At 52.2% G+C, this 57671-nt stretch carries 56 protein-coding genes and 1 pseudogene (1 of these 57 running past the window's edge); 34 read left to right on the forward strand and 23 right to left on the reverse strand.

The annotated features are described in order from the left end of the window. From EHN07_RS20545 to mdtD, 3 genes are all read left to right on the forward strand, one after another. On the forward strand, positions 1-195 hold a 195-nt coding region (locus tag EHN07_RS20545), incomplete at its 5' end, for a hypothetical protein (protein WP_208647003.1). An 87-nt stretch (positions 196-282) separates the two neighbouring features. Further along, positions 283-981, forward strand: a complete 699-nt coding sequence (locus tag EHN07_RS15910; protein ID WP_124025035.1) for a FadR/GntR family transcriptional regulator — start codon at positions 283-285, stop codon at positions 979-981. Between the two features lie 39 nt (positions 982-1020). Then, positions 1021-2403: a multidrug transporter subunit MdtD gene (gene mdtD / locus EHN07_RS15915; RefSeq protein WP_124025036.1), complete on the forward strand. Its 1383-nt coding sequence runs from the start codon at positions 1021-1023 to the stop codon at positions 2401-2403. Here the strand turns inward: mdtD and rbsR are convergent. The 7 genes from rbsR to kup form a co-directional block, all read right to left on the reverse strand. Then, positions 2400-3392: a ribose operon transcriptional repressor RbsR gene (gene rbsR, locus EHN07_RS15920; RefSeq protein WP_124025037.1), complete on the reverse strand. Its 993-nt coding sequence runs from the start codon at positions 3390-3392 to the stop codon at positions 2400-2402. The two genes, mdtD and rbsR, sit on opposite strands and share 4 nt — an antisense overlap. A gap of 2 nt (positions 3393-3394) precedes the next feature. Beyond that, positions 3395-4324, reverse strand: coding sequence for a ribokinase (rbsK, locus tag EHN07_RS15925; protein WP_124025087.1), 930 nt, complete (start codon positions 4322-4324; stop codon positions 3395-3397). Positions 4325-4393: 69 nt separating this feature from the next. Next, positions 4394-5281 (reverse strand): ribose ABC transporter substrate-binding protein RbsB, encoded by an 888-nt coding sequence (gene rbsB / locus EHN07_RS15930; protein ID WP_124025038.1) that lies wholly within the window; start codon positions 5279-5281, stop codon positions 4394-4396. Between the two features lie 28 nt (positions 5282-5309). Further along, a complete protein-coding gene (gene rbsC, locus EHN07_RS15935; RefSeq protein ID WP_124025039.1) occupies positions 5310-6275 on the reverse strand; it encodes a ribose ABC transporter permease in 966 nt (321 codons plus the stop codon). Then, positions 6272-7786 (reverse strand): ribose ABC transporter ATP-binding protein RbsA, encoded by a 1515-nt coding sequence (rbsA, locus tag EHN07_RS15940; protein WP_124025040.1) that lies wholly within the window; start codon positions 7784-7786, stop codon positions 6272-6274. Before rbsA ends, rbsC begins: the two co-directional genes overlap by 4 nt. 8 nt (positions 7787-7794) lie before the next feature. Further along, on the reverse strand, positions 7795-8214 hold the full coding sequence (gene rbsD, locus EHN07_RS15945; RefSeq protein WP_124025041.1) for a D-ribose pyranase: 420 nt from the start codon (positions 8212-8214) through the stop codon (positions 7795-7797). 224 nt (positions 8215-8438) lie between these two features. Next, positions 8439-10307 carry a low affinity potassium transporter Kup gene (gene kup, locus EHN07_RS15950; RefSeq protein ID WP_124025042.1) on the reverse strand — a complete coding sequence of 623 codons (1869 nt, stop codon included), beginning with the start codon at positions 10305-10307 and terminating at the stop codon, positions 8439-8441. 226 nt (positions 10308-10533) lie between these two features. On the opposite strand from kup, the gene ravA reads away from it, so the two are divergent. Both ravA and viaA read left to right on the forward strand, forming a co-directional pair. Further along, positions 10534-12027: an ATPase RavA gene (gene ravA, locus EHN07_RS15955; protein WP_124025043.1), complete on the forward strand. Its 1494-nt coding sequence runs from the start codon at positions 10534-10536 to the stop codon at positions 12025-12027. Then, positions 12027-13478, forward strand: a complete 1452-nt coding sequence (gene viaA, locus EHN07_RS15960) for an ATPase RavA stimulator ViaA (protein WP_124025044.1) — start codon at positions 12027-12029, stop codon at positions 13476-13478. Before ravA ends, viaA begins: the two co-directional genes overlap by 1 nt. Positions 13479-13484: 6 nt before the next feature. Here the strand turns inward: viaA and asnA are convergent, their stop codons facing one another. After that, entirely contained in the window at positions 13485-14477 is a 993-nt protein-coding gene (gene asnA, locus EHN07_RS15965; protein ID WP_124025045.1) for an aspartate--ammonia ligase, read from the reverse strand. A 156-nt stretch (positions 14478-14633) separates the two neighbouring features. Here asnA and asnC point away from each other — a divergent pair, with 156 nt between their 5' ends. From asnC to EHN07_RS16030, 13 genes are all read left to right on the forward strand, one after another. Next, a complete protein-coding gene (gene asnC, locus EHN07_RS15970; RefSeq protein WP_124025046.1) occupies positions 14634-15092 on the forward strand; it encodes a transcriptional regulator AsnC in 459 nt (152 codons plus the stop codon). 89 nt (positions 15093-15181) lie between these two features. After that, entirely contained in the window at positions 15182-15631 is a 450-nt protein-coding gene (gene mioC, locus EHN07_RS15975) for an FMN-binding protein MioC (protein WP_124025047.1), read from the forward strand. Positions 15632-16003: 372 nt separating this feature from the next. Continuing rightward, entirely contained in the window at positions 16004-17893 is a 1890-nt protein-coding gene (mnmG, locus tag EHN07_RS15980) for a tRNA uridine-5-carboxymethylaminomethyl(34) synthesis enzyme MnmG (protein ID WP_124025048.1), read from the forward strand. Positions 17894-17952: 59 nt separating this feature from the next. Then, entirely contained in the window at positions 17953-18576 is a 624-nt protein-coding gene (gene rsmG / locus EHN07_RS15985; RefSeq protein ID WP_124025049.1) for a 16S rRNA (guanine(527)-N(7))-methyltransferase RsmG, read from the forward strand. Positions 18577-19194: 618 nt separating this feature from the next. Beyond that, entirely contained in the window at positions 19195-19575 is a 381-nt protein-coding gene (gene atpI, locus EHN07_RS15990) for a F0F1 ATP synthase subunit I (RefSeq protein WP_124025050.1), read from the forward strand. 8 nt (positions 19576-19583) lie between these two features. Beyond that, the gene (atpB, locus tag EHN07_RS15995; protein WP_124025051.1) at positions 19584-20402 is read left to right on the forward strand and encodes a F0F1 ATP synthase subunit A; all 819 of its coding nucleotides are present in this window, start codon (positions 19584-19586) and stop codon (positions 20400-20402) included. 48 nt (positions 20403-20450) lie between these two features. Continuing rightward, entirely contained in the window at positions 20451-20690 is a 240-nt protein-coding gene (gene atpE / locus EHN07_RS16000; protein WP_000429386.1) for a F0F1 ATP synthase subunit C, read from the forward strand. 61 nt (positions 20691-20751) lie between these two features. Continuing rightward, positions 20752-21222: a F0F1 ATP synthase subunit B gene (gene atpF, locus EHN07_RS16005; RefSeq protein WP_034460698.1), complete on the forward strand. Its 471-nt coding sequence runs from the start codon at positions 20752-20754 to the stop codon at positions 21220-21222. 14 nt (positions 21223-21236) lie between these two features. After that, complete coding sequence (gene atpH / locus EHN07_RS16010) at positions 21237-21770, forward strand: F0F1 ATP synthase subunit delta (RefSeq protein WP_124025052.1); 534 nt, start codon at positions 21237-21239, stop codon at positions 21768-21770. Between the two features lie 12 nt (positions 21771-21782). After that, positions 21783-23324, forward strand: coding sequence for a F0F1 ATP synthase subunit alpha (gene atpA, locus EHN07_RS16015; RefSeq protein WP_124025053.1), 1542 nt, complete (start codon positions 21783-21785; stop codon positions 23322-23324). A gap of 50 nt (positions 23325-23374) precedes the next feature. Beyond that, positions 23375-24238, forward strand: coding sequence for a F0F1 ATP synthase subunit gamma (gene atpG / locus EHN07_RS16020; protein ID WP_124025054.1), 864 nt, complete (start codon positions 23375-23377; stop codon positions 24236-24238). Between the two features lie 28 nt (positions 24239-24266). Further along, on the forward strand, positions 24267-25649 hold the full coding sequence (gene atpD / locus EHN07_RS16025) for a F0F1 ATP synthase subunit beta (protein ID WP_064514874.1): 1383 nt from the start codon (positions 24267-24269) through the stop codon (positions 25647-25649). Positions 25650-25669: 20 nt separating this feature from the next. After that, the gene (locus EHN07_RS16030; protein WP_124025055.1) at positions 25670-26089 is read left to right on the forward strand and encodes a F0F1 ATP synthase subunit epsilon; all 420 of its coding nucleotides are present in this window, start codon (positions 25670-25672) and stop codon (positions 26087-26089) included. A gap of 70 nt (positions 26090-26159) precedes the next feature. On the opposite strand, the gene EHN07_RS16035 is transcribed toward EHN07_RS16030, so the two are convergent. Further along, positions 26160-28337, reverse strand: coding sequence for a right-handed parallel beta-helix repeat-containing protein (locus EHN07_RS16035; protein WP_124025056.1), 2178 nt, complete (start codon positions 28335-28337; stop codon positions 26160-26162). A 337-nt stretch (positions 28338-28674) separates the two neighbouring features. Here EHN07_RS16035 and glmU point away from each other — a divergent pair, with 337 nt between their 5' ends. Together glmU and glmS are read left to right on the forward strand one after the other, a co-directional pair. Beyond that, positions 28675-30045 carry a bifunctional UDP-N-acetylglucosamine diphosphorylase/glucosamine-1-phosphate N-acetyltransferase GlmU gene (gene glmU, locus EHN07_RS16040; RefSeq protein WP_124025057.1) on the forward strand — a complete coding sequence of 457 codons (1371 nt, stop codon included), beginning with the start codon at positions 28675-28677 and terminating at the stop codon, positions 30043-30045. Between the two features lie 180 nt (positions 30046-30225). Then, positions 30226-32055, forward strand: coding sequence for a glutamine--fructose-6-phosphate transaminase (isomerizing) (gene glmS, locus EHN07_RS16045; RefSeq protein WP_124025058.1), 1830 nt, complete (start codon positions 30226-30228; stop codon positions 32053-32055). A gap of 75 nt (positions 32056-32130) precedes the next feature. On the opposite strand, the gene EHN07_RS16050 is transcribed toward glmS, so the two are convergent. Further along, a complete protein-coding gene (locus EHN07_RS16050; RefSeq protein WP_124025059.1) occupies positions 32131-33402 on the reverse strand; it encodes an MFS transporter in 1272 nt (423 codons plus the stop codon). 319 nt (positions 33403-33721) lie between these two features. Here EHN07_RS16050 and rluF point away from each other — a divergent pair. From rluF to phoU, 6 genes and pseudogenes are all read left to right on the forward strand, one after another. Further along, positions 33722-34441 (forward strand): annotated as a pseudogene (rluF, locus tag EHN07_RS16055) (23S rRNA pseudouridine(2604) synthase RluF); the annotation flags it as partial. A gap of 146 nt (positions 34442-34587) precedes the next feature. Continuing rightward, positions 34588-35628: a phosphate ABC transporter substrate-binding protein PstS gene (gene pstS / locus EHN07_RS16060; protein WP_124025060.1), complete on the forward strand. Its 1041-nt coding sequence runs from the start codon at positions 34588-34590 to the stop codon at positions 35626-35628. Between the two features lie 67 nt (positions 35629-35695). Further along, a complete protein-coding gene (gene pstC / locus EHN07_RS16065) occupies positions 35696-36658 on the forward strand; it encodes a phosphate ABC transporter permease PstC (RefSeq protein WP_124025061.1) in 963 nt (320 codons plus the stop codon). Continuing rightward, positions 36655-37545 (forward strand): phosphate ABC transporter permease PstA, encoded by an 891-nt coding sequence (gene pstA / locus EHN07_RS16070; protein ID WP_124025062.1) that lies wholly within the window; start codon positions 36655-36657, stop codon positions 37543-37545. The genes pstC and pstA overlap by 4 nt, the downstream gene beginning before the upstream one ends. Positions 37546-37592: 47 nt before the next feature. After that, a complete protein-coding gene (pstB, locus tag EHN07_RS16075; protein WP_034460764.1) occupies positions 37593-38366 on the forward strand; it encodes a phosphate ABC transporter ATP-binding protein PstB in 774 nt (257 codons plus the stop codon). Between the two features lie 14 nt (positions 38367-38380). Then, positions 38381-39106 carry a phosphate signaling complex protein PhoU gene (gene phoU, locus EHN07_RS16080; RefSeq protein WP_124025063.1) on the forward strand — a complete coding sequence of 242 codons (726 nt, stop codon included), beginning with the start codon at positions 38381-38383 and terminating at the stop codon, positions 39104-39106. 1 nt (position 39107) lies between these two features. Here phoU and EHN07_RS16085 read toward each other — a convergent pair whose 3' ends face one another. From EHN07_RS16085 to yieH, 4 genes are all read right to left on the reverse strand, one after another. Then, entirely contained in the window at positions 39108-40112 is a 1005-nt protein-coding gene (locus tag EHN07_RS16085; RefSeq protein WP_124025064.1) for a FecCD family ABC transporter permease, read from the reverse strand. After that, positions 40109-41068 (reverse strand): ABC transporter substrate-binding protein, encoded by a 960-nt coding sequence (locus EHN07_RS16090; RefSeq protein WP_244202421.1) that lies wholly within the window; start codon positions 41066-41068, stop codon positions 40109-40111. Before EHN07_RS16090 ends, EHN07_RS16085 begins: the two co-directional genes overlap by 4 nt. A 20-nt stretch (positions 41069-41088) precedes the next feature. Then, positions 41089-41877 carry an ABC transporter ATP-binding protein gene (locus tag EHN07_RS16095; protein ID WP_244202422.1) on the reverse strand — a complete coding sequence of 263 codons (789 nt, stop codon included), beginning with the start codon at positions 41875-41877 and terminating at the stop codon, positions 41089-41091. 93 nt (positions 41878-41970) lie between these two features. Beyond that, positions 41971-42636: a 6-phosphogluconate phosphatase gene (gene yieH, locus EHN07_RS16100; protein ID WP_124025066.1), complete on the reverse strand. Its 666-nt coding sequence runs from the start codon at positions 42634-42636 to the stop codon at positions 41971-41973. Between the two features lie 179 nt (positions 42637-42815). On the opposite strand from yieH, the gene EHN07_RS16105 reads away from it, so the two are divergent. After that, entirely contained in the window at positions 42816-44153 is a 1338-nt protein-coding gene (locus EHN07_RS16105; protein WP_124025067.1) for an NCS2 family permease, read from the forward strand. A gap of 53 nt (positions 44154-44206) precedes the next feature. On the opposite strand, the gene EHN07_RS16110 is transcribed toward EHN07_RS16105, so the two are convergent. Beyond that, positions 44207-44548, reverse strand: coding sequence for a RamA family antibiotic efflux transcriptional regulator (locus EHN07_RS16110; RefSeq protein WP_124025068.1), 342 nt, complete (start codon positions 44546-44548; stop codon positions 44207-44209). Between the two features lie 20 nt (positions 44549-44568). Continuing rightward, on the reverse strand, positions 44569-45684 hold the full coding sequence (locus EHN07_RS16115; protein ID WP_124025069.1) for an MBL fold metallo-hydrolase: 1116 nt from the start codon (positions 45682-45684) through the stop codon (positions 44569-44571). A gap of 188 nt (positions 45685-45872) precedes the next feature. On the opposite strand from EHN07_RS16115, the gene EHN07_RS16120 reads away from it, so the two are divergent. Beyond that, positions 45873-46445 (forward strand): TetR/AcrR family transcriptional regulator, encoded by a 573-nt coding sequence (locus EHN07_RS16120; RefSeq protein WP_124025070.1) that lies wholly within the window; start codon positions 45873-45875, stop codon positions 46443-46445. Here EHN07_RS16120 and EHN07_RS16125 read toward each other — a convergent pair. After that, positions 46442-47008 carry an NADPH-dependent FMN reductase gene (locus tag EHN07_RS16125; protein ID WP_124025071.1) on the reverse strand — a complete coding sequence of 189 codons (567 nt, stop codon included), beginning with the start codon at positions 47006-47008 and terminating at the stop codon, positions 46442-46444. The two genes, EHN07_RS16120 and EHN07_RS16125, sit on opposite strands and share 4 nt — an antisense overlap. A 24-nt stretch (positions 47009-47032) precedes the next feature. After that, on the reverse strand, positions 47033-47770 hold the full coding sequence (locus EHN07_RS16130) for a 4'-phosphopantetheinyl transferase family protein (protein WP_124025072.1): 738 nt from the start codon (positions 47768-47770) through the stop codon (positions 47033-47035). 523 nt (positions 47771-48293) lie between these two features. Here EHN07_RS16130 and EHN07_RS16135 point away from each other — a divergent pair. Further along, positions 48294-48611 (forward strand): TRL-like family protein, encoded by a 318-nt coding sequence (locus tag EHN07_RS16135; protein ID WP_124025073.1) that lies wholly within the window; start codon positions 48294-48296, stop codon positions 48609-48611. 106 nt (positions 48612-48717) lie between these two features. Next, entirely contained in the window at positions 48718-49110 is a 393-nt protein-coding gene (locus EHN07_RS16140; RefSeq protein ID WP_124025074.1) for a hypothetical protein, read from the forward strand. A 468-nt stretch (positions 49111-49578) separates the two neighbouring features. Here EHN07_RS16140 and mnmE read toward each other — a convergent pair whose 3' ends face one another. The 5 genes from mnmE to rpmH form a co-directional block, all read right to left on the reverse strand. Further along, entirely contained in the window at positions 49579-50943 is a 1365-nt protein-coding gene (gene mnmE, locus EHN07_RS16145; protein WP_124025075.1) for a tRNA uridine-5-carboxymethylaminomethyl(34) synthesis GTPase MnmE, read from the reverse strand. 78 nt (positions 50944-51021) lie between these two features. Next, on the reverse strand, positions 51022-52668 hold the full coding sequence (gene yidC / locus EHN07_RS16150) for a membrane protein insertase YidC (RefSeq protein WP_124025076.1): 1647 nt from the start codon (positions 52666-52668) through the stop codon (positions 51022-51024). 2 nt (positions 52669-52670) lie between these two features. Continuing rightward, on the reverse strand, positions 52671-52928 hold the full coding sequence (gene yidD / locus EHN07_RS16155) for a membrane protein insertion efficiency factor YidD (RefSeq protein ID WP_074388504.1): 258 nt from the start codon (positions 52926-52928) through the stop codon (positions 52671-52673). After that, the gene (gene rnpA, locus EHN07_RS16160; protein WP_034499799.1) at positions 52892-53251 is read right to left on the reverse strand and encodes a ribonuclease P protein component; all 360 of its coding nucleotides are present in this window, start codon (positions 53249-53251) and stop codon (positions 52892-52894) included. Before rnpA ends, yidD begins: the two co-directional genes overlap by 37 nt. Before the next feature lie 17 nt (positions 53252-53268). Further along, positions 53269-53409: a 50S ribosomal protein L34 gene (gene rpmH / locus EHN07_RS16165; RefSeq protein ID WP_003849659.1), complete on the reverse strand. Its 141-nt coding sequence runs from the start codon at positions 53407-53409 to the stop codon at positions 53269-53271. Positions 53410-54036: 627 nt separating this feature from the next. Between rpmH and dnaA the strand changes: the two genes are divergently transcribed. The 4 genes in view from dnaA to gyrB are tightly spaced (at most 28 nt apart) and all read left to right on the forward strand, a layout consistent with a single transcriptional unit that may run on beyond the window. Next, the gene (gene dnaA, locus EHN07_RS16170; RefSeq protein ID WP_124025077.1) at positions 54037-55425 is read left to right on the forward strand and encodes a chromosomal replication initiator protein DnaA; all 1389 of its coding nucleotides are present in this window, start codon (positions 54037-54039) and stop codon (positions 55423-55425) included. A 4-nt stretch (positions 55426-55429) separates the two neighbouring features. Then, on the forward strand, positions 55430-56530 hold the full coding sequence (dnaN, locus tag EHN07_RS16175; protein WP_124025078.1) for a DNA polymerase III subunit beta: 1101 nt from the start codon (positions 55430-55432) through the stop codon (positions 56528-56530). Next, positions 56531-57604: a DNA replication/repair protein RecF gene (recF, locus tag EHN07_RS16180; RefSeq protein ID WP_124025079.1), complete on the forward strand. Its 1074-nt coding sequence runs from the start codon at positions 56531-56533 to the stop codon at positions 57602-57604. A gap of 28 nt (positions 57605-57632) precedes the next feature. Next, positions 57633-57671, forward strand: the beginning of a protein-coding gene (gyrB, locus tag EHN07_RS16185; protein WP_124025080.1) for a DNA topoisomerase (ATP-hydrolyzing) subunit B. It continues 2376 nt past the right edge of the window; the window shows 39 of its 2415 coding nt (coding positions 1-39); it begins with the start codon at positions 57633-57635; the stop codon falls past the right edge of the window.

Genomic DNA, 57671 nt, shown 5'->3' on the forward strand with positions numbered 1-57671 from the left:
GCGTATATTACGCTTTCCTCCTGCAGAGTCAAGCGTTTATTTTCGCTTTTCGTCTGGCTGACGGGCCGGTTGGTAAGCCGTTGTGCCGTGTCAGTGGAGGCGCAGTATAGGGATTTTACGGAAGCTGACAAGCGTTTATTGCAAAAAGATTATCAACAGTCTTTTTTTTCGACAAAAACCCTGCAAAAGCCCTGAAAGACGAGATTTTTGCTGTTTTAAACATCAGAAAAGGAGGCCCGATGGCATACTACTAACAGAAACAAAGCTAAAGGAATTGCCTATATGTCTCTCTCTGCACAACAGCTCGCGGCGCAAAAGAACCTTTCCTATGTTCTTGCGGAAAAACTGGCACAACGCATTCTTCGGGGGGAGTACCAGGCGGGTAGCATTTTGCCCGGCGAAATCGAATTGGGTGAAATCTTCGGCGTTAGCCGCACCGCGGTACGAGAAGCGGTAAAGACATTGACCGCGAAAGGGATGGTTTTACCGCGCCCACGCATTGGTACCCGCGTTATGCCTCGCAGCCACTGGAACTTCCTTGATAAGGAGCTGCTCACCTGGTGGATGACCGAGGAGAACTTTACTGACGTAGTGGAGTACTTCCTCGTCATGCGCAATAGCCTCGAGCCGCAAGCCTGCGCAATGGCGGCGATTAATGGTAGCGCTGAGCAGAAAGCATTGCTTAATGAGATGATGGCAGAGATGGTAAAGCTGAAAGCGGCATTTGACCGCCAGCGCTGGATAGAGGTCGATATGGCCTACCATGAACAAATCTATGCCATGAGTGGCAACCCTTTCCTTTGTTCTTTCGCTAACTTATTCCGTTCTATTTATTACAATTACTTCACTGCAATAACCGATAACCAGGTGATTAAGCTCGATCTGCATCAGGCAATTGTTGATGCCATTACTCAGGGCGACAGCCAGGCCGCGTTACTCGCCGGCCAGACACTGTTAAAAGAACCTTTTACTCAAGGGTAAAGCCGCGCGTTTCTGGCTGCGTTAAACATCAGGATCAAAATGACCAAAACAGCTCGCAGTATGGCCGGATTACCGTGGATAGCGGCAATGGCTTTCTTTATGCAGGCGCTGGATGCCACGATTCTCAACACGGCGTTACCCGCAATCGCCCAAAGTCTGGGGCGCTCACCGCTGGCGATGCAATCCGCGATTATCAGCTACACCCTCACGGTGGCGATGTTAATCCCCGTTAGCGGCTGGCTTGCTGACCGCTTTGGCACGCGGCGTGTGTTTATGGTCGCGGTTTCCCTCTTCACTCTCGGCTCGTTTGCCTGCGCGATGTCAGGCTCGCTCGGGGAATTAGTCGCCTTTCGCGTAATACAGGGGATCGGCGGAGCGATGATGATGCCGGTCGCCCGCTTAGCATTATTACGTGCCTATCCGCGCAGCGAACTCCTGCCGGTATTAAACTTTGTCACTATGCCAGGGCTTGTCGGCCCGATCTTAGGCCCGCTGCTTGGCGGTGTATTAGTGACGTGGGCAAGCTGGCACTGGATTTTCCTCATTAATATACCTATCGGCATTCTCGGGCTGATCTACGCCCGCAAATACATGCCCAACTTTACAACGCCACGCCGCGGTTTCGATATGACCGGTTTTCTTTTGTTTGGCCTGAGCCTGGTGTGTATTTCGAGCGGGATGGAGTTATTCGGCGAACATCTTGTTGCCAGCTATATCGGTCTTTTGACCATCGTCGGAGGACTGCTTCTGTTAGCTGCATATATCTGGCATGCCCGCCGCCACCCAACGCCGCTTATCGCCCTGCCGATGTTCCGTACCAGAACCTTCTCCATTGGGATTATCGGCAATCTCGCTTCGCGTTTAGGGACGGGATGCGTTCCTTTCCTGATGCCTTTAATGCTGCAGGTCGGTTTTGGCTATTCGGCCCTGATCGCCGGCTGCATGATGGCGCCAACCGCAATCGGGTCTCTGCTGGCAAAATCTACCGTAACGCAAGTGTTGCGCCACTTGGGCTATCGGAAAACGTTAGTGGGCGTTACGCTGGTTATCGGTTTGCTGATTGGGCAGTTCTCATTGCAGACGCCAGGGGGGGAGGTGTGGCTGTTGATACTGCCGCTGTTTATTCTGGGAATGGCGATGTCCACGCAGTTCACGGCGATGAACACCATTACGCTTGCCGATCTCACCGATGAAAACGCCAGTAGCGGTAATAGCGTGCTGGCCGTCACCCAGCAGCTGGCAATCAGCCTTGGCGTAGCGGTAAGTGCGGCGGTGCTGCGTCTGTATGAAGGTATCGAAAGTATCAATACTGTCGAGCAGTTCCACTACACCTTCCTGACGATGGGGGCTGTGACGCTGGTTGCGTCGCTGGTGTTCTTGCTGTTACGCCCGAAAGACGGGCGCAACATGATTAAGCGCTAGACGGAGCCACGCTCCACCAGCTCAGGGGTGAGAAACAGGCGCTGTTGTTCCAGCGTGGGTTGCGCCATTCGATGAATTAACACATCCACGGCCAGCTCACCCAGTTCATCTTTAGGCTGGTGAATAGTGGTGAGCGGCGGCGTCATATAGCGTGCCAGCTCAATATCGTCATAGCCGACTACCGCCATATCCTGCGGCACCTTCAAACCAGCCTGATACAAGGCATGATATGCCCCGACCGCCATGGCATCGTTGCCGGTAAATACGGCATGCGGCGGTTCTTCCAGCGCCAGCAGTGAATTCATCGCAGTGAAACCGCCCTGAAACTCAAAGTCACCGATGATTTCGTAACCTTCACGAATCTCAAGTTCTGCCTGGTTCATGGCATTGCGATAACCTTCCAGCCGCAAACGCGCCGGGGTTTTATCCTGCGGGCCAGCAATACAGGCGATTCGGGTGTAGCCATTAGCGATCAGATGCTGCGTGGCCATCTCGCCACCGAGTAAAGAATTATCCTGAATAACATCGCATTCGCCATCAAAAGGCGACCAGTCCATCATCACGGTGGGAATAGCAGGATAGCGGCTTATTATGACCGGCGAAGGAAGGTGTGTTTCGGTACATAGCAGCAAAAGGCCGTCAACGCGCTTTTGCAGCAGCGTTTCCAGATTGCGGTTCATGCGCTGTTCGTCACCTTCGGTATTACACAACACCAGGCTATAACCGCGCTCAAAGCAGCTGCGTTCAACGCCGCGCACCAGTTCAGAGTAAAACGGATTACTGCTGGCGGTGATTAACATCCCTATCGTATGCGTTTGATTGAGTTTAAGACTACGCGCCAGAGCAGATGGCGCATAGTTAAGCGTGGTGATTGCCGCATCGACCTTAGCGCGAATGGCGTCACTCACGAAACGGTCATTATTAATGACGTGGGAAACGGTAGAGGTCGAAACCCCAGCCATCTTCGCGACGTCTTTCATGGTGGCCATGATTATCCTTGCTGTTGCAAAAACTCGTCGATTTCGTGACGCCACGGCACGGAAGGTTGAGCCCCCTTGCGAGTTACGGCAATCGCGGCGGCGGCATGGGCAAAACGAATCGCTTCACTCATCGGTTTTTCTTCCAGCAACGCGGTGACCAGCGCACCGTTAAAGGTGTCGCCCGCAGCGATAGTATCCACGGCTTTGACTTTAAAACCGGGAACACGCTGGCCTTTACCTTTTTCACTCAGCCAGACGCCGCGGCTACCGAGTGTGATAATCACAGTTTCAATCCCTTTGGCATGAAGTCGCTCAGAAGCCTGCGCCGCGTCATCGTCATTTTCGACCCGCACGCCGGTCAGCTTTTCCGCTTCGGTTTCATTTGGCGTAATCATATTCACCAGCCCGAGCAGCTCGTCAGAGAGTTCACAGGCAGGCGCAGGATTAAGCACGACTTTGGTCTGGTGCTGATGGGCTATTTTCGCCGCCGCCAGCACGCTTGCCAGCGGTGACTCAAGCTGCATTAAAAGTGCTGAAGCCTCTGCGATTTTCTGCTGCTGTTCGGCCACCAGCGCTGGCGTTAATGCCGCGTTCGCCCCGGCGTGAATACCTATCACATTTTCCCCGGCACCATTGACGAAAATCAGCGCAACACCTGTAGAGACACCTTTAATAGTGCTGACCGGAGAGGTATCGATTTTGTCGTTTGCCAGCTGTTTGCAAACGCGGCTTCCGGTGTCGTCTTCACCCACACAGGCAATAAAAGCAATGTCTGCGCCGCTGCGTCCGGCAGCAACGGCCTGGTTGGCCCCTTTCCCGCCAAACGCCACCTGATACTCTTGCCCGCTGACCGTTTCACCCGGCGTCGGAAAATGTTCGAGATTAAGGATATGATCGGCATTGATACTGCCAAGAACGACAAGCTTACCGTTAGTTTTCATTTTTATCAGTCCAGTTAAGTGCGCCACTCCAGCTCCCGGAGTGGCGCGGTGCCCTGCTTTGCTTTGGTCTTATTTCGTAATCAGTTTTAAATCAACCGGGATACTGGACTCAACTTTCTCACCTTTGAGAACCTTGTCAGCGGTTTCAACGCCGATAGCACCAATCTGGTCAGCCATCTGAGCCACCGTGGCCCCCAGTTTGCCGCCTTCAACAGCTTTTACTCCATCAGCCGTACCATCGAAGCCCACAACCAGCACATCAGTTTTACCGGCGGTTTGCAGCGCACGCAGTGCGCCCAGCGCCATTTCGTCATTCTGCGCAAACACCGCCTGTACGTCAGGATGCGCTGTCAGCAGGTTCTGCATTACGTTCAGGCCTTTAGTACGGTCGAAGTCAGCAGGCTGGCTCGCCAGAACGGTAAATTTGTGTGCAGCAGTCGCTTGTTTGAAGCCTTCTCCCCGTTCACGCGCGGCAGAGGCACCGGCGATACCTTGCAGTTCGATAACTTTCGCACCTTCACCCAGCTTCTTAGCAATAAAGTCGCCCGCCATTTTACCACCGGCGACGTTATCAGAAGCGATATGGCTCACCACCGTCCCCTGATTCGCCATACGGTCGAGCGTAATGACCGGGATTTTAGCCTGGTTCGCCATTTTCACCGCATTGCCGACCGCATCGGAGTCCGTTGGGTTGATAAGCATCAGCTTGGTGCCACGAACCGTCAGGTCCTGCACGTTAGCCAGCTCTTTTGCCGGGTTGTTTTGCGAATCCAGAACAATCAGGTTGTAGCCCAGCTTGTCAGCCTCTTTTTGTGCGCCGTCTTTCAGAGAAACGAAGAAGGGGTTATTGAGGGTGGAAACCACCAGCGCGATAGTGTCTTTGGCCATTGCGTTTGCGCTTACGGTGGCGCTGAGCACCACCGCGGAAACCAGAGTAGCCAGCTTTTTCATATTCATAGTCAGATGTCCTGTAGGGTTATGATTGTTACTGCTTTTTGTTGTCCACCAGCACCGCCAGTAAAATAACTACGGCTTTGACGATCATCTGGTAATAAGAAGAAACACCTAATAAATTCAGACCGTTGTTAAGGAATCCCAGGATCAGCGCACCGATCAGCGTCCCAACGATACGCCCTTTCCCACCCGCGAGGCTTGTGCCGCCAAGTACAACCGCCGCGATGGCATCCAGCTCGTAGCCTGTCCCCGCCGTCGGTTGCGCAGAAGAAAGACGCGCCACTTCGATGATCCCAGCCAAAGAGGCCAGCAAGCCGCAAAGTGAGTAAACGATAATTTTGACTTTATTGACGCTGATGCCGGACAAACGCGTTGCCGCTTCGTTACCGCCAAGCGCATAGATATAGCGGCCCAGCCGCGTGTGATGCAGCATGTACCATGCCGCCAGGAAGACAACGCCCATAATCCACACCGGCGTCGGGATCCCCAGCGGACGGCCAATACCAAACCAGCCAAACAGATCGGCGTTATCAGAAAAACCGGTGTTCACCGGACTGCCGTTGGTATACACCATGGTCACACCACGCAGCAGAAGCATCATCACCAGCGTGGCGATAAATGCCTGCACTCGCCCTTTAGCGACGATCGCCCCGGTCACGGCCCCGATCGCGGCACCCAGCGCCAGCGCTCCGGCAACGGCCAGTAGCGCATTCACTTCCAGGCCCACAATCGATGCGGCTACCGCTCCGGTGAGCGCCAGTAAAGAGCCCACGGACAGGTCAATCCCGGAAGTGAGAATAACCAGCGTCATCCCCACCGCCATAATGGCGTTCACGGAGGTTTGTTGCAGGATATTGAACAGATTATTGACGGTAAAAAAGTTCGGGCTAAGGCTCGAAACCACCGCAATCAGCACCAGCAGTGCGATCAGTGATTTTTGCTCTAACAGCCACGCTTTAGTGAACCAGCGACGGGTCGGAATAGACTGGGTACTCATTTTGCAGACTCCTGATTCACGCGATTTAGCTTACCGACGGCGGCCGCCATAAGCATTTCCTGGGTGGCCTCTTCGCGAGTAAATTCCCCGCCGGTATGCCCTTCATGCATCACCATAATTCGGTCGCTCATCCCGAGCACCTCGGGCATTTCGGACGACACCAGAATGATGCTTAACCCATCGGCTTTGAACTGATTGATTAACTGATAAATTTCTTTTTTTGCCCCCACGTCAACGCCGCGTGTCGGCTCATCAAGAATTAATACTTTCGGGCGCGTCATCAGGCCACGGGCGATCGCCACTTTTTGCTGATTGCCACCGGAAAGCAGGCCAATGGGCTGTTCCATCGACGGGGTTTTCACGTTGAACAAACGGATAAAGTCCTGTACCGCTTGCTGTTCATCTTTGTGCCGCAGGCTACCCACGTTATGGCTGAAATAGCGCAGCGCGGTCAGCGACATGTTCTCTTTTACCGACATGCCGAGCACCAGGCCGTCGCGTTTACGGTCTTCAGAGATGTAGACAATACCGTTTGCCAGGCCGTCCTGCGGCGAACGCGTCACTACTTCACGGCCATTCAGCGCCACATAACCGCCGGTACGCGGCAGTGCGCCATACAGCACTTTCATTAATTCGGTGCGACCCGCGCCCATCAAACCGGCAACGCCGAGGATCTCGCCTTTGCGCAAGTTGAAACTCACGTCATGCACGCCGGGCCCGCAGAGGTTATCAACGCGCAGGAGTATTTCACCGGGTGCTTTATCCAGATGGGGATATTGCTCTTCAAGCTTGCGCCCGACCATCATTTCGATAAGCGTATCTTCAGTGAGCGTATCCACTGCGCGTTCAGCAATAAATTGCCCATCGCGAAACACAGTTACGTCATCACAAATCTCGAAGATTTCTTTCATGCGGTGCGAGATATAAACGATGCCGCGCCCCTGAGCTTTTAGCTCGCGGATCGCGCGGAATAAAGATTCGGTTTCGGTATCCGTCAATGCGTCAGTCGGTTCGTCCATCACAATGACTTTCGACTCGAAGCTCAGCACTTTGGCGATTTCGACCATTTGCTGATCGCCAATCGACAGGTCGCCCACCAGTTTCTGGCTGTTAAAACGCAGGTTGAGTCTGGCGAGTAATTTATCCGCTTCGGCATACATCGTGTGCCAGTCGATTTTGCCAAAACGGTTGACGAATTCACGGCCAAGGAAGATGTTTTCCGCAATGCTGAGCTGCGGGATCAGGTTGAGCTCCTGGTGAATAATACCAATGCCCGCTTCCTGTGAGGCTTTCGGGCCATGAAAGGTGGTTTCTTTACCCAACCACCGCAGCGAGCCCGCATCGCGTTGATAGATGCCGGTGAGCACTTTCATCATGGTGGACTTGCCCGCGCCGTTTTCGCCCACCAGCGCCATTACGCGTCCTGGATAAACGTTCAGCGCCGCACCGGAAAGGGCTTTTACTCCCGGGAACGACTTATCGATCCCTTTTAATTGCAGTAACGGTTCCATGGCTTGCCTCAGAATGTGACGCCTGCACAGAGAATGATATTCGCATACGGGGAACACTCCCCGCTGCGAATAACCGCCCGACTCTCCGCGGTGTGCTGCTTGAACTGCTCATGACTGATGTAACGAACCGCAATGGTGTTTCCCTGGTGTTGTTGCAGCTGCCCGATGTAACTGAGCAACGTTTCGTGGAGCTGGGGATTATGCTGTTTTATTTCCGAAGCTAAGATCGCCGCTTCAACCTGCATCTCTTGTGTTACGACTTCAACGACCTGCATAAAACCTGGTACGCCGTGAGTCAGGGCCAAATCAATACGCGGTGTCGCGTGTGGAATGGGCAACCCGGCGTCAGCAACCACCAGCGTGTCGGTGTGGCCAAGACGGGAAATAACGGACGAGATATCAGCGTTGAGAACTTTGCCTTTCTTCATTTTTTTACTCCACCAGCGAAACGTTTCGCTGAGGTAAAGTGTAGGAAATGTAGTGATGGGAAAACAACCAGCGCGTGACGAAAATGTGATCGCTATCGAAACGTTTCGCCGATCTGTGGCAAAACAAAGGAGATAAACGTGCGGACATAAACAAGGAGAAAAACAGCAGGCAAAGATGACGGTTTCGATGAAAAAACGCCCCTTCGGATGAAGAGGCGCAGTGATTAGATCTCTACCTGGGTTCCTAACTCGATAACCCGGTTGGGTGGAATTTCGAACTGGTCAGGCGCGCGCAGGGCGTTGCGTTGCAGGGCCATAAACAGCTTACCGCGCAGGCGTAAATACCATGGACGTTTGCCGATAATCAGCGACTCATGCGACATAAAGAACGATGTCTCCATCATGCGGCAGCTCAGCCCTTCCAGGCCGCAGCGGTGGAACACCTCCTCCACGTTTGGCGTTTCGCGCCAGCCATAGCTTGCGACTACGCGCCAGAAGGTTGGCGAAAGCTGTTCAATAGCGACACGGCGCACGTTATGAACGTATGGCGCATCTTCGGTGCGCAGCGTCAGCAGTACCACCCGCTCATGCAGCACTTTGTTGTGCTTGAGGTTATGCAGCATCGCGAAAGGGATCACGTTCAGCGCACGGGACATATAAACCGCGGTGCCCGGCACACGTACCGGCGGCGATTTTTCCAGTGAGGCAATCATCGCTTCCAGGGAATTTCCATGCTCATGCATACGACGCAGCAGGCGGAAACGTTCGCTTTTCCAGGTCGTCATAATGATCAACATCACCAGCGCCAGGCAGAGCGGCAGCCAGCCCCCGGAGAAAATTTTCACCACGTTTGCCGAGAACAATGGAATATCGATACACAGGAATGCAAAACCCATCAGCAGCACGGCAATTCTGTTCCAGCGCCAGCTTTGGGCGGCAACCGTACAGCAAAGAATAGAGGTCAGTACCATAGTACCGGTTACCGCAATACCGTAAGCGGCCGCCAGGTTGCTGGAGTGCTCAAAACTGACAATCACGATAACCACCGAGATATAGAGCAGCCAGTTAATAGCCGGCACATAAATCTGCCCGGATTCCATTTCCGAGGTGTGGATAATGCGCATTGGCGACAGATACCCCAGACGCACGGCCTGGCGCGTCAACGAGAACACGCCGGAAATCACCGCCTGAGAGGCGATAACGGTGGCAAGCGTTGCCAGAATCATCAGCGGGATCAGCGCCCAGTCAGGCGCCAGCAAGAAGAACGGGTTCTTAATCGCTTCCGGCGTTTTAAGCAGCAGCGCGCCCTGGCCGAAATAGTTCAGCACCAGAGACGGCAGCACCACGGAAAACCAGGCAATGCGAATCGGCAATTTACCGAAGTGGCCCATATCGGCATACAGCGCCTCAACTCCCGTAATAGAAAGCACCACCGCACCGAGTGCAAAGAACGAAACGGTTTTATATTCCAGGAAGAAGTGTATCGCCCAGGCAGGGTTCAGCGCCTGAAGCACTTCCGGGTTGGCCATAATACTGCGCGCGCCTAACACCGCCAGCACCAGGAACCACAGCATCATCACCGGAGCAAACAGTTTACCCACCATACCGGTACCGTGTTTCTGAATCATAAACAGCAGCGTCAGGACCACTATCGACAGCGGCACGATGTAGGCGTCAAGCTGCGGTGCGGCTATCTCCAGCCCTTCAATGGCCGACATCACCGATATTGCCGGCGTGATGACCACCTCGCCATAGAAGAAGCTGCCGCCGATCAATCCCATGATCACCAGCACCGAGGTCATTTTTGCCGAAGTATGACGCCCAGCCAAAGACATCAGCGTCAATATACCGCCTTCACCCGCGTTATCAGCACGCATAACAAAAGTGAGATATTTCACCGAGACGACCAGGATCAGCAGCCAGAAAATCAAAGACAAAAAGCCAAATACGGCGTCGCGTTCTACGCCAAAACCAAATTGACCAGACAGACATTCCCGCAGGGTATAAAGCGGGCTGGTACCGATATCACCGTATACCACCCCAATTGCAGCCAGCGTTATCGCAGGCAATGATTGTTTATTATCAGCGCTCATAGACTAATCTTTTGTTGGAATCCTGAAAGCGTGTGCTTAGTCCCTTGGCCCACAAAAAGGCGCACAGTATGCACGATAATCAAGGAAGTCATACCTCTAAATACCACAGGCTTAACTTATGTCAGGGAAAAAATAGCCGTACATCAATCCATTAACGCTAATATAGCTGAACGATATACTCGCTAACCCACTGGGGTTTATACCGCGTAAGGATGCAATGCTAATTATGGCTCAATCACGTTTGTTGGCTGAAAGAATTTCACGGCTTAGCTCAGCGCTGGAACAAGGATTGTTTGAACGCAGCCACGCGGTGCGGCTTTGCCTGCTGGCAGCGTTGAGCGGTGAAAGTGTGTTCCTGCTTGGCCCGCCGGGTATCGCCAAAAGTTTGATTGCCCGCCGCCTGAAGTTCGCCTTTCAGCATGCACGCGCTTTTGAATACCTGATGACGCGCTTCTCCACGCCGGAAGAGGTGTTTGGCCCGTTATCCATCCAGGCTTTAAAAGATGAAGGCCGCTATGAGCGCCTGACCGCGGGCTATTTGCCGGAAGCGGAAATCGTCTTTCTTGATGAAATCTGGAAGGCCGGGCCTGCGATCCTCAATACCCTGCTGACCGCCATCAACGAACGCCGTTTTCGCAACGGGGCCAGCGAAGAGAAAATCCCGATGCGTTTGCTGGTGGCGGCATCCAACGAACTCCCCGAAGCCGACAGCAGCCTGGAAGCGTTGTATGACCGAATGCTGATTCGCCTGTGGCTCGATAAAGTGCAGGATAAAGGTAATTTCCGCTCGATGCTCGTCAGCCAGCATGATGAAAACCACAATCCGGTGCCGGAAAATCTGCAGGTTTCTGACGAGGAGTATTTCCAGTGGCAAAAAGAAATCAGCACGGTTTTGCTGCCAGATACTGTTTTTGAGCTGATTTTCACTTTGCGCCAGCAGCTAGAAAATATACCGGGCGCGCCTTATGTTTCCGACCGCCGCTGGAAGAAAGCCCTGCGCCTGCTGCAGGCCAGCGCCTTCTTTAGCGGGCGCAATGCCGTCGCCCCCATCGATTTGATCCTGCTAAAAGATTGCCTGTGGCATGACACTGCCGCGATGAATTTAATGCAACAGCAGCTGGAAGTATTGATGACCGGGCACGCCTGGCAGCAGCATGCCATGCTGAGTAAATTAGCCGCCATCGTGCAGCGCCGCATCCAGCTGCAGCAGCAACAGAGCGACCGCGAAGCGATTACCGTCACCAAACAGGGCGGAATGTTCAGCCGTCGCCCGCAGTACCAGCTGCCTGATTATCTGACGGGGGAAACGCTGACGCTGCTGCTTCAGCAGCCGTTGAAACTGCACGATATCGAGGTTATCCATATTGCTGTTTCCCGCGAAGCCTGTGCTCAGTGGTTAATAAAGGGGGGTGAGCTGCGCGGCAAACTCAACGGTATTGGTTTTGCCCAGGTCTTGAACATCGAGGTCGATAGCAGCCAGCATCTGGTTTTGCGCGATATCAGCCTGCAAAGTACACGCCTGATGATGCCCGGCAAACAGCAGCAGGGGATGCCGGAAGAGATCAAACAGCAGCTCGACTCTCTGGAAGCGCTGCTCCACCAGCAGCATGAGCGCTTTAACGACCAGCAAAAATGCCTGTTTATCCACCAGCAATGGCTCGGGAAAATTGAAGCCAGCCTGCAGGACATAGCGGAACAGATTAAACAGGCGCGCCACTGATGCTCAGCGTTGAAGCTCTTGATGCAATCCTCACCATTGGCGAGGGAGAGCTTATTGAAGGGATCATAGTCGCGTTGCTGGCCACTCCTCAGCTGGCGCTGTTTTTTGAAAAATTCCCGCGGATGAAAAACGCGGTCACCAGAGACATTCCCCGCTGGCGTGAATTACTTCAGGCGCGGCTGCATGAAACTAATGTGCCGCAAGATCTGGCACGTGAAGTTCTGTGCTATCAGCAAAGCCAGCTGCTCACCAGCAGCCAGCTCTCGGCAGCACTGCCGCAGATTTTACTGCTGCTGGAAAGCCTCGATTCACCGTTTTTTGGGCAGATGCAAAAAACGGTGGCTGAAACGCCTCATCTGACAGCCGCACAGCAAACCCTATTTTTGCAGCGCTGGCGGCTGAGCCTGGTGGTACAGACGACATCGCTTAACCAGCAATTGCTGGAAGATGAACGTGACCAGCTGCTGGCAGAAGTTGAGCAGCGCCTGGCGTTAAGCGGCCAACTTGAACCGGTTATGGTCGATAGTGATAACGCCGCCGGGCGGCTGTGGGATATGAGCGCAGGAACGCTTAAACGCGGGGATTACCAGCTTATCGTTGAGTACGGCGACTTTCTTGCCGGTCAGCCGGAATTGCTGAAGCTGGCTGAACAGCTAGGGCGTTCGAAAGAAGCCAAAGCCGTGCCAAAGCAAGATGCGCCAGCCGAAACCTGGCGCATGCTGGTACGCGAGCCAGCATGCGTACCGGAACAGGTTGATGGATTGCAGCGTAGTGATGACATCTTGCGTTTACTGCCGCCCGAACTGGCAACGCTCGGCATTAGCGAGCTGGAGTTTGAGTTCTACCGCAGGCTGGTGGAAAAGCAATTGCTGACCTACCGGTTACATGGCGATGCCTGGCGCGAGAAAGTGGTTGAACGTCCTGTCGTGCACCAGGATTTTGACCAACAGCCGCGCGGGCCGTTTATTGTTTGTGTGGATACATCCGGTTCAATGGGCGGCTTTAACGAACAGTGCGCCAAAGCTTTTTGCCTGGCACTGATGCGCGTGGCGCTGGCCGACAACCGGCGCTGCTTTATTATGCTGTTCTCCAGCGAAGTGGTGCGTTATGAAGTGTCTGGAGCTGATGGAATAGAGCAGGCGATCCGTTTTCTGAGCCAGCGCTTTCGCGGCGGTACCGATCTGGCGAGCTGTTTTCGAGCGATCGCTGAAAAAATGCAGGGCAGTGAATGGCATGACGCCGATGCAGTGGTGATTTCAGACTTTATTGCCCAGCGGCTGCCGGATGAGGTGGTGATGCAGGTTAAAGATCTCCAGCGCCGCCACCAGCATCGTTTTCATGCGGTGGCGATGTCCGCCCATGGCAAACCCGGCATCATGCGCATATTCGATCATATCTGGCGCTTTGACACCGGGATGCGTAGCCGCCTGCTGCGTCGCTGGCGGCGTTAATCATGCTTACAGCAGCGATGCGACTTTAGCGTGAACTTCTGAGGGCCACACTCCGCACTGCACCTGGCCGATGTGCGGCTGTTGCAGTAACAGCATCACCAAACGCGACTGCCCGATGCCGCCGCCAATAGTTTGCGGCATTTCACCTTTCAGCAGGGACTGGTGCCACTCAAGCTGCAGACGATCTTCATCGCCGGTGGTCGCCAGCTGACGCTGCAATGCTTGCGCATCCACGCGGATCCCCATAGAAGAAAGTTCAAACGCATCTTCCAGCACCGGGTTCCAGACCATGATGTCACCGTTCAGCCCCTTAAAATCACCCAGGCTGGCTGTAGACCAGTCATCATAATCGGGGGCGCGAACATCGTGGCGTTTGCCATCCGCCAGCTTACCGCCGATACCGATCAGGAACACCGCGCCCAGCTCTTTAGCAATCGCTCTCTCCCGCCCTTTGGCATCCAGATCGGGGAAACGGCGTTGTAATTCTTCACTATGAACAAAGTGAATTTGTTCGGGCAGGAAAGGCGTCAAACCGTACTGTTCACTCACAGCGGCTTCCGTGGCTTTCATTGCCGCCCAGATGCTTTCTACCGTTTGCTTCAGCGTACCGAGATGGCGCTCGCCTTCACCCATTACACGCTCCCAGTCCCACTGATCGACATACACAGAGTGAATTGGGGTTAAACGATCTTCATCGGGGCGCAGGGCTTTCATATGCGTGTAAAGCCCTTCGCCCGCGCTGAAGTCGTGCTGGCCGAGCGTTTTTCTTTTCCATTTAGCCAGCGAATGCACCACTTCAAACTGCGCTTCCGGCAAGGTTTTCACCTTAACCTGCACCGCTTTTTCACAACCAGACAGATTGTCCTGAGTGCCATCCCCCACGCGGCTAAGAATCGGCGCCTGGACCTCGATCAAACCAAGCTTATCTTCCAGCTGACGGGAAAAATGGGACTTAACAAAACTAATCTGACGTTGTTTAGCGATCCAGGCAGTTTTCATAGCGTTCTCTTTATTGTGTTGTTTTACTGCCGATGATTAAGCAACAAGAAGGGCATCACATTCAATAATCAACAATAAAAAAGCCTTACCTGTTTTTAATTAACTAATTTAAGGCTATAAAAGCTGAACTATCGTTATTAATCATAGGAAAAAGTGATGGATAATTATCAGATCGACAATCTCGATCGCGGCATCCTCGAAGCATTAATGGCAAATGCCCGTACCGCATACGCAGAACTGGCGAAACAATTCGGGGTTAGTCCCGGCACCATTCACGTTCGCGTAGAGAAGATGAAACAGGCAGGAATCATTACCGGTGCGCGTATCGATATCAGCCCGAAGCAGCTGGGTTATGACGTCTGCTGTTTTATCGGCATCATCTTAAAGAGTGCCAAGGACTATCCTTCTGCCTTAGCTAAACTCGAAAGCCTGGAAGAAGTGACCGAGGCGTATTACACCACCGGCCACTACAGCATCTTTATTAAGGTGATGTGTCGATCAATCGATGCGCTGCAACAGGTACTTATCAACAAGATCCAAACAATCGATGAAATTCAGTCCACTGAAACGCTGATCTCCCTCCAGAACCCGATCATGCGCACCATCAAGCCCTGAGGAATATTTTTAATACCCATATTATCCACAGGTAGTAAGCAGCCCTTACACAGCGTACAATGCCCATCGTTTCGAAAAGGTGGGCAGCAATGACAGACATTACTCTGATTAGCGGCAGTACTCTGGGCAGCGCCGAATATGTCGCTGAACATTTGGCTGAGAAGCTGAATGAAGCAGGTTTTTCTACCCGGACGCTTCATGGACCCCAGCTCGAAGATCTAAAAACCAGCGGGATCTGGCTGATTGTCTCTTCCACGCATGGCGCCGGAGATCTTCCTGACAATCTGCAACCTTTGTTCGATGCAATAGATGAAGCGCGCCCGGATCTGAGTACCCTTCATTATGGTGCAGTCGGGATCGGCAGCCGTGAATATGACACTTTTTGCGGCGCGATTGAGAAACTGGACACGCTTTTGACCGAGTGTGGCGCTAAAAGAGTGGGCACTTTACTGAAGGTGAACATCCTCGATCACGATATTCCTGAAGATCCAGCCGAGATTTGGGTCGGATCCTGGAAGAATTTACTCCAGGATTTGTAAAGATCTGACTTTTATCTGTGTATAAGTATGCTTAAAAGCTTGGGTTAAGCAGTAGTTATCCCAATAACAACTGCTGTTCACTTTTTGAGTTGTGCATAACTACTACTTTTGATCCCAGCTTATACGTTCTGGGATCACCGATCATTCACAGCTAATGATCCTTCTTAATTGGTTGATCTCTTTGCCATAAAAGCGGTTATCCACAGAACATGTCGATCCTAATAAGAGATCATAATAAAGAGATCTTTAAATAAAAAAGATCTTCTTTTAATTACCGACGATCCCGATACTTTCTCGAAAGGCTAAAGTTAAGTAGAATCGCCAACCCCGGGAATCACTCATCCCCCATTTGCAAAACCGTGAGGCAGTACCATGTTTTATCCAGATCCTTTTGACGTCATCATCATTGGCGGGGGTCATGCAGGCACCGAGGCTGCAATGGCCGCTGCACGGATGGGCCAACAAACCCTTCTTTTGACTCACAATATCGACACGCTGGGACAGATGTCCTGTAACCCGGCAATCGGCGGTATTGGCAAGGGACATCTGGTTAAAGAAGTGGATGCTTTAGGCGGTTTGATGGCCAGAGCTATCGACCATGCCGGTATCCAGTTTAGGATACTAAACGCGAGCAAAGGGCCTGCGGTAAGGGCGACGAGAGCTCAGGCTGATCGAGTGCTCTATCGCCAGGCGGTACGCACCGCGCTGGAAAACCAACCCAATCTGATGATCTTCCAGCAGGCTGTTGAAGATCTGATTGTCGAGAACGATCGCGTTGTGGGTGCTGTTACGCAAATGGGCCTGAAGTTCCGCGCAAGATCCGTGGTACTGACCGTCGGGACATTCCTGGATGGCAAAATTCATATCGGGCTGGATAACTACAGCGGTGGCCGTGCAGGCGATCCGCCGTCCATCTCCCTGTCTCGCCGTCTGCGTGAACTGCCACTGCGTGTCAGTCGTCTGAAAACCGGTACTCCACCTCGTATTGACGCTCGCACCATCGATTTCAGCGTGCTTGCCCGGCAGCATGGCGATACCCCGATGCCGGTGTTCTCGTTCATGGGAAATGTGAATCAGCATCCTGCGCAAGTACCGTGTTACATCACGCACACCAATGAAAAAACGCACGACGTTATTCGCAATAACCTCGATCGCAGCCCGATGTACGCGGGCGTTATCGAAGGGATTGGGCCACGTTACTGCCCTTCCATTGAAGACAAAGTGATGCGTTTTGCCGACCGTAACCAGCATCAAATCTTCCTTGAGCCTGAAGGCTTAACCAGCAATGAAATCTATCCAAACGGTATCTCCACCAGCCTGCCGTTTGATGTGCAGATGCAGATCGTCCGTTCGATGGAAGGGATGGAAAACGCGAAGATCGTACGTCCGGGCTACGCTATCGAGTATGACTTCTTCGATCCTCGTGACCTCAAACCAACGCTGGAAAGTAAATATATCCAGGGCCTGTTCTTTGCCGGGCAGATCAACGGCACTACCGGTTACGAAGAAGCCGCTGCGCAAGGTTTGCTGGCAGGCCTGAACGCAGCTCGTTTCTCTGCTGAGAAAGAGGGCTGGGCACCGCGTCGCGATCAGGCCTACCTTGGCGTACTGGTTGACGATCTTTGCACCCTGGGCACTAAAGAACCGTACCGCATGTTTACCTCGCGTGCGGAATATCGCCTGATGCTGCGTGAAGACAACGCCGATCTGCGTTTAACCGCGGCGGGTCGTGAAATGGGCCTGGTCGATGATGAACGCTGGGCGCGCTTTAACCAGAAGCTGGAAAGCATCGAGCTTGAGCGTCAGCGCCTGAAAGATATCTGGCTGCATCCGCACTCTGAAAGCGTGGAAGAAGTGAACGCGAAGCTAAGCGCCCCGCTGTCGCGTGAGGCCAACGGTGAAGATCTGCTGCGCCGCCCGGAAATGACCTATGCCAGCATGATGGAGCTGTCCGTGTTTGCACCGGGCCTTGCCGATCCGCAGTCTGCTGAGCAGGTTGAGATCCAGGTTAAATACGAAGGCTACATCGCTCGCCAGCAGGAAGAGATCGATAAACAGCAGCGCAACGAGAATACCGTGCTGCCAGCCACGCTGGATTACAGCCTGGTAAGCGGGCTGTCCAACGAAGTCATCGCCAAACTTAACGATCACAAACCGGTGTCGATCGGACAGGCGGCGCGCATTTCCGGGATCACCCCTGCCGCGATCTCTATTTTGCTCATCTGGCTAAAAAAACAGGGGCTACTGCGTCGCAGCGCCTGATAACATATTGATTCGGGCCAGGTTATCCTGGCCTCTTTTTTTAATGGGTACCGATAACCGTGCTTAACAAACTGAATCGCCTGCTGGATAGCGCAGGTATTACGCTGCCAGAAAACCAGAAACAACAGCTGATAGGCTATGTTGAACTGCTCCACAAGTGGAACAAAGCCTACAACCTGACCTCAGTTCGTCTTCCTGATGAAATGCTGGTGCGCCATATTCTGGACAGTATCGTTGTAGAGCCGTACTTGCAGGGCTCACGTTTTATCGATGTCGGAACTGGTCCCGGTTTACCAGGAATCCCACTGGCGATCGTGCGTCCAGACGCGCATTTTACGCTGCTGGACAGCCTCGGTAAGCGTGTACGTTTCCTGCGCCAGGTTCAGCATGAGCTTCACCTTGATAACATCACGCCAGTACAAAGCCGTGTAGAAGAGTTCCCGGCCGAGCCACCTTTTGATGGGGTTATCAGCCGTGCTTTTGCCTCAATGACTGACATGGTGAGCTGGTGTAAACATCTGCCTGCTGAGAATGGTCGCTTCTATGCGCTCAAGGGATTGCGCCCGGATGATGAAATTGCAGCCTTACCCGCAAGCTTCACGGTTGAAGAAGTTATTCGTTTACAGGTGCCAGAGCTTGATGGTGAACGCCATCTGGTGATGATTAAGGCAAACAAAAATTAATTTTTATCAAAAAAATGCAAAAAAGGATTGTTTCGTTAAGGTTAAAAATAGCGGGGAAAAGGCCTGCAACCTCTGGTTACATTTCACTTGATTGTAACTTATAGGGTTAATGTTGTTAACCTGCCGGCTTTATTAAGTGTGACAATAGTAAACATTGAAAATATAAGCTTGCTAAATATTGGTTAGCTATCCAGTGCCGATAGTTGTTAAAATTTTAATAAAAAATGTCAATGGGATGTTTTGTTAATGTTTCTGGCTATTTTAAATAGCGTAGACATTAATCAGCTTATTTATCAGTTATCTGTGTTTTGCGCTTAATTATACGGATAGATGTATCCTGGCTACGCAATGTTTGATTTGTGATCTGTTTCACGGTTTATTGCGCGATTATTTCGGTTTTTTACACTTTCAATGAAAATAGCGCCGATTCAGGAAAAGTTGAAAAATAACTGCCCAAGGAAATATTTAAACATTTGTTCACCTTTTTGCTACTTATTGTTTGAAATCACGGGGCCGCACCGTATAATTTGCTCGCTTTTTGAGACTTGACTCAAAGACGTAAAGGCAGTTTTATACCAGCGCGACATACCCCAAAGGGAGCAGGAGCCAGGATACGCTATGTCTGTGTCGCTATTGAGTAGAAACGTTGCTCGTAAGCTTCTTTTTCTTCAGCTACTGGCAGTGATAGCAATCGGATTGCTGTTTTGCCTCAAAGACCCCGCGTGGGGCGCTTCTGCTTTTGGTGGAGGCCTGGCAGCCTGGCTGCCAAATGCGGTATTTATGAATTTTGCCTGGCGTCACCAGCTGCATACACCGTCAAAAGGCCGACTGGCCTGGACTTTCGCCATTGGTGAAGTGTTAAAGGTGCTTGCGAGCTTTACCATCCTGGTGGTGGCGTTAGCTGGCTTTAAGGCGGTATTGTTGCCGCTTATTGTGACGTGGGTTTCGGTGCTGGTTGTGCAGATACTCGCACCAGCTGTAATTAACAACAAAGGGTAAGAGGCATCATGTCTGCAGGAGAAATCTCTACACCGCAGGAGTATATAGGCCACCATCTGAATAACCTTCAGCTGGACCTGCGTACTTTCTCGCTGGTGGATCCGCATAACCCCCCGGCCACCTTCTGGACGCTCAATATTGACTCCATGTTTTTCTCAGTGGTTCTGGGTCTCTTGTTCCTGGTTCTGTTCCGTAAGGTGGCGAAAAACGCTACCAGCGGCGTACCAGGGAAATTCCAGACGGCAGTTGAGCTGGTCATCGGTTTCGTAAATGGCAGCGTCAAAGACATGTACCATGGCAAAAGCAAGGTGATTGCGCCGCTGGCGCTGACCGTCTTTGTCTGGGTCTTCCTGATGAACCTGATGGACCTGCTGCCAATCGATTTCCTGCCGTTTATCGGCGAGCACATCTTTGGCCTGCCAGCCCTGCGCGTGGTGCCGTCTGCGGACGTGAATATCACCCTGTCTATGGCGCTTGGCGTGTTTATCCTGATTCTTTTCTACAGCATCAAAATGAAAGGCATTGGCGGCTTCACGAAAGAGCTGACGCTGCAGCCGTTCAATCACTGGGCATTTATACCGTTCAACTTAATCCTTGAAGGGGTAAGCCTGCTGTCCAAGCCTATTTCACTTGGTCTGCGACTGTTCGGCAACATGTATGCCGGTGAATTGATTTTCATTCTGATTGCTGGTCTGTTGCCGTGGTGGTCACAGTGGATTCTGAGTGTGCCCTGGGCCATTTTCCACATCCTGATCATTACGCTGCAAGCCTTCATTTTCATGGTTCTGACGATTGTCTATCTGTCGATGGCATCTGAAGAGCATTGATTTTACTTACCACTACTGCGTTTTAACTGAAACAAACTGGAGACTGTCATGGAAAACCTGAATATGGATCTGCTGTACATGGCTGCCGCTGTGATGATGGGTCTGGCGGCAATCGGTGCTGCGATCGGTATCGGCATCCTCGGGGGAAAATTCCTGGAAGGCGCAGCGCGTCAACCCGATCTGATTCCTTTGCTGCGTACACAGTTCTTTATCGTTATGGGTCTGGTGGATGCTATCCCGATGATCGCTGTTGGTCTGGGTCTGTACGTGATGTTCGCCGTCGCGTAGTAAGCATTGCTTAATAAACGAAGCAATATCAGAACGTTAACTAACAAAGAGGCATTGTGCTGTGAATCTTAACGCAACAATCCTCGGCCAGGCCATCGCGTTTGTCCTGTTTGTTCTGTTCTGCATGAAGTACGTATGGCCGCCAATTATGGCTGCCATCGAGAAGCGTCAACAAGAAATTGCTGATGGCCTCTCTTCTGCAGAACGTGCCAAAAAGGACCTTGACCTTGCACAGGCCAACGCGACCGACCAGCTGAAAAAAGCCAAAGGTGAAGCTCAGGTGATTATTGAGCAGGCGAACAAACGCCGCGCTCAGATCCTTGAAGAAGCGAAAACCGAGGCAGAGCAGGAACGTGACAAAATCGTTGCACAGGCTCAGGCAGAAATCGACGCAGAGCGTAAACGCGCTCGTGAAGAACTGCGTAAGCAAGTGGCTCTGCTGGCTATCGCCGGTGCCGAGAAGATCATTGAACGTTCCGTGGATGAAGCTGCTAACAGCGACATCGTTGATAAACTGGTCGCTGAACTGTAAGGAGGGAGGGGCTGATGTCTGAATTTGTAACTGTAGCTCGCCCCTACGCCAAAGCAGCTTTTGACTTTGCCGTCGAGCACCAAAGCGTTGATAACTGGCAGCATATGCTGGGTTTCGCCGCTGAGGTGTCTAAAAACGAACAAATAGCAGAGCTTCTTTCCGGCGCATTAGCTCCGGATACTCTCTCTGCGTCGTTTATCTCCATCTGTGGTGACCAGCTAGACGCCAATGGCCAGAACCTGATTAAGGTGATGGCTGAAAACGGGCGTCTGAAAGTTCTTCCTGATGTTTTTGAGCAATTCGTTCAACTGCGCGCGGCCCAGGAGGCTACGGTTGAAGTCGAAGTGACTTCCGCTAGCGCATTAAACGAAGAACAGCTTACGAAAATCAGCGCCGCGATGGAAAAACGTCTGTCACGCAAAGTTAAGCTGAATTGCAAAATTGACAAGTCTGTAATGGCGGGTGTCATCATCCGCGCAGGTGATATGGTTATTGATGGCAGCGTACGCGGCCGTCTTGATCGCCTGACAGACGTCTTGCAGTCTTAAGGGGACTGGAGCATGCAACTGAATTCCACCGAAATCAGCGAACTGATCAAGCAGCGCATTGCTCAGTTCAGTGTTGTGAGCGAGGCTCACAACGAAGGTACAATCGTTTCTGTAAGTGACGGTATCATCCGCGTACACGGCCTGGCCGATGTGATGCAGGGTGAGATGATTTCCCTGCCGGGAAACCGTTACGCCATTGCACTGAACCTCGAGCGCGACTCTGTGGGTGCAGTAGTAATGGGTCCGTACGCTGATCTTGCCGAAGGCATGAAAGTTAAGTGTACTGGCCGTATTCTTGAAGTACCGGTAGGCCGTGGCCTGCTGGGTCGTGTGGTGAACACCCTGGGTGCACCTATCGATGGTAAAGGTCCGCTTGAGCATGACGGTTTTGCTGCCGTTGAAGCGATCGCACCTGGCGTTATCGAACGTCAATCCGTAGACCAGCCTGTACAGACTGGTTATAAGTCCGTCGATGCCATGATCCCAATCGGTCGTGGTCAGCGTGAACTTATCATCGGTGACCGTCAGACAGGTAAAACTGCGCTGGCAATCGATGCCATCATCAACCAGCGTGATTCCGGCATCAAATGTATCTACGTTGCTATCGGCCAGAAAGCATCCACTATTTCTAACGTGGTGCGTAAACTGGAAGAGCACGGCGCACTGGCTAACACCATCGTTGTTGTTGCAACAGCATCTGAATCAGCTGCGCTGCAATACCTGGCTCCGTACTCCGGCTGCGCGATGGGTGAATACTTCCGTGACCGCGGTGAAGATGCGCTGATCATTTATGATGACCTGTCTAAACAGGCTGTTGCTTATCGTCAGATTTCCCTGCTGCTTCGCCGTCCACCAGGTCGTGAAGCTTACCCAGGCGACGTATTCTATCTCCACTCCCGTTTGCTGGAACGTGCTGCGCGTGTTAACGCTGAATACGTTGAAGCATTCACTAAGGGTGAAGTAACAGGCAAAACAGGTTCCCTGACTGCGCTTCCGATTATCGAAACGCAAGCGGGTGACGTTTCCGCGTTCGTTCCGACCAACGTAATTTCTATTACCGATGGTCAGATCTTCCTGGAATCAACGCTGTTTAACGCCGGTATTCGTCCTGCGGTTAACCCGGGTATCTCGGTATCCCGTGTTGGTGGTGCTGCTCAGACCAAGATCATGAAAAAACTGTCCGGTGGTATCCGTACCGCTCTGGCACAGTATCGTGAACTGGCTGCGTTCTCTCAGTTTGCATCAGACCTTGACGATGCGACCCGTAAGCAGTTGAGCCATGGTCAGAAAGTGACCGAGCTCCTGAAACAGAAACAGTATGCGCCGATGTCTGTTGCGCAGCAGTCTCTGGTTCTGTTCGCTGCTGAACGTGGTTACCTCGAAGATGTGGAACTGGCGAAAATCGGTAGCTTCGAAGCCGCTCTGCTGGCTTACGTTGACCGTGACCATGCTCCACTGATGCAAGAAATCAACCAATCTGGTGGCTATAACGACGAAATCGAAGGCAAGCTGAAAGGCATCCTCGATTCCTTCAAAGCAACTCAGTCCTGGTAAAGTCTGGCGGCTTGTCTTAGGGCAAGCCGCAAGGCATTGAGGAGAAGCTCATGGCCGGCGCAAAAGAGATACGTAGTAAGATCGCAAGCGTCCAGAACACGCAGAAGATCACCAAAGCAATGGAAATGGTCGCCGCGTCCAAAATGCGTAAAACGCAGGAACGCATGGCTGCCAGCCGTCCTTACGCAGAAACAATGCGTAAAGTGATTGGCCACCTGGCTTTGGGTAATCTTGAATACAAACACCCTTACCTGGATGAACGCGAAGTCAAACGCGTGGGCTACCTGGTGGTGTCCACTGACCGTGGTCTGTGTGGTGGCTTGAACACTAACCTGTTCAAAAAGCTGCTGGCTGACATGAAAGAGTGGTCCGATAAAGGCGTTCAAAGCGAAATCGCAATGATCGGCTCTAAAGGCGTCTCTTTCTTCAACTCTGTAGGCGGCAATATTGTTGCTCAGGTGACCGGTATGGGTGATAACCCTTCCCTGTCCGAGTTGATTGGCCCGGTGAAAGTGATGTTGCAGGCCTACGATGAAGGCCGTCTGGACAAGCTGTATGTTGTCAGCAACAAATTTATTAACACAATGTCTCAGGTTCCTGGGCTTACCCAACTGCTGCCGTTACCGCCAGCAGAAGACGGCGAGTTGAAGAAGAAATCCTGGGATTATCTGTATGAACCTGATCCAAAAGCGCTGCTGGACACCTTGCTGCGCCGTTATGTGGAATCTCAGGTTTATCAGGGCGTCGTAGAAAACCTGGCCAGCGAGCAGGCCGCACGTATGGTGGCGATGAAAGCCGCTACCGACAATGGCGGCAGCCTGATTAAAGAGCTGCAGTTGGTTTACAACAAAGCTCGTCAGGCCAGCATTACTCAGGAACTCACCGAAATCGTCGGTGGCGCTTCCGCGGTATAACCAGGTTTACGTATTTAGAGGATTCGAGATGGCTACTGGAAAGATTATCCAGGTAATCGGCGCCGTGGTGGACGTCGAGTTCCCTCAGGATGCCGTACCAAAAGTGTACGACGCTCTTGAGGTTACAAATGGTAAAGACCGTCTGGTGCTGGAAGTTCAGCAGCAGTTAGGTGGTGGCGTAGTGCGTACTATCGCCATGGGTACTTCTGATGGTTTGCGTCGTGGTCTGGAAGTTTCTAACCTCGATCACCCAATTGAAGTGCCAGTAGGTAAAGCGACTCTGGGCCGTATCATGAACGTCCTGGGCGAGCCTATCGACATGAAAGGCGATATCGGCGAAGAAGAGCGTTGGGCTATTCACCGTTCTGCTCCAAGCTACGAAGAGCTGTCCAGCTCTCAAGACCTGCTGGAAACCGGCATTAAAGTCATGGACCTGATTTGCCCGTTCGCTAAGGGCGGTAAAGTGGGTCTGTTCGGTGGTGCGGGTGTGGGTAAAACTGTAAACATGATGGAGCTGATCCGTAACATCGCGATCGAGCACTCAGGTTACTCTGTGTTTGCAGGTGTGGGTGAGCGTACTCGTGAGGGTAACGACTTCTACCACGAAATGACCGATTCCAACGTTCTGGACAAAGTATCACTGGTCTATGGCCAGATGAACGAGCCACCAGGTAACCGTCTGCGCGTTGCGTTGACCGGTCTGACCATGGCGGAGAAGTTCCGTGACGAAGGTCGTGACGTTCTGCTGTTTGTTGATAACATTTACCGTTATACCCTGGCCGGTACAGAAGTATCTGCACTGCTGGGTCGTATGCCATCTGCGGTAGGTTACCAGCCAACTCTGGCAGAAGAGATGGGTGTTTTGCAGGAGCGTATTACCTCCACCAAAACTGGCTCAATCACTTCTGTTCAAGCGGTATACGTACCAGCGGATGACTTGACTGACCCATCTCCAGCCACCACCTTTGCGCACCTGGATGCAACCGTGGTACTGAGCCGTAACATCGCGTCTCTGGGTATCTACCCTGCGGTAGATCCACTGGATTCCACCAGCCGTCAGTTAGATCCACTGGTTGTTGGACAGGAACACTACGACACCGCGCGTGGCGTGCAGTCTATTCTGCAACGTTACCAGGAACTGAAAGACATCATCGCCATTCTTGGTATGGATGAACTTTCTGAAGAAGATAAGCTGGTTGTGGCTCGTGCGCGTAAGATCCAGCGCTTCCTGTCTCAGCCATTCTTCGTAGCAGAAGTCTTTACCGGTTCTCCGGGCAAGTTCGTATCGCTGAAAGATACTATCCGTGGCTTTAAAGGCATCATGGACGGCGAATATGACCATCTGCCAGAGCAGGCGTTCTACATGGTTGGTACTATCGACGAAGCCGTTGAGAAAGCTAAAAAACTTTAACGCCTTAATCGGAGGGTGACATGGCAATGACTTATCACCTGGACGTCGTCAGCGCGGAGAGCCAAATGTTCTCCGGTCTGGTTGAGAAGATCCAGGTAACGGGTAGCGAAGGTGAGCTGGGTATTTATCCTGGCCACGCCCCGCTGCTCACCGCCATTAAGCCTGGTATGATCCGCATCGTTAAACAGCACGGGCATGAAGAGTATATCTACCTGTCTGGTGGTGTTATGGAAGTGCAGCCTGGCACGGTAACCGTGCTGGCCGATACCGCAATTCGCGGCCAGGATCTCGACGAAGCTCGGGCCCTGGAAGCGAAGCGTAAAGCGGAAGAGCGCATCCATAGCTCCCACGGTGATGTGGACTACGCTCAGGCTTCTGCTGAACTGGCTAAGGCGATCGCGAAACTTCGCGTTATCGAATTGACCAGAAAAGCGATGTAACTACCTGCTTGAAAAGATAAATGCCAGTCAGGTTTCCCTGACTGGCATTTTTTTCATCGGAACGCTGTTGTTACTGTTTGCTCAGAAACTCACCGGTCTTAAACGAACCGTCGGCATTACGTTGCAAAGGCTCCGGCAGGGTTAAAGATTGATAATCCTTAACGCTCAGCTGCTTACCTTCGCTGTTTTCAGTTTTGCCATCGCGAATGAAATAGTTACTGTTATCTACGCGCCCGGAGATTGCGTCATCGTACTTCCCAGGCTGGCTGCGCAGTGAAATGTTATCGGTGAACTTGCCCTGAGTTTCAGCACTACCATATGGGCTGGGACGGAAGATATAGTTAAAGCGTTGGTTATCGACGGATACGTTGTTTGCCACCACCAGCGCGCCCGGATTAAAGTTATCGGTAAAGCCATCAAGATGGTTACCAATCGCAATGCTGTTGTGGATTTCGTGCGCCACCGGCTGCCCTTCGCCACCCAGTTTGAAACCGTTGCTGGTGTTGTTGCGGGCAATTGAATTCTCGATCACCACAACGCCATTCGCGCCGTCTTCAATCTTGTTGAACAGGTCGTAGCCATCATCGATATTGTCGTGCGCGTAGCAACCTTCCAGACGGTTACCCTCACCAACACGCATTTTCACCGCAAAGCCGTCGGCATTAATTTTACCCGGATCTTCATTGCTGAAAGATTCTGAGTTAATTACCCGATTGTGGCTTGCCCACAGTGGACGGCCAACATCGGCAGGAGAAGAGATCTGAATACCGGTGTCGTCATTCTTGTAGGCGATAACGTTCTCAATAAGGTTATTGCTGCCCTGCACGCGCAGGCTCTTATCGGTCACTTCGATGCCTTTAATATGCCAGTAGTTACCGTCGAGATGTAAGCCACGAATCACCACTTTGCCATCTGCCTCAAGCGTTTTCAGCTTGCCTTGTAATCCGCTGTCAGCCGTGGGAATGGTGGTCAGTGGGTACTCACCGCTGCCGAGGATAATTTTGCCACCCGGGGCCACCAGAGAGACGGCGCTGGCCAAATCTAACGGTGCCTCTCTGGAGCCTTTATTGCCTGATACGCCATTTGGGGCAACATACAGCGCTGTGCCATTCACGTTTTTGACCTGCTCAACGGCGAAGTCATGGCTGACCGGCGTTTTGTCTTTCCCGCTGGTAGGAGTAAAGGTGACCGTAAAACGGGTGCGATCTTTCAGGGTGGTTGGTAAAGAGAACATTTCCCCTGCTTTCGCCACTTTTTCCTGACCAATCACCACTTCGTCCTGGCGTACCGTGAAGTTACCGTCGTAGTTGGCCCGCGCCTGAACGACATATTCGCTGGAGGCACTTTTCTGAGGAGAGGTGATTTGCATCACAACCGGCCAGGCTTTTGGAACAAAAGGCGCTGAGGCGACGGTATTTGCGGCACTGGTTTTTAACGATGCATCGCTGACGGTGATTTTGGCATTGCGTGAGGCAAAGAAGCCCACGTAATACTGCTTTTTGTCCTGAGCGGTGATGATATCGGCGCGTTTTACCTGTTCAGTAACCCAGGCGTCGCTTCCGGCTGGCGCCCACGAGGTGATAAAACCGTCATTGGTGCGTTCGAGCTTCATGCGGAAAGTCGGCATTTTGCCGAGCTCAATGGCTTCCTGATAGCTTTTGCGTGAGATAGTTGAACCGGTATTTCCCCATGGCTGGGTAATACCATCACGCGCGATAGCCTGCATTTTAACGCGTGAGGCGTCTTTTCTATCCTGCGTCATAATGGCGTTCATCACCATATTGGATGCCGCCGGGAACTCTTCGTACCCTTCTTTCAGCGGCTCCTGGCGCGGATGCCCTAACACATCCCTGACCAGTATCCCGGCACCTTCCTGAGCGGCGGGTTTGGCGCCATTTTCAGGGCCAAACTGGTCGACGGTGACCGTTGCCTGTAAGACAAAATTCTCGCTGGCGGGCAGCGCGGTATAAAAGAACGTTAACCCATCATGGGAGTTGGCAATTTTACCGCCGCGGCTCTCAATGGTGACTGGTTGGGAGAGATCGGCGGCATCAGCGGTGGTCAGCTTTTTACCAGCGATGGTTACGTTATTCACGCCGACTTTTTCAGGTAACACGTTGGATGAGAAGTTAACGTCGGTGGATTGCCCAAACGCAATCGCATGCCAGACGGGTTGCTGCTGTGCTGTCGCAGGCAATGCTAATGCTGCGCCACAAAGCGTAAGAGCCAGAGGTATTTTTGACGCCATTTTATTCTCCTTATTAATGTTGGCACCATTATCTATAAAAATGAAACATTGTTTCTTTTATGTTTGTCACAAAGGGTGATTTTTAAAACACTTACTGCTAACTATGTGAAGTAGCTTGGTTTGCTGATGAAAAGAAGTGTTAATTCCCGGAGAACTATGGCTTTTATTCTTTCACTGGTACTTTTTCCAATCTTATCCACCTACAATTGAGCGTATCGGCACCCAAAAATAACCGTCACCGCTGTTTTTTTAGGCTGCACGTTTTGGGTTGCAAAATATGTAGAATTTTCAATGCGAAATCGTTTTACTTCTCTCACCATTTACAGTCAGGACGCGTATGTCAAACAGTGCGATGAGCGTGGTTATCCTAGCCGCAGGCAAAGGCACCCGCATGTATTCCGATCTCCCTAAGGTATTACATACCCTTGCCGGGAAACCGATGGTTCAGCATGTTATTGATGCGGCAAATAAGCTAGGCGCGCAGCGTGTGCACCTGGTTTATGGTCACGGCGGTGACTTGCTCAGGAACACCCTCAGCGATGGCTCCCTTAACTGGGTGCTACAGGCTGAACAGTTGGGCACCGGGCATGCGATGCAGCAGGCGGCCCCCTTCTTTGCCGATGATGAAGACATTCTGATGCTCTACGGCGACGTGCCGCTGATTTCCGTTGAGTCTCTGCAACGCCTGCGTGATGCCAAACCGCAGGGCGGCATTGGGTTGCTGACGGTAAAACTAGACGATCCAACCGGCTATGGGCGTATTGCGCGTGAGAACGGCAACGTTGTCGGTATCGTTGAGCATAAAGACGCGACGCAAGAGCAGCGCAAGATTGATGAAATCAACACCGGTATTCTGGTGGCGAATGGCGCGGATCTGAAACGCTGGTTGGCCAAACTAGATAACAACAATGCGCAGGGTGAATTCTATATCACCGACATTATCGCGCTGGCGCACCATGAAGGCCGTGAAATCACCGCCGTTCACCCGGACCGTTTAAGCGAAGTGGAAGGCGTGAATAACCGTCTGCAACTGTCACGTCTTGAGCGCGTCTATCAAAGCGAGCAGGCTGATAAGCTGCTGCTGGCAGGGGTAATGCTGCGCGATCCGGCTCGTTTCGACCTGCGCGGTGAATTAACGCACGGGCGTGATGTAGAAATTGATACTAATGTCATTATTGAAGGTTCGGTGACCCTGGGTCATCGCGTCAAAATCGGCACTGGCTGCGTGATTAAAAATAGCGTCATTGGCGATGACTGCGAAATCAGCCCGTATACCGTGGTTGAAGATGCAACGCTTGCAGCCGCCTGCACCATTGGGCCATTTGCCCGTCTGCGCCCTGGCGCTGAACTGGCAGAAGGCGCGCACGTGGGTAACTTCGTCGAAATGAAAAAGGCCCGGCTGGGTAAAGGCTCGAAAGCCGGACACCTGAGCTACCTGGGCGATGCCGAGATTGGCGATAACGTCAATATCGGCGCCGGTACCATTACCTGCAACTATGACGGCGCAAACAAATTCAAAACTATCATCGGTGATGACGTATTTGTCGGCTCCGACAGCCAGCTGGTTGCTCCGGTTACCGTGGCGCGTGGCGCAACCATTGGTGCGGGAACAACGGTCACCCGCAATGTTGGCGAAGGCGAGCTGGTTATCGGCCGCATAAAGCAGCGGCATATTCAGGGCTGGCAGCGCCCGGTTAAGAAAAAGTAAGCATTTTTCCCCTCTCTTTTGGGAGAGGGGTTGGGGTGAAGGTTGTTCTCGAAAATGGCCCGCCCCGCGGCAGTACCAAAACTATAACCCCACTATCTACAAGGCTCGGGGCCCCGGTAAACGGGAAAATCAGGTCAGCGACAACACTGGCGTAAACGCCATTATCAGGAATTTAAATTTATGTGTGGAATTGTTGGCGCGGTCGCGCAACGTGATATCGCTGAAATCCTTCTTGAAGGATTACGTCGTCTTGAATACCGTGGCTATGACTCTGCGGGCCTGGCTGTGGTCGATGAAAAAGGCCATATGACCCGTCTGCGCCGCCTGGGCAAAGTCAATAAACTGGCCGCAGCGGCAGCTGAAACGGCGCTGCATGGCGGCACGGGCATCGCCCACACCCGCTGGGCGACTCACGGTGAACCTTCAGAAGTTAACGCTCACCCGCATGTTTCCGAACATATTGTGGTGGTTCACAACGGCATTATCGAAAACTATGAACCGCTGCGCGAAGCGTTGCAGGCGCGTGGCTACACTTTCGTTTCCCAGACCGATACCGAAGTTATTGCTCACCTGGTTCACTGGGAGCTGGAGCAGGGCGGCACGCTGCGTGAAGCGGTGCTGCGGACTATTCCTCAACTGCGTGGCGCTTACGGTACCGTTATTCTCGATACCCGTAACCCAGAGGTTCTGCTGGCCGCGCGTTCAGGCAGCCCGATGGTTATTGGCCTCGGCATGGGCGAAAACTTTATCGCCTCTGACCAGCTGGCTCTGCTGCCGGTCACCCGCCGCTTTATCTTCCTGGAAGAGGGCGATATTGCCGAGGTGACTCGTCGCTCCGTGACCGTATTTGATACCAAAGGCGAGCAGGTAAAACGCCCTGATATCGAATCAAACCTGCAATACGATGCTGGCGACAAAGGTATTTATCGCCACTACATGCAGAAAGAGATCTACGAGCAGCCGAACGCTATCAAAAACACCCTGGCCGGGCGCATCAGCCACGGCGCAATTGATCTTTCTGAGCTTGGCCCACAGGCCAACGAAATGCTGTCTCAGGTTGAGCACATTCAGATTGTGGCGTGCGGGACCTCCTACAACTCAGGGATGGTGTCGCGTTACTGGTTTGAAGCGCTGGCAGGGGTGCCTTGCGATGTCGAAATCGCTTCTGAATTCCGCTACCGCAAATCTGCGGTGCGCCGCAACAGCCTGATGATCACCCTTTCTCAATCCGGTGAAACGGCAGATACCCTGGCTGCACTGCGTTTATCTAAAAATCTGGGCTATTTAGGTTCGCTGGCGATTTGTAACGTTGCTGGCTCTTCACTGGTGCGCGAGTCTGACCTGGCGCTGATGACCAACGCGGGCACTGAAATCGGCGTGGCTTCCACCAAAGCCTTCACCACACAGCTGACCGTTCTGCTGATGCTGGTGGCGAAACTGAGCCGCCTGAAAGGTGCTGATGCGGCCATTGAACAAGATATCGTTCATGGTTTGCAGGCGCTGCCAAGCCGTATCGAGCAGATGCTTTCTCAGGATAAACGCATTGAAGCGCTTGCTGAAGATTTCTCCGACAAGCATCACGCGTTGTTCTTAGGCCGTGGCGATCAGTACCCCATCGCAATGGAAGGCGCGCTGAAGCTGAAAGAGATTTCCTATATCCACGCTGAAGCCTATGCGGCAGGTGAGCTGAAACACGGCCCGCTGGCGCTGATTGATGCGGATATGCCGGTTATCGTTGTGGCACCTAACAACGAACTGCTGGAAAAACTGAAATCGAATATCGAAGAGGTTCGCGCGCGTGGCGGCCACCTGTATGTCTTCGCTGATAAAGACGCCGGGTTTGAAAGCTGCGACAATATGCACATTATTGAGATGCCGCATGTTGAAGAAGCGATCGCTCCCATCTTCTATACCGTGCCTTTGCAGCTGCTGTCTTACCATGTCGCATTGATTAAAGGCACCGATGTTGACCAGCCGCGTAATCTGGCAAAATCAGTTACGGTTGAGTAAGTTGCTCTGATCGGGAATACAAAATAAAAAAGCCCGGTTGAGCATAGCGCAACCGGGCTTTTTATTACCGCTAAATCAATTTTCTTCCTGCGTCACCAGTTTTGGTTCTTCCGGTGATTTCAGCAACACCCACAAAACAATCGCCCCGATAACATCAAATACCGAAAGCACCGCGAAAAGCGGGCTGAAACCAACGGTGTCGGCCAGCGCACCCACAACCAGTGCAAACATGGTGCTGGCAGTCCATGCAGCCATGCCGGTAAATCCGTTAGCGGTCGCAACTTCGTTGGAGTCGAACATATCAGAAGACAGCGTAATCAACGCGCCGGACAGTGATTGGTGAGCGAAACCGCCAACGCATAACAGCGCAATCGCCACCATTGGGCTGCCGAATAAACCAACCATGCCTGGCAGGATCATCAGCGCGGCACCCAGTGTGACCACCAACTTGCGGGAAACAACAATATTCACGCCGAAAATTTTCTGGAACATCCCCGGTAGATAACCGCCAATAATGCAGCCAAAATCAGCGAACAGCATCGGTATCCAGGCAAACATGGCGATATCTTTGAGGTTAAAACCATAGGTATGCACCATAAATAGTGGGATCCACGCGTTAAACGTACCCCACGCAGGTTCCGCCAGAAAACGCGGCAGGGCGATCCCCCAAAACTTGCGTTGTTTCAGCAAGTGGCCAATGCGTACCTTTTCAACCTTCGGCTTTTCTGGCTGGCCACCGGTGATATACAGATATTCTTCTTTCGACAATGATGGGGTTTTTGACGGACGGTTATAAGTGAAATACCAGCCGGTTGCCCACAGCACGCTCATCACACCGACGAGAATAAACGCCAGTCTCCAGTTCTGAATGTAAATTGCCCATGCGACCAGAGGGGGGGCGATAACTGCACCAATTGACGAACCAACGTTGAAATAGCCCACAGCAACCGAGCGTTCGGTATCAGGGAACCATTCGGTCACAGATTTAAGACCCGCAGGAATCATCGCGCTTTCGGCGAAGCCACCAAGGCCACGGAACATTGCCAGACCTTTCCAGCCGGTCGCAAATGATGCACCAATGCAGAACACGCCCCACATCAGGCCAAAAATGGTGTAACCCACTTTTGTACCCAATGTATCAAGCAGATAGCCGGCAACTGGCTGTGCAATGGTGTAGCAGGCCGAGAATGTCGCAATAATGTAAGAATATTGCTGGGTGGTAATGTGCAAATCGTTCTGTAATGTTGGCGCTGCGGCAGAAATAGTATTGCGGGTTAAATAGCAAAGGATGGTGCCTAACGTCACCAGTGACAGCATAAACCAGCGCTTGTGGCCTGTTTTGCGCATAATGAATCCCCGTTTTTCAAGCAATAAGTGACCTGACTGCTGCAAGGCAGCAGGCAAATAAATAATTCAGAGGAGATAAAAATCAGCGGCGTTTCAGAAGACGTCGAGGATTCTGGTTTGGCCCATCCTGGACTTGTTTTTGTTATTTAGATCACACTATGTGTTGATGATGGATTGTTGTTTCACTCTTATTTGTGATTCAACTCAAATTTTATCGCGTAATCTACCTCTAAAGGATAGTTTATGTGATGCGTGTCACATTTCTTTAAGTAGTGAATGACTGGTAATTATGCAAAATAGCAATGATACGCAGCGCAAAATGGTCGCTGATTCATCGATTCGAATTAATAAATACATTAGCGATAGCGGGATTTGTTCGCGCCGCGAGGCCGATGGTTACGTTGAACAGGGGAGCGTTTTTATTAATGACAGGCAGGCCGGTTTTGGCGCTCAGGTTTTTGCCGGTGACGTGGTGAAAGTGAATGGCCAGCTTATCGAGCCGCGTGATGACAACGATCTCGTACTGATGGTTTTGAATAAGCCGGTGGGCATCACCACCACCATGCAAAAGAGTGTGCGCGATAACATCAGCTGTCTCATTCATAGCGACAAACGCGTCTCCCCAATCGGGCGCCTGGATAAAGATTCGCAGGGGCTAATTTTACTGACCAATCACGGTGATGTAGCGAATAAAATTCTGCGTGCCGGTAACCATCACGAAAAAGAGTATGTGGTCACCGTCAATCAGCCGATAACTGACGAGCTTATTGTTGGTTTGAGCTCGGGGGTGCCAATGTTAGGCACCGTCACTAAACATTGCAAAGTAATAAAAGAATCATCGCTGGTGTTTCGCATTACCCTGGTTCAGGGCTTGAACCGCCAGATCCGCCGGATGTGTAAATATTTTGGCTATGAGGTTACCCGACTTCAGCGTATCCGCATCATGAATATCCACCTGCAAGGGCTGCCGTTAGGGGAATCGCGCCATTTGAGCCGCGATGAACAGTGCGAGTTACTGAAGCGGATTGAACACTCCGCGTTCTGAGTATGACAGCGGGCAACCGGCGGTAAAATAAGCTGTCATAAAACTGTCATAATTCTTACATTTAACTGTCACCAAACTGTCCTATTTTCTATCCTGCATTCACTAAACAACGATTTACGTTCACCTCTGCAGGAGACATTATGAAAGTTATGCGTACCACTGTCGCAACTGTTGTCGCCGCGACCTTATCCCTGAGCGCTTTTGGCGTCAATGCCGCTGCAAGCCTGACCGGTGCCGGTGCAACCTTCCCTGCGCCAGTGTATGCCAAATGGGCAGATACTTATCAGAAATCAACTGGTAACAAAGTGAATTACCAGGGTATCGGCTCCTCCGGTGGCGTTAAACAAATCATTGCTAATACTGTGGATTTCGGTGCCTCTGATGCTCCGCTGTCTGATGAAAAACTGCAGCAGGAAGGCCTGTTCCAGTTCCCGACGGTCATCGGCGGTGTGGTTCTGGCGGTTAATCTGCCGGGCGTGAAATCCGGTGAGCTGGTGCTCGACGGTAAAACCCTGGGTGACATCTACCTGGGTAAAATCAAAAAATGGGATGACGAAGCTATCGCTAAACTCAACCCGGGTATGAAACTGCCGCAGCAGAACATCGCCGTGGTGCGTCGCGCTGACGGTTCCGGTACTTCTTTCGTGTTCACCAGCTACCTGGCGAAAGTTAATGAAGAGTGGAAATCTAAAATAGGTGCCGGCTCGACGGTAAACTGGCCGACGGGTCTTGGCGGCAAGGGCAATGACGGTATCGCCGCCTTCGTTCAGCGTCTGCCGGGCTCAATTGGTTATGTAGAATACGCATACGCGAAGCAAAACAGCCTCGCTTATACCAAGCTGGTATCAGCTGACGGTAAGCCGGTAAGCCCGACGGAAGAGAGCTTCAGCAACGCCGCTAAAGGCGCTGACTGGAGCAAGACCTTCGCTCAGGACCTGACTAACCAGAAAGGTGATGATGTGTGGCCAATTACCTCCACCACCTTCATCCTGGTGCATAAAGAGCAGAAGAAACCCGAGCAAGGCGCTGAAGTGCTGAAGTTCTTCGACTGGGCATATAAAGATGGCGCTAAACAGGCGAATGACCTGGATTACGCTTCCCTGCCAGATTCTGTGGTTGAGCAAATTCGCGCGGCATGGAAAACTAACGTCAAAGACAGCTCCGGTAAGGCGCTGTACTAAGTGAAAAAAACCGGCGTAGAGTGTCACTTACGCCGGGTAATCCCCCCAAAACAACAAAGAGTAAGCTATGGCAGTGAGTAAGCCGGTGTTCAAAGCCCCTGGCAAACAAGGTGATGTCATTTTCAGCGCGCTGGTCAAACTGGCTGCGTTGATTGTGCTATTTCTATTGGGCGGCATCATTATCTCCCTGGTCATCTCCTCCTGGCCAAGTATCGAGAAATTTGGATTCTCGTTCCTGTGGAATAAAGAGTGGGATGCGCCTAACGATATTTATGGTGCGCTGGTGCCGATTTACGGCACGCTGGTCACCTCGTTTATTGCGTTGCTCATCGCCGTACCGGTCAGTTTTGGTATCGCGTTGTTCCTGACGGAGCTGGCGCCAAACTGGCTGCGCCGCCCGCTGGGTATCGCCATTGAGCTACTGGCGGCTATTCCAAGTATTGTCTACGGTATGTGGGGCCTGTTTATCTTTGCTCCGCTGTTTGCGAAATATTTCCAGGAGCCGGTCGGCAACGTGCTTTCTTCGGTGCCGATTGTGGGTGAGCTGTTCTCCGGCCCGGCATTCGGTATCGGTATTCTTGCCGCAGGCGTGATCCTGGCAATCATGATCATTCCTTACATTGCGGCGGTTATGCGCGATGTATTCGAACAAACCCCAGTGATGATGAAAGAGTCGGCATACGGCATCGGTTGCACCACCTGGGAAGTTATCTGGCGCATCGTTTTACCCTTTACTAAAAACGGTGTGATTGGTGGCGTGATGTTAGGTCTGGGCCGCGCGCTGGGTGAAACCATGGCGGTGACCTTTATTATCGGCAACACCTACCAGCTCGACAGCGCCTCGCTGTATATGCCGGGGAACAGTATTACCTCTGCGCTGGCGAACGAATTTGCTGAAGCGGAATCGGGCCTGCACACCGCAGCGCTGATGGAGCTTGGCTTAATCCTGTTTGTTATCACCTTTATCGTACTGGCTATCTCTAAATTCATGGTTATGCGTCTGGCGAAGAATGAAGGAGCGCGTTCATGACGACAATGGAAATGCAAAGCCGCGCGGCGTTAGCTGAATCACGCCGCAAAATGCAGGCTCGTCGTCGGTTTAAAAACCGCATCGCTCTGACACTTTCCATGGGAACCATGGCGTTTGGCCTGTTCTGGCTGGTGTGGATCCTGTTTGCGACGATCACTCGCGGTATTGACGGTATGTCGATCGCCCTGTTTACCGAAATGACCCCGCCGCCAAATACCGCAGGCGGTGGTCTGGCAAACGCCCTTGCGGGCAGCGGCCTGTTGATCCTGTGGGCGACGGTATTCGGAACGCCGCTGGGTATCATGGCGGGTATTTACCTCGCGGAATACGGGCGCAAATCCGCCCTGGCGGAAGTGATTCGTTTTATTAACGATATCCTGCTTTCCGCCCCTTCGATTGTGGTTGGCCTGTTCGTCTACACCATTGTGGTGGCGAAGATGCAGCACTTCTCCGGCTGGGCCGGGGTGATTGCGCTGGCGCTGTTGCAGGTGCCGATTGTGATTCGTACCACTGAAAACATGTTGAAACTGGTGCCGGACAGCCTGCGCGAAGCGGCTTACGCGCTGGGCACGCCAAAGTGGAAAATGATTTCTGCGATTACGCTGAAAGCCTCCGTTTCCGGAATTATTACCGGGGTATTACTGGCGATTGCACGTATCGCGGGTGAAACGGCCCCTCTGCTGTTCACGTCGCTCTCCAACCAGTTCTGGAGCACGGACATGATGCAGCCGCTGGCTAACCTGCCGGTCACGATTTTCAAATTTGCGATGAGCCCGTTTGCCGAATGGCAACAGTTAGCCTGGGCTGGCGTTCTGATTATTACCCTTTGTGTGCTGCTGCTGAATATTCTGGCGCGCGTGGTTTTTGCAAAGAGTAAACACGGTTAAATTTTGCGGCGCGGCAGAAGCGGCGTCGGACGGAGATTAAGAAACAGATGAGTATGGTTGATACTACCCCAGACAAAATTCAGGTTCGTGATTTGAACTTCTATTACGGTAAGTTCCATGCCCTGAAAAACATCAATCTGGATATCGCAAAAAACCAGGTTACCGCGTTCATCGGTCCATCAGGCTGTGGTAAATCCACCCTGCTGCGTACATTCAACAAAATGTACTCGCTCTACCCGGAGCAGCGTGCAGAAGGGGAGATTTTGCTGGATGGGGAAAATATCCTCACTCAAAGCCAGGATATCGCCCTGCTGCGCGCCAAAGTCGGTATGGTGTTCCAGAAGCCAACGCCTTTCCCGATGTCGATTTACGACAACATCGCCTTCGGCGTGCGTCTGTTTGAAAAGCTTTCACGCAGCGACATGGACGAGCGTGTACAGTGGGCTTTGACTAAAGCCGCGCTGTGGAATGAAACCAAAGATAAATTACACCAGAGCGGCTACAGCCTTTCTGGTGGTCAGCAGCAGCGTCTGTGTATCGCTCGCGGTATTGCGATTCGCCCGGAAGTGCTGTTGCTTGATGAACCCTGTTCAGCGCTGGACCCTATCTCTACCGGTCGCATTGAAGAGCTTATCACCGAGCTGAAACAAGATTACACCGTGGTGATTGTGACCCACAACATGCAGCAGGCGGCGCGTTGTTCAGATCACACCGCGTTTATGTACCTCGGTGAGCTGATTGAATTTAGCGAAACCGACACGCTGTTTACCACACCAGCTAAAAAGCAAACCGAAGACTATATTACTGGCCGTTACGGCTGATCCGGGAGAATACAATGGATAGCCTCAATCTCAACAAACACATTTCCGGCCAGTTTAACGCCGAGCTGGAATATATCCGCACTCAGGTCATGACCATGGGTGGGCTGGTGGAGCAACAGCTTTCTGATGCGATCACCGCCATGCACAATCAGGATGGCGAGCTGGCAAAGCGCGTTATCGAAGGCGACCAGAAAGTTAATATGATGGAAGTGGCGATCGATGAAGCCTGCGTGCGCATCATCGCTAAACGCCAGCCAACCGCCAGCGACCTGCGCCTGGTGATGGCGATCATCAAAACCATTTCTGAGCTGGAACGTATTGGTGATGTGGCGGATAAAATCTGCCGCACGGCGCTGGAGAAATTTCCTCAGCAGCACCAGCCGCTGCTGGTAAGCCTCGAATCTTTAGGTCGCCACACCGTGCAGATGCTGCATGACGTGCTGGATGCGTTTGCGCGTATGGATCTCGACGAAGCGGTGCGTATCTATCGTGAAGATAAGAAAGTTGACCAGGAATACGAAGGCATCGTGCGCCAGCTGATGACTTATATGATGGAAGACTCGCGCACCATTCCAAGCGTGCTGACTGCACTGTTCTGCGCGCGTTCTATCGAACGTATCGGCGACCGTTGCCAGAACATCTGCGAGTTTATCTTCTACTTCGTGAAAGGGCAGGACTTCCGTCATGTCGGCGGCGACGAACTGGATAAACTGCTGGCGGGCAAAGATCCGAAAGAGTAATTCATTGTCTGCGGCTCTGTTTTAATACCAGCCCCAGCACGAACAATCCTCCCAGCCCGGCGGTGATAATCCCAATGGGCAATTCCTGGGGAGCGATAAGTGTCCGGCTGAGTAAATCTCCTGACGTCATCAGCACCGCGCCTGCCAGCCCGGTTAGCGGAATCACCATGCGGTGCGATGCGTTGCATAATGGCCGGACAAGATGGGGTACCATCAAGCCAACGAAGCCAATGACCCCGGTCAGCGCCACCAGCAATGAGGTGGCGAGCGCGCAGACGATAAAAATCTCCAGCCGCAGGCGAGCTACCGCAATACCCAACGAATGTGCGACCTGTTCACCCGCAAGTAGGGCATCCATATCCCGCCAGCGCCAGATTAACAACATCACCAGTAGCGCCACGGACAGTAGCGCAAAACCGATAGTCCCCCAGCGAGCCATGCCTAATCCCCCGAGCGACCAGAATAAAATTGCGTTGGCCGCGCGCTGATCGCCGGAAAAAACCATATAGTGGGTGATCGCACCAAATAAAAATGAGATGGCCAGGCCGCAAATCACCAGCCGCTCCGCACCTTTAGTTTTTTGCAGAATAAACAGCATGATGACTGAGATTGCCGAGAGAATACCGCCCATGAAAGCGGCCACGGGCAGTGACCAGTCTCCCAGCTTGTCGCCAAAGCGCGTGATAACGGTGACCGCTCCGGCCGACGCGCCGGAAGAGAGGCCAAACAGGAAAGGATCGGCCAGCTCATTGCGCGTGGCGGTTTGCAGCAGGGCGCCAACCATTGCCAGCCCGGCTCCCGTCAGGGCGGCAAGCAGGCTGCGCGGCAGGCGAAGATCCAGCACAATTCTTTGCACCATTTCGGGTACATCCGCAGGATTGCCGCTCAGAACCGCGATCGCCTGATGCAGCGGGATGTTAACCGTGCCGATTGCCACCCCCATCAGCATCAGACAGGCCAGCAATAACAGCGCAGCCAGCGCTGAAAAAATGAATCTTGATGTCATTTAAACGCGTCCGGATAAAGCGCGTACACCAACTTGTTAATGGCTTCAATATTGGCAGGTCCCGGCGTCAGCTCCTCATAGCGTAATTTGAGGTAACGCTGCTGTCGGACTGCGGGTGTGAGCTTCATCAGCGGGTGTGCTTCGAGGAACGCTTGTTTCGTGGCCGTGCTGCCGCCATTTTGATAATCCATCAAAATGATTAGATCGGGCTGGGTTGAGGCGACAGTTTCCCAGGAGGTGGTGGCCCAGCTGGTTTTCATGGTGTCCATCACGTTCTTGCCCCCGGCGGCCTCAACGATCGCGGTTGGCATCGCGTATTCGCCGCTGGTCAGCGGCTTATCTTCCCCTGAATCATATAAAAAGACTTTCTGGACCGGCTGGTTGGCGATTTTGCCGTGCAGCGCGGCGATTTTCGCCTTCCAGCGCTCGATTATTTGCTGGGCCAGTTCAGCCTTACCAAATATCTTACCCAGCGTCAGCATGTCGCTATAGAGCAGATCCATGCTGGCACGGGGGCGATTCTTGTCGACATGAATGCAACTTTCGCTCAGTTCCAGCGTTTTTACCCCGAAAGGTGCCAGCGTTTGTGGTGTGACTTCCCCTCCAGGCCGCATACCGTAATTCCAGCCGGCGAAAAAGAAGTCGGGCTTTACCGCGAGCAGCGTTTCAAGCGAGGGATATTTGGGGGCCAGCTCAGGGATATTTCCCTGCTGCTGTTTAAAGGCCGGAGTGGATTTATACCAGCCGCTAATGCCCGTCACCCCAACAATATTGGGTTGCAGATTGAGCGCAAAAGCCATTTCAGACATGTTTAAATCCTGGATTACGGCGCGTTGTGGCGGGGCATCAAATATGATGGGGTGACCACAGCTCTCAACGGTGACCGGAAATTCTGAAGCGTGAAGAGTGCCGCTAACGGCAAGGGAGAATATCCCCATGAAAAGATATTTGTTCATAGCTATCCTTGAGTGAGCAATCAGGCGCACAGCGGCGCCTCAAAAAGGCGAATGGGTAAACCCGTTTTGGGGTGATGGACGGTGAAGCTATTCATACCGAAAACCTGATGCATAATGCGTTTACTCAACGCCTTATGAGGCTTATCACAAATCACCATGGCTCCGTCCTGCATCACCATCACCCGGTTAGCAAAGGGTTCTACCAGGGGGAGATCGTGTAATACCGCAAGCGTCGCGATGCCTTTCTGGCGCACGAGGCTGAGTATTTTTGTCCGGGCAAGCGGATCGAGATGGTTGGTTGGCTCATCGAGCAACAGCAGGCTGGGGGGTTGCGCAAAGGCTCTTGCCAGCGCTGCTTTCTGGCGTTCGCCGCCGGACAGATTACCCAGGCGCTGGTTGCGCAGTGCGGCGATCCCCGTTTCATCCAGCGCTTTATGTACCAGATAAGTATTGTGGGCTGGGGTGCTGCATGCATAGTGAGGAATGCGCCCAAGAGCGACGTACTCTTCCACGCGTAGCCGCGGGTCGGGTTCGTCGTGTTGCGCCAGCAGGGCAATGTGCTTTGCCCGCTCTTTTCTGCTGTAAGAGGTTAACGGGCGGCCAGCAAGGGAGATATGCCCTCTGGCAATGGTTCCAATCAGGGCATTGATAAATGTCGACTTTCCACAGCCGTTAGGCCCGATAACGGCGATGCACTCGCCCGCCGATAAATCAAAAGAAATATTTCTGATAAGTGACGTCGTGCCGCCTGGTACAGATAAATTGCGTACGGACAGTAAGACGTTTGACCGGGTGAATTGCCGTTCCATAGGATGAGTCATAATGAGTAATTATTGTTATGTTATAACATATCAATAATTACTCATTCAGGGAAGCCTGAAACTCAAAGTAACACGGGGAAATTAGAGAGTAATATTCCAGCCGCGCGCACGCCATAGCTCCGGCAGCTGCGCTAAGTCGGTAAAGGTGGTCACTTTCGTGTGCTCAATTGGCGGGTTGTGCGGGTCGGCGCAAAAATAGAAAACTTCCATTCCTGCGGCGATCCCTGACTGCGCTCCCGCCATCGAATCATCCACCAGCACACAGTTTTTTGCCTCAACGCGCATGGCGTCGGCGGCGTGGAACATCAGCGCCGGATCGGGCTTCCACAGCTGAATATCGTAGCCGCTGAAAAGTTTGTCCTCGAAATGGTGAAGCATTCCTGTTTTGCCGAGCGAATGCTGCATTTTGCTGACCGGGCCGTTGGAAACGATACACATCGGCACGTTAACTTGCGCAATCAGCGCTGAGGCACCATCGATCTCTACCAGCTCGCTGTCGAACAGCCGTGCAACCTCTGCGCGATAAACGGGTTCCAGCCCCTCTTTTGCCAGATTCACGCCGTACCGGGCATTGATGGTATCGATGATCTCGTAGAGCTTGATGCCCTTGAAAGTCCTGAACACTTCCTCAAGCGCAAGCTCGATGCCGTATTGCGCAAACATGTGCACGTAGGCTTTGGAGCAAATAACTTCACTATCAACCAGCGTGCCATCGCAGTCGAAGAACACCGCATCTATCCGGGACATAGCGCTTCCTTATGTAAGAGTGAACGGCTACTTTACCCAATTTACAGAATTTTTGCGGCACGCAATCGTTGCCGTATAAGTAAATTCAATGAAAAAAATCCGTGTTGGTCATCATGTTTTGTCGTTTTTGGTATAGGATAGCGACGGATTTTCCCTCTCAATGTTCGGAATTAAGACTAATGAGCCAACCACAACCTACTCCGGCTGCCAATCCGGGGCTGCTCGAGCGCGTGTTTAAACTGCGCGAACATGGCACCACGGTCCGCACTGAAGCGATCGCCGGTCTTACGACCTTCCTGACGATGGTGTATATCGTTTTCGTCAACCCGCAGATCCTTGGCGCCGCAGGTATGGATACCCAGGCCGTTTTTGTCACCACCTGCTTGATTGCCGCATTGGGTAGCATCCTGATGGGTATTTTCGCCAACCTGCCGGTGGCGCTGGCTCCGGCTATGGGGCTGAACGCGTTCTTCGCCTTTGTGGTGGTTGGCGCGATGGGGATTTCCTGGCAAGTCGGGATGGGGGCGATTTTCTGGGGCGCGATGGGCCTGCTGTTACTGACCCTTTTCCGCGTGCGTTACTGGATGATTGCCAATATCCCGATGAGCCTGCGCGTGGGGATCACCAGCGGTATTGGCCTGTTTATCGGCATGATGGGGCTGAAAAATGCCGGCATTATCGTGGCGAATAAAGATACGTTAGTCACGATCGGTAACCTGACTTCCCACAGCGTTCTGCTGGGAGCGCTGGGCTTCTTTATTATCGCTATTCTTGCTTCGCGTAACATTCATGCGGCGGTGCTGGTTTCCATCGTGGTCACCACGCTGCTGGGCTGGATGATGGGCGATGTGCAATATCACGGTCTTGTTTCTGCGCCACCGAGCGTGCTGTCCGTGGTCGGCCAGGTTGATTTAGCCGGTTCGCTGAACGTGGGGCTGGCAGGCATTATCTTCTCCTTTATGCTGGTTAACCTGTTTGACTCCTCAGGCACGCTGATTGGCGTAACCGACAAAGCAGGGCTTGCCGATGAAAAAGGGAAATTCCCACGGATGAAGCAAGCGCTGTATGTGGATAGCGTTTCTTCTGTGGCTGGCGCGTTTATCGGGACGTCATCCGTCACCGCGTATATCGAAAGTTCTTCTGGCGTCTCCGTCGGCGGGCGTACCGGCCTGACGGCGGTTATCGTGGGTTTGCTGTTCCTGCTGGTTATCTTCCTGTCACCGCTGGCGGGCATGGTTCCGGCCTATGCGGCTGCGGGCGCGCTGATTTACGTTGGCGTGTTAATGACCTCCAGTTTGTCCCGCGTGAAATGGGATGACCTGACCGAAGCGGTTCCGGCATTTATTACTGCGGTGATGATGCCATTTAGCTTCTCGATTACTGAAGGCATTGCGCTGGGCTTTATCTCTTACTGCGTGATGAAACTCGGCACCGGCCGCTGGCGTGAAATCAGCCCGTGCGTGATTGTCGTGGCGCTGTTGTTCATCCTGAAGATCGTCTTTATCGACGCACATTAATATCCGCCATACTTCAGGATGCAGGCGCACAAACGCACCTGCATCCTGATTTGTTATTGCGGCTGGCTATGACTTTCTTTGCGATACCTGCCCGGCGGCTGGTTAAACGTCCGCGTAAATATGCGTGTAAACGTCTGCTGCGAATCAAACCCGTACTTCAGACTGATGTCGTAAACTTTGTTATCGGTATCGCGTAAATCCCGCGCGGCCAGTAACAGCTTGCGGTCACGAATATATTTGCCAAGACTCTCGCCTTTGTACTGCATAAACAGCCGTTGCAAGTGCCATTTCGAATAACCCGCACGATCGGCAATCTCATCAATGCGTAATGGCTGGTGCAAATTGTCGTCAATCCACTCAACTATAGTGTCGATAACCTGAGCTGAAATAGTCATTCGTCCCCCGCGCGATTCGCTTACATAGCACCGGTTGATTCCCACCAGGCGCTAAATTGTTGTGCCTCATCACTCACCCAAACAGGCTCGCCCTGCTTCGGCGTTAACAAGCGGAAATTTTTCCCGACGCTGGCCTGTGCCAGACTTTTGTATGGCGCATCCCAGGTATGTTTCGCCAGCACAAACCGGCCCGCATGGCCCGGCAACACCGCGCGCGCATTCAAATCAACGGCGGCCTGCACGGTTTCTTTTGGCATCATATGGATATTGTTCCAGTCCTCGTCGTACTGGCCGTTTTCCATAATCGCCAAATCCACAGACCCAAACTGCTCACCAATCGCTTTGAAATGCGGCCCGTAGCCGGTGTCGCCGCTGTAATAGACCTTGTGCTTATCGGTCACGAACATAAAACTTGCCCAGAGCGTCTGGTTGCTTTTCAGCGTGCGGCCAGAAAAATGGCGGGCGGGAAGAATATGGACCGTCAGCTCATGGGATATTTTTACCGTCCGATCCCAGTCTTTTTCCTCAATGATGTCGCTATTTATCCCCCAATAGCGCAGATGGGAGCCCACGCCAAGCGGGGTAACTATCTGGCGAATTTTAGGTTTCAGCGCTTTGATAGTGGCGTAATCCAGGTGATCGTAATGGTCGTGAGAAACGATCAGCAGGTCGATTTCAGGCATCGATTCGGCCGTCCACGGGTAGTCACCCGCGAAGGCTTTATTCAGGAATGAAAACGGCGCGGCATAACGGCTGAAAACCGGATCGATAAGAATGCGTTTTCCAGCCAGTTGCAGATACCACGAAGAGTGACCGAGCCAGACCAGGGTATCTTGCTCAAGCGGCAGGCTTGCCAGATCCGTTTTAATCAACGGCAGCGGTTGCTGTGGGCGGGCGTTTTCGGTGCGAGCGGTTAAAAACCCCCACCATGCCGCGAGTTTACTTTTCTGCCCGGTATACCCCTGCGTGGGTACCTGATTGCGGAATTGCCCATCAACATAATTTGCAGAGCGTTTGACTAAACTTAGACCTTCTCCCTGCGGCGCCTGACCAAACCCGGCATTCAGGACAAAAGGCAAACTGGCTGCTGTTGCAATCAACATAATCATAACCGTGTATAAGCAGAGACGTTTCATATCCTGGTCTGCATATTCGTCCCATCCACTGGCACGATGCGAAGAAACTTGATAATGAGTGAGTAGGCACTCATTATAGATGGGAAGTGACCTGCGTCAAGACGCTTTTCAAACGCTGACATTCAGCGTTGCAGTGGCGTAGCTCGCGTGATTCAATTCGGTTTGGTTAATTTAGAGGGTTAAACGCCGTGGCGCGTCCGAAGAGTGAAGATAAAAAACTAGCGTTACTGGAAGCGGCGACCAGCGCTATTGGTCTTGCGGGGATTGTCGCGTCTACCGCACAGATTGCCCGTGCCGCCGGTGTCGCTGAAGGCACGCTGTTTCGCTATTTTGCCACTAAGGACGATCTGCTCAACGAGCTTTATCTACATTTGAAGCAGGGTTTACTGCAGGCGATGCAGGCGAATCTCGACCGCACGTTGAAAGAGCCGAAGGAATACACCCGCTATATCTGGAACAGTTACATCGACTGGGCGATTGCCAATCCGCAGGCGCACCGAGCCATGCGCCAGCTCGCGGTGAGCGATAAAATTTGCGAGGAAACGAAGCAAAAAGTGGCGGATTTGTTCCCTGAAATGCACGAAATCTGTTCGCAGTCGATCTTAAAGGCTTTCAGCCATGGCCCTTATCGTGCGTTTAGCGATGCCATTTTTTCTTCACTGGCAGAAACGACGATGGAGTTCGCCAGCCGCGAACCAGAGCGTGCTGGCGATTTTAAAGCGTTGGGTTTCGAAACGATGTGGCGCGCTTTAGCGAATTAGCTGTTAACGCGACGAATATAATCACCAAATGCCGTGAGCTGGCCGGTCAAATGGTCAAGCGTGCTTTGATCGGCTACCAGGCCCGTTTGCGTATCCACTTTGTTCTGAATCACGCCCCCGATAAATTCAGGTTTGTTCATCACCATCGCATCAAGAAACACCAGGATCTGGCGCAGGTGATACTGGCAGCGCGCGCCGCCAATAGCGCCCATTGAACTGGTTTGGATCAGCACGGGTTTACCTGCCAGCGGCTGCTCTGGCAAGCGTGACAGCCAGTCGATAGCATTCTTCAGCCCGCCGGGCACCGAATAATTATATTCAGGTGTCACAATCACCACGCCATCGGCGGCGCGGATCTGTTCGGCAATCGCTGTTACGCTTGCCGGGAAGCCCTCGTCTTGCTGCATATCAGCGTCGTACAGTGGAATATCTTTAATCGACGGCAGTGCGTCAATTCTCATTCCTGCCGGGGCTATTCCTGGCAGTGTGCGGGCAACCATGGCGTTGAATGACCCCTGGCGCAGGCTACCTAATAAAGTCACTATCTTTAACGTGTCGGACATGAATACTCCTTGGTGTCAGGACGTTCAGGAAGAGCAGTTTTGATATAACGCTTTTTCGCACGGCATACTGGTTAAACGGATGATGCTGCCGTTGGGATCGCGGTAGCGTGAATTCACATCCCACAGGCTATGCCAGTTCTGTAGGTTTTCAAACTCCCACAGGCTGAGCTTTTCAATAGCGGGCGAGACTACGCATCCCCAGATCAATAACCCTTCCACATCGCTGATGGCCTCAATTTCCGCTTGTTCGCTTATCCGAATTCGCCCGGCTCCCGGCAGAAGCTGCAGGTTTTCCTCGCGGCCAGTCAGCTTAAAGGCGCTTTGATGCAGGGTGCGCAACTGGGCTCTGGCCTCTGTTGGGTTTTTTTGGTTGTTTATCCAGATGGATTCATTGCGGCGAAAAGTTGAACCTGAAGCCAAGGAAGGAAGGTTGCCGAAAGACTGATTAATCTCGATATCCAGCCCGCAGCGACCTTCGGTGGTCAGCAATACGCCCACTTTGTTTCCGGCATACGCAATACTGAAATCCATCAATGAAGGATCGGCAAAGCGCGGGCGTCCGGCGGCGGAAGTCACGATAGCGGGGAGTTTTTGAATCCCATACAGCATATGCAGCAGTTCAGCGAGCAGGCTACGTGAGGCTAAAAATCGCGTCCGGCGATGCTCTGGCATTTGCAGAGCCTGAGCGTAGCACGCTTCGTTCAGCCGGTTCGAAAAGGGGTATTTAGGATTTATCGTCCATCTTGCGAAATGCGTTGCCATTTGTCTCTCCTTGATAATGGGCAATGTACTTATCGATCGATTGTAGATTTTTTAATGCCGAAACGCACGGTCAGAGGTGCGTAAAAAACCGGCAGGCACGTGCTGAGCGAGCAACCTCATCAGTACACAGGATAAGCGTAGCTCCACCTCCGCCATCTGTGAATGTTGGTAATGGCGGGGTGAAACGCTATTGATGTGCTTGAAAGCGTTACTGATTGCGCTTTCATAAGCATAACCGTATTGCACTGTCAGTGTTGAGACCGAGGTTTCACTCTGGTGCAGGAATCATCCAGTTAAATACATGCGTCATAGAAAGCCGTTAAATTAATAGCACCATGCTTATTATCATTCCCCATCGTCTTTTCGGTAACACGTCGAAACTGCTTATTCGCCATATTTAATTCAACGAATACTAAACGAAGCGCTATAGAAGATTATTTTCAGGAACGATTAATTGTAATCTTCCTCTAATTATTACCAATGCCTTATTTAGCTATCATTAATTTATTTCAAGGACTCAAAAATGAAAACTCGCCATGCTGCTTTACCGGTTATTATCCTGGCCGCTGCTATTCTGACCGGATGTGCTCGGGGGCCGAGCCCAACAGGGCTTGGGCTTTATACCAATGTAAAAGGTTCAGTAACGGCAACTGATAAAACGGGAAGTAAGAAAGGCGTTGCCTGCGCGCAATCGGTTCTGGGCCTGGTCAATACAGGTGATGCGTCTATTGAAACGGCAAAAAAGAATGGTGAAATTCAATCGGTTGCTTCCGTTGATTATGAAACAACCGGTTCTTATCCTTTTTATGGCAAAACCTGCCTGATTGTAACAGGGAGCTAAAAATAATAGCTGTCTGATTAAATTAGGGTTACCAACCATTTTCAGTCGGGAATGGTTGGTTTTATCAATACGGTGAATCTCGAACGGTAAAGGGGATGGGGGAAAGATGAAAGACTACAAAAAAATAATTCTTGTCTTGCTGCTGGTTCTGGGAGGCGTTCATTTTATGGTTCGTTTTTCAGATATGGATATAGGGATAAAAATCATTTACTTAATCGGTGCGATCATGACGTTGGTGATTGCCATTACCTGGGCGCACGGCGGTTTTCAGTGGTCGATGGCGGCAGCCTTACTGGTGCTGGTGGCCATAGATTTTTTCATTGGGGCGCTGATGTTTTTAGCCGCAGAAGTACCTTTACACGCTCTGAAAGATAATTATCACCTTATAGCGCAAACTATTTTATCCGAAGCCGTTCGCGTATGGATTTTCAACTGGTTATTCAGTGAGGTGCGGGAGCAGCTGGATAAAAGAATTGTTATTGCGAGTGTTATCGGGTAGTTTTTGGATAATGATGATGACAACTCTGACTCAAATATATTAATAGTTAAACGCTGATACAACAGCAATCATTTAGTCTCTGTGGCTTATAGATTATGTGCTAGCATACTGGTGTTATTTTTTAATAAACGAATCTGGCTATTTGCTTTGTATTATTAGATTGTATTTTATGCAGAAGCTGTAAATATAAAAAACTAAAAGATTGTTTCATTTGGATTTAACGGATTCATATTATATCTATGGGCACACTCAAGGGCGTAAACGTTATATTACGTCGTTTACGCAGCCTACATAAAACGGAACCATAAGCATAGGTTTTGCATGCTGACTTGCGCTCGTTTCTCAATGGTGGCTTATCGCTCGCGGATGAACCTGCACGACTATGGACCAGTACGCACAACAAAAACCCGCATTAACAGCCAGTTAATGCGGGTTAGTGAGCGTTCACGGACGAGGATGGACTAAAACTTACTTACCGATACAGAAACTCGAGAAAATACGACCAAGTAAATCATCAGAGGTAAACTCACCGGTGATTTCGCTCAGGCTCTGCTGAGAAAGACGCAATTCTTCAGCGAGCAATTCCCCGGCCCATGCACCCAGCAGCTGTGCTTTGCCCTGTTGCAGGTGCGTAGCGGCCTGCTCCAGCGCCTGCAGGTGCCGACGGCGCGCCAGGAAGCCGCCTTCCATATGGGTTTCAAAGCCCATGCTCTGTTTTAGATGATCGCGCAGCACATCAACGCCCTCACCGGTACGCGCAGAGAGGCGCACAAGTGAGTGACCATTCACTCCGCTCAGGCCCAGCGTTTCGCCGGTAACGTCCGCTTTGTTACGTACCACGGTAATCGGCAAACGTGCGGGTAAACGGGCAATAAAGTCTGGCCAAATCTCTGCCGGGTCGGTGGCGTCAGTGGTGGTTCCGTCAACCATAAACAACACGCGGTCGGCTTGTTCAATCTCGTTCCACGCTCGTTCAATACCAATACGCTCAACTTCGTCGCTGGCTTCGCGTAGCCCTGCAGTATCAATGATATGCAGCGGCATCCCGTCGATGTGAATATGTTCGCGCAAGACATCGCGGGTTGTCCCGGCAATATCCGTCACAATCGCGGCTTCACGCCCGGCAAGCGCGTTCAGCAGGCTCGATTTCCCGGCGTTAGGCCGCCCGGCAATCACCACTTTCATCCCTTCACGCAGCAGGCTGCCCTGGCGTGCTTCGGCACGCACCGCGTCCAAATCACCAATCACCTGGTTCAGCTGCGCTTCAATTTTGCCGTCGGAAAGAAAATCGATCTCTTCATCCGGGAAATCAATCGCCGCTTCCACGTAAATGCGCAGATGCGTCAGCGCTTCCACCAGATGGTTTACTTTTGCCGAGAATGCGCCCTGCAAAGAATTTAGCGCTGAACGGGCCGCCTGCTCGGAGCTGGCATCAATCAGATCGGCAATTGCTTCAGCCTGTGCTAAATCCAGCTTGTCGTTCAGGAACGCACGTTCGGAAAACTCGCCGGGCCTTGCAATACGCAAGCCTGGGAGCGTCAGAATACGCTTTAACAACAGGTCAAGGATAACCGGCCCGCCGTGTCCCTGAAGTTCCAGCACGTCTTCGCCGGTGAAGGAATTTGGGCCGGGGAACCACAGGGCAATGCCCTGATCCAGCACGCTGCCGTCCGCGTCACGAAACGGTAGATAATCGGCGTAGCGTGGCTTAGGGAGCTTGCCCAGAATCGCTTGTGCCACTTCACGCGCATAAAGGCCTGAGACGCGCAGGATACCGACCCCACCACGTCCCGGCGGTGTCGCCTGGGCAACGATTGTCTCGTTATGGCTCATAGTTTCTCTCAGACTTTGAGTAGCAAAAGAAAAAGGCGGTCAAATGACCGCCTTTCGTGACAACTAGCTTAATCGCTATCAGGTCTTTTTGTTATCGCGGCTGTGTAAGCCACGTTTCTCAAGACCGCGATAAATCAGCTGCTGCTGGATGATGGTCACCGTGTTACTGACGATATAGTACAGTACCAGGCCTGACGGGAACCACAGGAAGAACACCGTGAAGATGACCGGCATAAAGGTCATGATCTTCTGCTGCATCGGGTCGGTCACGGTGGTTGGCGACATCTTCTGGATGAAGAACATCGTCAGGCCCATCAGGATCGGCAGGATGTAGTACGGGTCTTGCGCCGACAGGTCATGGATCCACAGTGCAAACGGCGCATGGCGCAGCTCCACTGAACCCATCAGCATGTAGTACAACGCCAGGAAGATTGGCATCTGGATAATCAGCGGCAGACAGCCACCCAGCGGGTTAACTTTCTCAGCTTTATACAGGGCCATCATTTCCTGGCTCTGGCGCTGCTTATCGTCACCAATACGTTCACGCATGGCGGCAAGCTTCGGCTGCAGCATACGCATTTTCGCCATCGAGGTGTACTGCGCTTTAGTCAGCGGGTACATGATGCCACGAACGATAAAGGTGATAACGATAATGGAGAAGCCCCAGTTACCGATGAAGCTGTGCAGGAATTTCAACAGCTTGAACAGCGGCTGAGAAATAAACCACAACCAACCATAATCCACAGTCAGGTCAAGGTGCGGCGCAACGGCTGCCATTTTGTCCTGAATTTCCGGGCCAACCCACAGGGTGCTGCCCAGCTGAGCTGTCTGGCCTGGCTGAACCAGCTGCGGTGCGGATTTATAACCAATCGCCGCCACATCATTGCTCAGTTTGGTGGTATAGAAGTTGTTAGTGCCCTGATTACGCGGAACCCAGGCCGTTGCGAAGTACTGCTGCAACATTGCCACCCAACCATTGTTGGCGTTAACGTTCAGGTTCTCACCGTCTGCGATTTTATCGAATTTATATTTTTCGTATTTCGCATCAGGTGTTGAGTACGCCGCGCCCCGGAAAGTATGCAACGCAAAGTTGCTGCTGCCGGTATCACGGTGAGACGGCAAATTGATGGACTGCTTGAGCTGGCCAAAAGTAGCCAGTTCCAGCGGTTTCTCACCGGCGTTCTTCACGTTGTAATCCACGCTTACCGCGAACTCGCCGCGTTTCAGAGTGAAGGATTTCGTGAAGGCGTTGCCTGCCGCATCGGTATAAGTCAGTGGAATAACGATTTCGTTCTGGCCTTCCGCCAGCACGAAGGTGTCGCTTTCAACGTTATACAAAGGGCGATCGCCATTAGCCGGGTTATCCGGGCCATCACGGCCGGTCAGGCCACTTTGCGCCTGGTAGATAAACTCTGGCGTGGTTTCCAGTAGCTGGAACGGCTCATCAGATTTGAGCTCTTTCGGGTAGGTCAGCAACTGTGCCTGCTCAACATCACCACCGCGGGTGTTGATGGAAAGCTCAAGGACGTCAGTTTTAACCGTGATGATTTTTCCCTGGCCACTGGTCGGCACACCCTGGCTTGCGGCGTTACCTGCTGCGGTGGTCGTAGTCTGCGTGGTCTGCTGCACCTGTGGTTTTGGAGCGTGGTCCTGCTCCCAGGCTTGCCAGATCATGAAAGACACGAACAACAAAGCGATGAGAAAAAGATTGCGTTGCGAATCCATCGTTAGTGTTCTCTGGTATCAAAAGGTCCAGGTGGGACGGGATCGTCTCCACCGGGGTTCAAAGGGTGGCATTTTAATACGCGTTTCACCGTCAACCAACTGCCTTTTAACACCCCAAACCTGCGCAATGCCTCAATTCCGTAGTGAGAACAGGTTGGAGTAAAACGACAATGCGGCCCGAGAAGCGGACTTATCAGGCGCTGATAGACCTTAATCAGGCCTATCAGGAGCCGGGAGACAGGCGACAGTGACGGCGCCATAATTTTTCCAACGCTTCCGATAAAGCCCGGTTATCCAGGTCTGCAACCCCTTTCTTAGCCACTACCACGAAGTCCATTGGCGGGAGTTCGTGCTGACGCAAACGGAAACTCTCACGCGTCAGACGTTTAATCCGATTGCGTTCGTGTGCACGTTTAACGTTTTTCTTAGCGACCGTAAGACCGATGCGGGGATGCCCCAGCGAATTCAGGCGGCCGAGGATGGTGATTTGCGGCGTGCCAGCCCGTTGAGGCTGCTGGAAGACGAAAGTGAAATGAGTGGGAGTTAACAAGCGTAACTCCCTGGGAAATGCGAGCTTAACCACTCAGGGGTTAGCTTTTATTACTTAGAAACGGTCAGACGAGAACGGCCTTTAGCACGACGACGTGCCAGTACCTGACGACCATTTTTTGTAGCCATACGAGCACGGAAGCCGTGAGAACGGTTGCGCTTCAGTACAGACGGTTGAAAAGTGCGTTTCATGGCGATTTCTACCTAAACTTGGATAAATTTCACTGGGTTAGCGAGAAGCCTTGCATAAACTGCAAACGACTAACGCCTCAGTGTGGCTGATTAAAGAGGCCGGATTGTAATAATTGTACACTCCGGAGTCAATTCTCTTTCCTTATTTCCCGTGTCTTAATTCGCTTTTTGACCCTTAAAACGGCCAGGATCTGAGCAAAATAAAGCCGTGGTGACAGGCGACGGGTGGGGAATTATACGGCGTCCTTGTTAAAGCGCAAGGATCGTCGGGGATCTTCCTTGGATCGGATAAGTCGAATTTGTGCGCGGGACAGTAAATTTTCCAATATAGGAAGCTAAAGCGCTGCGCGTCCGGCAGGATCGTTTACACTTAGAGGCCACAAAACAGCCCTGTGGATAAATCGGGAAGAAACTGTGAGAAACAGAAGATCTCTGGCGCGCTTTAGGCTATGATCCGCGGTCCCGATCGTGATCCTTTAGCGTTCACCTTGGGGTAAACCGCAGATAGCGGTTCGCACGCTTCCCGTACCGGGGTTCCGTTGAGGAAGAGTCGGCGTGTGTCAACAATCATGAATATAAACTTTCAGTCTTCGTCATTTTATCGACTTTGTTCGAGTGGAGTCCGCCGTGTCACTTTCGCTTTGGCAGCAGTGTCTTGCCCGATTGCAGGATGAGTTACCAGCCACAGAATTCAGTATGTGGATACGCCCCCTACAGGCGGAACTGAGCGATAACACGCTGGCCCTGTATGCGCCAAACCGTTTTGTACTCGACTGGGTGAGAGATAAGTACCTTAATAATATCAATGGCTTGCTCAATGATTTTTGTGGTACCGACGCGCCTGTTTTGCGTTTTGAAGTCGGCAGTAAGCCGGTCACTCAAACGCAAAACCCGCAGGCAGTTACGGCCGCGCCTGCCCATGCGCACATCGCGCGTCCGACAACTCATCTGCGTCCAAGCTGGGATAACCTTCCGGCCCCGGCTGAGCAGTCCTATCGTTCTAACGTCAACGTCAAACATACCTTTGATAACTTCGTGGAAGGTAAGTCGAACCAGCTGGCTCGCGCGGCGGCACGTCAGGTGGCAGACAACCCTGGCGGCGCTTATAACCCTTTATTCCTTTATGGCGGCACCGGTCTGGGTAAAACGCACCTTTTGCATGCTGTTGGCAACGGTATTATTGCGCGCAAACCGAATGCAAAAGTGGTGTACATGCACTCTGAACGTTTCGTTCAGGATATGGTAAAAGCGCTGCAAAACAACGCCATTGAAGAGTTCAAACGCTACTACCGCTCGGTGGATGCGCTGTTGATTGATGACATTCAGTTCTTTGCTAATAAAGAGCGATCCCAGGAAGAGTTTTTCCACACCTTCAATGCTTTGCTTGAGGGTAACCAGCAGATCATTCTGACATCGGATCGTTACCCAAAAGAGATCAACGGGGTTGAAGATCGTCTGAAATCTCGTTTCGGTTGGGGACTCACCGTCGCCATTGAGCCGCCGGAGCTGGAAACGCGTGTGGCGATCCTGATGAAAAAAGCCGACGAGAACGACATTCGTCTGCCGGGTGAAGTGGCCTTCTTTATTGCCAAGCGCCTGCGTTCTAATGTGCGCGAGCTTGAAGGGGCATTGAACCGTGTTATCGCTAACGCCAACTTTACCGGACGTGCGATTACCATCGACTTCGTGCGTGAAGCGCTGCGCGATCTGCTGGCGCTGCAAGAGAAGCTTGTCACCATCGACAATATTCAGAAGACGGTGGCTGAGTACTATAAAATAAAGATTGCTGACCTGTTGTCCAAGCGTCGTTCCCGCTCTGTTGCCCGTCCACGTCAAATGGCCATGGCTCTGGCGAAGGAACTGACTAACCATAGCTTGCCAGAAATCGGCGATGCCTTTGGTGGCCGCGACCATACTACGGTGCTGCACGCCTGCCGTAAGATTGAGCAGCTACGTGAAGAAAGCCACGACATCAAAGAAGATTTCTCCAACCTAATCAGAACATTATCTTCGTGACGCTATGAAATTTACCGTTGAACGTGAAACTTTATTAAAACCGCTGCAACAGGTGAGTGGCCCATTAGGTGGCCGTCCGACGTTACCGATTCTCGGCAACCTGCTGTTGCAAGTCGCGGAAGGAACGCTTTCATTAACAGGCACCGACCTGGAAATGGAGATGGTGGCGCGTGTCGCGTTGGTGCAAGCGCATGAACCGGGTGCCACCACGGTACCGGCACGTAAATTTTTCGATATCTGTCGTGGGTTGCCAGAAGGTGCAGAGATTGCCGTCACGCTTGAGGGCGACCGCATGCTGGTGCGCTCCGGGCGCAGCCGTTTCTCGCTCTCGACCCTGCCTGCGGCTGATTTCCCGAACCTGGACGACTGGCAGAGCGAAGTAGAATTCACGCTCCCGCAAGCGACCATGAAACGTCTGATCGAAGCCACGCAGTTTTCTATGGCGCATCAGGACGTTCGTTACTATCTGAACGGTATGCTGTTTGAAACCGAAGGCGAAGAGCTGCGCACCGTGGCGACCGATGGTCACCGCCTGGCGGTTTGCTCTATGCCGGTCGGTCAGTCATTGCCAGACCATTCGGTGATCGTGCCGCGTAAAGGGGTGATTGAGCTGATGCGTATGCTGGACGGCGGTGATTCACCGTTGCGTATCCAGATTGGCAGCAACAACATCCGTGCTCATGTCGGTGACTTTATCTTCACCTCTAAGCTGGTTGATGGCCGTTTCCCGGATTATCGCCGCGTATTGCCGAAAAACCCGGATAAGCACCTTGATGCCAGCTGCGATCTGCTGAAACAGGCATTTTCACGCGCGGCGATCCTCTCGAATGAGAAATTCCGTGGCGTACGCCTGCAGGTGATCCAAAACCAGCTGAAAATCACGGCCAACAACCCGGAGCAGGAAGAAGCCGAAGAGATTCTCGACGTCACTTATGACGGTACAGATCTGGAAATTGGTTTCAACGTTAGCTACGTGCTGGATGTACTGAACGCCCTGAAGTGCGAGAACGTGCGCATTTTACTGACCGATTCGGTTTCCAGCGTGCAAATTGAAGATGCAGCTTCTCAGGCTGCGGCCTATGTCGTCATGCCAATGAGACTGTAGATGTCGCTGTCGCGTTTACTGATTAAAGACTTTCGTAATATCGAAAATGCGGACCTGGCTCTCTCTCCAGGATTTAATTTCCTGGTGGGAGCCAACGGAAGTGGCAAAACCAGCGTGCTGGAGGCGATTTATACCCTCGGGCACGGGCGTGCTTTCCGCAGTCTGAAAATTGAACGTGTGATCCGCCATGAAACAGAATCCTTTGTCCTGCATGGGCGTATACAGAACGGCGAGCGGGAAACCTCTGTTGGCCTGACCAAAGACCGTGCAGGCGACAGCAAAGTGCGTATTGATGGTAGCGACGGCCACAAAGTGGCAGAGCTCGCGCTGTTGATGCCCATGCAGCTCATCACCCCTGAAGGGTTCACATTGCTTAACGGTGGTCCCAAATACCGTAGAGCTTTCCTCGATTGGGGATGTTTCCACAACGAACCAGGTTTTTTCGTCGCCTGGAGCAATCTCAAGCGCCTGCTCAAGCAACGCAACGCTGCGTTGCGCCAGGTAACGCGCTATGCGCAACTGAGGCCATGGGATCAAGAACTTATCCCACTAGCGGAGCAAATCAGCCGCTGGCGTGCCGAGTACAGTGCAGCCATTGCCGATGACATGGCAGATACCTGTGCGCAATTTCTACCGGAATTCGCGCTTAACTTTTCCTTCCAGCGTGGTTGGGAAAAAGAGAGTGACTACGGTGAGCTGCTGGAGCGCAACTTCGAGCGCGACAGAATGTTGACCTACACCGCCCACGGCCCTCACAAAGCTGATTTCAGAATTCGTGCAGACGGTGCGCCGGTAGAAGATACCCTGTCGCGCGGGCAGCTTAAATTACTGATGTGCGCCTTACGACTGGCGCAGGGTGAGTTTCTCACCCGACAGAACGGGCGGCGTTGCCTGTATCTGATAGATGATTTTGCCTCTGAGCTAGATGATGCACGTCGTGGCCTATTAGCCAGCCGGCTAAAGGCGACGCAATCACAGGTTTTTGTTAGCGCGATTAGCGCAGAACATGTGATGGATATGGCGGACAAAAATTCGAAGATGTTCGCCGTGGATCAGGGTAAAATAACGGATTAACCCAAGAATAAATGAGCGAGAAACGTTGATGTCGAATTCTTATGACTCCTCCAGTATCAAAGTCCTT

It is taken from the genome of Buttiauxella warmboldiae (assembly GCF_003818135.1).
GTDB lineage: Bacteria > Pseudomonadota > Gammaproteobacteria > Enterobacterales > Enterobacteriaceae > Buttiauxella > Buttiauxella warmboldiae.

Coding starts and splice junctions, on each gene's coding strand:
- EHN07_RS15910 (WP_124025035.1), top strand. CDS start 283: ATGTCTCTCTCTGCACAACAGCTCGCGGCGCAAAAGAACCTTTCCTAT.
- mdtD (WP_124025036.1), top strand. CDS start 1,021: ATGACCAAAACAGCTCGCAGTATGGCCGGATTACCGTGGATAGCGGCA.
- rbsR (WP_124025037.1), bottom strand. CDS start 3,392: ATGGCCACCATGAAAGACGTCGCGAAGATGGCTGGGGTTTCGACCTCT.
- rbsK (WP_124025087.1), bottom strand. CDS start 4,324: ATGAAAACTAACGGTAAGCTTGTCGTTCTTGGCAGTATCAATGCCGAT.
- rbsB (WP_124025038.1), bottom strand. CDS start 5,281: ATGAATATGAAAAAGCTGGCTACTCTGGTTTCCGCGGTGGTGCTCAGC.
- rbsC (WP_124025039.1), bottom strand. CDS start 6,275: ATGAGTACCCAGTCTATTCCGACCCGTCGCTGGTTCACTAAAGCGTGG.
- rbsA (WP_124025040.1), bottom strand. CDS start 7,786: ATGGAACCGTTACTGCAATTAAAAGGGATCGATAAGTCGTTCCCGGGA.
- rbsD (WP_124025041.1), bottom strand. CDS start 8,214: ATGAAGAAAGGCAAAGTTCTCAACGCTGATATCTCGTCCGTTATTTCC.
- kup (WP_124025042.1), bottom strand. CDS start 10,307: ATGAGCGCTGATAATAAACAATCATTGCCTGCGATAACGCTGGCTGCA.
- ravA (WP_124025043.1), top strand. CDS start 10,534: ATGGCTCAATCACGTTTGTTGGCTGAAAGAATTTCACGGCTTAGCTCA.
- viaA (WP_124025044.1), top strand. CDS start 12,027: ATGCTCAGCGTTGAAGCTCTTGATGCAATCCTCACCATTGGCGAGGGA.
- asnA (WP_124025045.1), bottom strand. CDS start 14,477: ATGAAAACTGCCTGGATCGCTAAACAACGTCAGATTAGTTTTGTTAAG.
- asnC (WP_124025046.1), top strand. CDS start 14,634: ATGGATAATTATCAGATCGACAATCTCGATCGCGGCATCCTCGAAGCA.
- mioC (WP_124025047.1), top strand. CDS start 15,182: ATGACAGACATTACTCTGATTAGCGGCAGTACTCTGGGCAGCGCCGAA.
- mnmG (WP_124025048.1), top strand. CDS start 16,004: ATGTTTTATCCAGATCCTTTTGACGTCATCATCATTGGCGGGGGTCAT.
- atpI (WP_124025050.1), top strand. CDS start 19,195: ATGTCTGTGTCGCTATTGAGTAGAAACGTTGCTCGTAAGCTTCTTTTT.
- atpB (WP_124025051.1), top strand. CDS start 19,584: ATGTCTGCAGGAGAAATCTCTACACCGCAGGAGTATATAGGCCACCAT.
- atpE (WP_000429386.1), top strand. CDS start 20,451: ATGGAAAACCTGAATATGGATCTGCTGTACATGGCTGCCGCTGTGATG.
- atpH (WP_124025052.1), top strand. CDS start 21,237: ATGTCTGAATTTGTAACTGTAGCTCGCCCCTACGCCAAAGCAGCTTTT.
- atpA (WP_124025053.1), top strand. CDS start 21,783: ATGCAACTGAATTCCACCGAAATCAGCGAACTGATCAAGCAGCGCATT.
- atpG (WP_124025054.1), top strand. CDS start 23,375: ATGGCCGGCGCAAAAGAGATACGTAGTAAGATCGCAAGCGTCCAGAAC.
- atpD (WP_064514874.1), top strand. CDS start 24,267: ATGGCTACTGGAAAGATTATCCAGGTAATCGGCGCCGTGGTGGACGTC.
- EHN07_RS16030 (WP_124025055.1), top strand. CDS start 25,670: ATGGCAATGACTTATCACCTGGACGTCGTCAGCGCGGAGAGCCAAATG.
- EHN07_RS16035 (WP_124025056.1), bottom strand. CDS start 28,337: ATGGCGTCAAAAATACCTCTGGCTCTTACGCTTTGTGGCGCAGCATTA.
- glmU (WP_124025057.1), top strand. CDS start 28,675: ATGTCAAACAGTGCGATGAGCGTGGTTATCCTAGCCGCAGGCAAAGGC.
- glmS (WP_124025058.1), top strand. CDS start 30,226: ATGTGTGGAATTGTTGGCGCGGTCGCGCAACGTGATATCGCTGAAATC.
- EHN07_RS16050 (WP_124025059.1), bottom strand. CDS start 33,402: ATGCGCAAAACAGGCCACAAGCGCTGGTTTATGCTGTCACTGGTGACG.
- pstS (WP_124025060.1), top strand. CDS start 34,588: ATGAAAGTTATGCGTACCACTGTCGCAACTGTTGTCGCCGCGACCTTA.
- pstC (WP_124025061.1), top strand. CDS start 35,696: ATGGCAGTGAGTAAGCCGGTGTTCAAAGCCCCTGGCAAACAAGGTGAT.
- pstA (WP_124025062.1), top strand. CDS start 36,655: ATGACGACAATGGAAATGCAAAGCCGCGCGGCGTTAGCTGAATCACGC.
- pstB (WP_034460764.1), top strand. CDS start 37,593: ATGAGTATGGTTGATACTACCCCAGACAAAATTCAGGTTCGTGATTTG.
- phoU (WP_124025063.1), top strand. CDS start 38,381: ATGGATAGCCTCAATCTCAACAAACACATTTCCGGCCAGTTTAACGCC.
- EHN07_RS16085 (WP_124025064.1), bottom strand. CDS start 40,112: ATGACATCAAGATTCATTTTTTCAGCGCTGGCTGCGCTGTTATTGCTG.
- EHN07_RS16090 (WP_244202421.1), bottom strand. CDS start 41,068: ATGAACAAATATCTTTTCATGGGGATATTCTCCCTTGCCGTTAGCGGC.
- EHN07_RS16095 (WP_244202422.1), bottom strand. CDS start 41,877: ATGGAACGGCAATTCACCCGGTCAAACGTCTTACTGTCCGTACGCAAT.
- yieH (WP_124025066.1), bottom strand. CDS start 42,636: ATGTCCCGGATAGATGCGGTGTTCTTCGACTGCGATGGCACGCTGGTT.
- EHN07_RS16105 (WP_124025067.1), top strand. CDS start 42,816: ATGAGCCAACCACAACCTACTCCGGCTGCCAATCCGGGGCTGCTCGAG.
- EHN07_RS16110 (WP_124025068.1), bottom strand. CDS start 44,548: ATGACTATTTCAGCTCAGGTTATCGACACTATAGTTGAGTGGATTGAC.
- EHN07_RS16115 (WP_124025069.1), bottom strand. CDS start 45,684: ATGAAACGTCTCTGCTTATACACGGTTATGATTATGTTGATTGCAACA.
- EHN07_RS16125 (WP_124025071.1), bottom strand. CDS start 47,008: ATGTCCGACACGTTAAAGATAGTGACTTTATTAGGTAGCCTGCGCCAG.
- EHN07_RS16130 (WP_124025072.1), bottom strand. CDS start 47,770: ATGGCAACGCATTTCGCAAGATGGACGATAAATCCTAAATACCCCTTT.
- EHN07_RS16135 (WP_124025073.1), top strand. CDS start 48,294: ATGAAAACTCGCCATGCTGCTTTACCGGTTATTATCCTGGCCGCTGCT.
- EHN07_RS16140 (WP_124025074.1), top strand. CDS start 48,718: ATGAAAGACTACAAAAAAATAATTCTTGTCTTGCTGCTGGTTCTGGGA.
- mnmE (WP_124025075.1), bottom strand. CDS start 50,943: ATGAGCCATAACGAGACAATCGTTGCCCAGGCGACACCGCCGGGACGT.
- yidC (WP_124025076.1), bottom strand. CDS start 52,668: ATGGATTCGCAACGCAATCTTTTTCTCATCGCTTTGTTGTTCGTGTCT.
- yidD (WP_074388504.1), bottom strand. CDS start 52,928: ATGGCGCCGTCACTGTCGCCTGTCTCCCGGCTCCTGATAGGCCTGATT.
- rpmH (WP_003849659.1), bottom strand. CDS start 53,409: ATGAAACGCACTTTTCAACCGTCTGTACTGAAGCGCAACCGTTCTCAC.
- dnaN (WP_124025078.1), top strand. CDS start 55,430: ATGAAATTTACCGTTGAACGTGAAACTTTATTAAAACCGCTGCAACAG.
- recF (WP_124025079.1), top strand. CDS start 56,531: ATGTCGCTGTCGCGTTTACTGATTAAAGACTTTCGTAATATCGAAAAT.